This is a genomic window from Sphingopyxis indica, from assembly GCF_900188185.1.
Classification (GTDB): domain Bacteria; phylum Pseudomonadota; class Alphaproteobacteria; order Sphingomonadales; family Sphingomonadaceae; genus Sphingopyxis; species Sphingopyxis indica.
The window spans coordinates 1-57,671 of the sequence record NZ_FZPA01000005.1; the positions used below are offsets into that span (position 1 = coordinate 1).

42 protein-coding genes (1 of these 42 running past the window's edge) are annotated in these 57,671 nt (G+C 65.2%); 17 read left to right on the forward strand and 25 right to left on the reverse strand.

What is annotated here, in order from left to right:
- Nucleotides 1–125: 125 nt before the first annotated feature.
- From CHB69_RS08365 to CHB69_RS08435, 15 genes are all read right to left on the reverse strand, one after another.
- Nucleotides 126–761, reverse strand: a complete 636-nt coding sequence (locus CHB69_RS08365) for an OmpH family outer membrane protein (RefSeq protein WP_089215562.1) — start codon at nucleotides 759–761, stop codon at nucleotides 126–128.
- Nucleotides 758–1,606, reverse strand: coding sequence for a SapC family protein (locus CHB69_RS08370; protein WP_089215563.1), 849 nt, complete (start codon nucleotides 1,604–1,606; stop codon nucleotides 758–760). The genes CHB69_RS08365 and CHB69_RS08370 overlap by 4 nt, the downstream gene beginning before the upstream one ends.
- 58 nt (nucleotides 1,607–1,664) lie before the next feature.
- Entirely contained in the window at nucleotides 1,665–14,063 is a 12,399-nt protein-coding gene (locus tag CHB69_RS08375; protein WP_089215564.1) for a filamentous hemagglutinin family protein, read from the reverse strand.
- 190 nt (nucleotides 14,064–14,253) lie between these two features.
- Complete coding sequence (locus tag CHB69_RS19675; protein WP_170935486.1) at nucleotides 14,254–14,913, reverse strand: hypothetical protein; 660 nt, start codon at nucleotides 14,911–14,913, stop codon at nucleotides 14,254–14,256.
- 311 nt (nucleotides 14,914–15,224) lie between these two features.
- Nucleotides 15,225–17,012 carry a putative porin gene (locus CHB69_RS08385; RefSeq protein WP_212541905.1) on the reverse strand — a complete coding sequence of 596 codons (1,788 nt, stop codon included), beginning with the start codon at nucleotides 17,010–17,012 and terminating at the stop codon, nucleotides 15,225–15,227.
- 82 nt (nucleotides 17,013–17,094) lie between these two features.
- Nucleotides 17,095–17,802, reverse strand: a complete 708-nt coding sequence (locus tag CHB69_RS08390) for a TonB-dependent receptor (protein ID WP_089215567.1) — start codon at nucleotides 17,800–17,802, stop codon at nucleotides 17,095–17,097.
- A gap of 334 nt (nucleotides 17,803–18,136) precedes the next feature.
- Nucleotides 18,137–18,550, reverse strand: a complete 414-nt coding sequence (locus CHB69_RS08395; protein ID WP_089215568.1) for an ExbD/TolR family protein — start codon at nucleotides 18,548–18,550, stop codon at nucleotides 18,137–18,139.
- Nucleotides 18,551–18,575: 25 nt separating this feature from the next.
- On the reverse strand, nucleotides 18,576–20,312 hold the full coding sequence (locus CHB69_RS08400) for a DUF2341 domain-containing protein (RefSeq protein WP_089215569.1): 1,737 nt from the start codon (nucleotides 20,310–20,312) through the stop codon (nucleotides 18,576–18,578).
- Nucleotides 20,313–21,920 (reverse strand): ShlB/FhaC/HecB family hemolysin secretion/activation protein, encoded by a 1,608-nt coding sequence (locus CHB69_RS08405; protein ID WP_245836636.1) that lies wholly within the window; start codon nucleotides 21,918–21,920, stop codon nucleotides 20,313–20,315. It lies immediately after the preceding gene.
- 383 nt (nucleotides 21,921–22,303) lie between these two features.
- Nucleotides 22,304–23,188, reverse strand: a complete 885-nt coding sequence (locus CHB69_RS08410) for an AraC family transcriptional regulator (protein WP_089215571.1) — start codon at nucleotides 23,186–23,188, stop codon at nucleotides 22,304–22,306.
- 76 nt (nucleotides 23,189–23,264) lie between these two features.
- Entirely contained in the window at nucleotides 23,265–24,257 is a 993-nt protein-coding gene (locus CHB69_RS08415; RefSeq protein WP_170935487.1) for a FecR family protein, read from the reverse strand.
- A gap of 49 nt (nucleotides 24,258–24,306) precedes the next feature.
- Nucleotides 24,307–24,852, reverse strand: coding sequence for an RNA polymerase sigma factor (locus CHB69_RS08420; RefSeq protein WP_170935488.1), 546 nt, complete (start codon nucleotides 24,850–24,852; stop codon nucleotides 24,307–24,309).
- Nucleotides 24,853–24,865: 13 nt separating this feature from the next.
- A complete protein-coding gene (locus CHB69_RS08425; RefSeq protein WP_089215574.1) occupies nucleotides 24,866–25,501 on the reverse strand; it encodes an energy transducer TonB family protein in 636 nt (211 codons plus the stop codon).
- A gap of 107 nt (nucleotides 25,502–25,608) precedes the next feature.
- The gene (locus tag CHB69_RS08430; protein ID WP_141133942.1) at nucleotides 25,609–26,277 is read right to left on the reverse strand and encodes a secretin and TonB N-terminal domain-containing protein; all 669 of its coding nucleotides are present in this window, start codon (nucleotides 26,275–26,277) and stop codon (nucleotides 25,609–25,611) included.
- Between the two features lie 20 nt (nucleotides 26,278–26,297).
- Nucleotides 26,298–26,708: a type II toxin-antitoxin system VapC family toxin gene (locus CHB69_RS08435; protein WP_089215576.1), complete on the reverse strand. Its 411-nt coding sequence runs from the start codon at nucleotides 26,706–26,708 to the stop codon at nucleotides 26,298–26,300.
- Between the two features lie 481 nt (nucleotides 26,709–27,189).
- Here CHB69_RS08435 and CHB69_RS08445 point away from each other — a divergent pair, with 481 nt between their 5' ends.
- From CHB69_RS08445 to CHB69_RS08460, 4 genes are read left to right on the forward strand one after another with little or no spacing between them, the layout of a single operon-like run.
- Entirely contained in the window at nucleotides 27,190–28,851 is a 1,662-nt protein-coding gene (locus CHB69_RS08445) for a hypothetical protein (RefSeq protein WP_089215578.1), read from the forward strand.
- 9 nt (nucleotides 28,852–28,860) lie between these two features.
- Complete coding sequence (locus tag CHB69_RS08450; RefSeq protein ID WP_089215579.1) at nucleotides 28,861–29,727, forward strand: DUF5677 domain-containing protein; 867 nt, start codon at nucleotides 28,861–28,863, stop codon at nucleotides 29,725–29,727.
- Between the two features lie 6 nt (nucleotides 29,728–29,733).
- Nucleotides 29,734–30,321, forward strand: coding sequence for a hypothetical protein (locus CHB69_RS08455; protein ID WP_141133943.1), 588 nt, complete (start codon nucleotides 29,734–29,736; stop codon nucleotides 30,319–30,321).
- Nucleotides 30,322–30,366: 45 nt separating this feature from the next.
- A complete protein-coding gene (locus CHB69_RS08460; RefSeq protein ID WP_089215581.1) occupies nucleotides 30,367–31,275 on the forward strand; it encodes a hypothetical protein in 909 nt (302 codons plus the stop codon).
- A gap of 28 nt (nucleotides 31,276–31,303) precedes the next feature.
- Here the strand turns inward: CHB69_RS08460 and mauJ are convergent, their stop codons facing one another.
- The 4 genes from mauJ to CHB69_RS08475 all read right to left on the reverse strand — a co-directional run bounded on the left by mauJ (nucleotide 31,304) and on the right by CHB69_RS08475 (nucleotide 34,400).
- Nucleotides 31,304–32,644, reverse strand: coding sequence for a methylamine utilization protein MauJ (gene mauJ / locus CHB69_RS08465; protein ID WP_141133944.1), 1,341 nt, complete (start codon nucleotides 32,642–32,644; stop codon nucleotides 31,304–31,306).
- A gap of 157 nt (nucleotides 32,645–32,801) precedes the next feature.
- Nucleotides 32,802–33,152 (reverse strand): type IV toxin-antitoxin system AbiEi family antitoxin domain-containing protein, encoded by a 351-nt coding sequence (locus CHB69_RS20765; protein ID WP_141133945.1) that lies wholly within the window; start codon nucleotides 33,150–33,152, stop codon nucleotides 32,802–32,804.
- 37 nt (nucleotides 33,153–33,189) lie between these two features.
- Nucleotides 33,190–33,534 (reverse strand): hypothetical protein, encoded by a 345-nt coding sequence (locus CHB69_RS19685; protein WP_141133946.1) that lies wholly within the window; start codon nucleotides 33,532–33,534, stop codon nucleotides 33,190–33,192.
- Nucleotides 33,535–33,563: 29 nt separating this feature from the next.
- Nucleotides 33,564–34,400 (reverse strand): alpha/beta fold hydrolase, encoded by an 837-nt coding sequence (locus tag CHB69_RS08475; protein ID WP_089215731.1) that lies wholly within the window; start codon nucleotides 34,398–34,400, stop codon nucleotides 33,564–33,566.
- A gap of 354 nt (nucleotides 34,401–34,754) precedes the next feature.
- Here CHB69_RS08475 and CHB69_RS08480 point away from each other — a divergent pair, with 354 nt between their 5' ends.
- From CHB69_RS08480 to CHB69_RS08490, 3 genes are read left to right on the forward strand one after another with little or no spacing between them, the layout of a single operon-like run.
- Nucleotides 34,755–35,441: a hypothetical protein gene (locus CHB69_RS08480; RefSeq protein ID WP_089215732.1), complete on the forward strand. Its 687-nt coding sequence runs from the start codon at nucleotides 34,755–34,757 to the stop codon at nucleotides 35,439–35,441.
- Complete coding sequence (locus tag CHB69_RS08485) at nucleotides 35,438–35,911, forward strand: GtrA family protein (protein ID WP_089215584.1); 474 nt, start codon at nucleotides 35,438–35,440, stop codon at nucleotides 35,909–35,911. Before CHB69_RS08480 ends, CHB69_RS08485 begins: the two co-directional genes overlap by 4 nt.
- A 1-nt stretch (nucleotide 35,912) precedes the next feature.
- Nucleotides 35,913–37,028 (forward strand): glycosyltransferase family 4 protein, encoded by a 1,116-nt coding sequence (locus CHB69_RS08490; protein ID WP_245836638.1) that lies wholly within the window; start codon nucleotides 35,913–35,915, stop codon nucleotides 37,026–37,028.
- 77 nt (nucleotides 37,029–37,105) lie between these two features.
- Here CHB69_RS08490 and CHB69_RS08495 read toward each other — a convergent pair whose 3' ends face one another.
- The 3 genes from CHB69_RS08495 to CHB69_RS08505 form a co-directional block, all read right to left on the reverse strand.
- Nucleotides 37,106–37,480 (reverse strand): glycine zipper 2TM domain-containing protein, encoded by a 375-nt coding sequence (locus CHB69_RS08495; RefSeq protein WP_089215585.1) that lies wholly within the window; start codon nucleotides 37,478–37,480, stop codon nucleotides 37,106–37,108.
- A gap of 108 nt (nucleotides 37,481–37,588) precedes the next feature.
- Nucleotides 37,589–38,311: a histidine utilization transcriptional repressor HutC gene (gene hutC, locus CHB69_RS08500; RefSeq protein WP_089215586.1), complete on the reverse strand. Its 723-nt coding sequence runs from the start codon at nucleotides 38,309–38,311 to the stop codon at nucleotides 37,589–37,591.
- A complete protein-coding gene (locus CHB69_RS08505) occupies nucleotides 38,308–39,684 on the reverse strand; it encodes a formimidoylglutamate deiminase (protein ID WP_089215587.1) in 1,377 nt (458 codons plus the stop codon). The genes hutC and CHB69_RS08505 overlap by 4 nt, the downstream gene beginning before the upstream one ends.
- Before the next feature lie 85 nt (nucleotides 39,685–39,769).
- On the opposite strand from CHB69_RS08505, the gene hutI reads away from it, so the two are divergent.
- From hutI to CHB69_RS08530, 5 genes are all read left to right on the forward strand, one after another.
- Nucleotides 39,770–40,969, forward strand: a complete 1,200-nt coding sequence (gene hutI / locus CHB69_RS08510) for an imidazolonepropionase (RefSeq protein ID WP_089215734.1) — start codon at nucleotides 39,770–39,772, stop codon at nucleotides 40,967–40,969.
- Nucleotides 40,966–42,495 (forward strand): histidine ammonia-lyase, encoded by a 1,530-nt coding sequence (gene hutH / locus CHB69_RS08515; RefSeq protein WP_089215588.1) that lies wholly within the window; start codon nucleotides 40,966–40,968, stop codon nucleotides 42,493–42,495. The genes hutI and hutH overlap by 4 nt, the downstream gene beginning before the upstream one ends.
- Nucleotides 42,495–43,298 (forward strand): N-formylglutamate deformylase, encoded by an 804-nt coding sequence (hutG, locus tag CHB69_RS08520; RefSeq protein WP_089215589.1) that lies wholly within the window; start codon nucleotides 42,495–42,497, stop codon nucleotides 43,296–43,298. Before hutH ends, hutG begins: the two co-directional genes overlap by 1 nt.
- Nucleotides 43,295–44,962, forward strand: coding sequence for a urocanate hydratase (gene hutU / locus CHB69_RS08525; RefSeq protein WP_089215590.1), 1,668 nt, complete (start codon nucleotides 43,295–43,297; stop codon nucleotides 44,960–44,962). Before hutG ends, hutU begins: the two co-directional genes overlap by 4 nt.
- Nucleotides 44,963–45,211: 249 nt before the next feature.
- Nucleotides 45,212–45,895 (forward strand): helix-turn-helix domain-containing protein, encoded by a 684-nt coding sequence (locus CHB69_RS08530; protein ID WP_170935489.1) that lies wholly within the window; start codon nucleotides 45,212–45,214, stop codon nucleotides 45,893–45,895.
- A 4-nt stretch (nucleotides 45,896–45,899) separates the two neighbouring features.
- Here CHB69_RS08530 and CHB69_RS08535 read toward each other — a convergent pair whose 3' ends face one another.
- Nucleotides 45,900–46,637: a helix-turn-helix domain-containing protein gene (locus CHB69_RS08535; RefSeq protein WP_089215592.1), complete on the reverse strand. Its 738-nt coding sequence runs from the start codon at nucleotides 46,635–46,637 to the stop codon at nucleotides 45,900–45,902.
- Nucleotides 46,638–46,740: 103 nt separating this feature from the next.
- On the opposite strand from CHB69_RS08535, the gene CHB69_RS08540 reads away from it, so the two are divergent.
- From CHB69_RS08540 to CHB69_RS08560, 5 genes are all read left to right on the forward strand, one after another.
- Nucleotides 46,741–47,658, forward strand: coding sequence for an SDR family NAD(P)-dependent oxidoreductase (locus tag CHB69_RS08540; protein WP_089215593.1), 918 nt, complete (start codon nucleotides 46,741–46,743; stop codon nucleotides 47,656–47,658).
- Between the two features lie 10 nt (nucleotides 47,659–47,668).
- Entirely contained in the window at nucleotides 47,669–48,838 is a 1,170-nt protein-coding gene (locus CHB69_RS08545) for an acyl-CoA dehydrogenase family protein (RefSeq protein WP_089215594.1), read from the forward strand.
- A 149-nt stretch (nucleotides 48,839–48,987) separates the two neighbouring features.
- Nucleotides 48,988–50,184, forward strand: coding sequence for a CoA transferase (locus CHB69_RS08550; RefSeq protein ID WP_089215595.1), 1,197 nt, complete (start codon nucleotides 48,988–48,990; stop codon nucleotides 50,182–50,184).
- Nucleotides 50,185–50,346: 162 nt separating this feature from the next.
- Nucleotides 50,347–51,561: an acetyl-CoA C-acetyltransferase gene (locus CHB69_RS08555; RefSeq protein ID WP_089215596.1), complete on the forward strand. Its 1,215-nt coding sequence runs from the start codon at nucleotides 50,347–50,349 to the stop codon at nucleotides 51,559–51,561.
- A 152-nt stretch (nucleotides 51,562–51,713) separates the two neighbouring features.
- On the forward strand, nucleotides 51,714–53,309 hold the full coding sequence (locus CHB69_RS08560) for an acyl-CoA dehydrogenase family protein (protein WP_089215597.1): 1,596 nt from the start codon (nucleotides 51,714–51,716) through the stop codon (nucleotides 53,307–53,309).
- Nucleotides 53,310–53,529: 220 nt separating this feature from the next.
- On the opposite strand, the gene CHB69_RS08565 is transcribed toward CHB69_RS08560, so the two are convergent.
- Both CHB69_RS08565 and CHB69_RS08570 read right to left on the reverse strand, forming a co-directional pair.
- Nucleotides 53,530–55,275, reverse strand: coding sequence for a ShlB/FhaC/HecB family hemolysin secretion/activation protein (locus CHB69_RS08565; protein ID WP_089215598.1), 1,746 nt, complete (start codon nucleotides 55,273–55,275; stop codon nucleotides 53,530–53,532).
- Nucleotides 55,272–57,671, reverse strand: partial view of a YDG domain-containing protein gene (locus CHB69_RS08570; RefSeq protein ID WP_089215599.1) — the 3' end only. 10,086 nt of this gene lie beyond the right edge of the window; the window shows 2,400 of its 12,486 coding nt (coding positions 10,087–12,486); its start codon lies off the right edge, out of view; the stop codon is at nucleotides 55,272–55,274. The genes CHB69_RS08565 and CHB69_RS08570 overlap by 4 nt, the downstream gene beginning before the upstream one ends.

The window sequence follows — 57,671 nt, forward strand, 5'->3', positions numbered from 1 at the left end:
CGAGCCACTTCCCGGTGCAGCAGCCCGTAGAAATAGACGGCGACCAACGCCGTCAGCACCACGCCCAGGCCAAAGCCTGCCGCGATAAGGCCGATTGATCCAAGCATGGCGCATCACTCCCGTCGTTATTGCCCATCGCTTGCTGGAGATGTCGCCGGCTGTTGCTGCGGAAGACGTTCACGCTCGAAGGTGATGGTCTGGATACGCGCATCGAGCAGCCGGACCACCTCGGCGGTGAGATCGTTCGCGAAATTTCCGCCAAGCGCCGAGTTGCGGTCGAACAGCAGGCCGCAGTTCCTCGCGCTATAGGCTTCGGCGATCACCGGCTGCGCCTCGTTGGCGATGCGCTCAAGCGCCTTGGCGCGGGTCGCTTCGATCTCGCGGCTGTTGTGGGCGGCTTGTTGCTGAAGCGCCTGCCACCGCAGTGCGAGTTGCTGGCGGCGCTGCTGGTTCTCGGCATTATCGGGCTGCCCTTCGAGCGCGCGCGCTTCCGCCTCAAGCGGCGTGCGCTGGGCGTCGATCTCGGCCTGCGCCGCTTGGGTCAGTTCTTGAAGCCGGGCGCTGGCGGCGCGGCCGACGGCCGCATTGGCAAAGATCGCCTCGCGCGAGAGCAGGCAGACGCCGGGCACGACCGGACCGCCGAGCGACTGGGCTTGCGGCTGCGGTTGCTGGGCGGGCTGTGCATTACCGCCGATGGTCTGCGCATGGGCGGCGCCGGCGCTTAACAGGAGGGCAGCGGAGAGGACGATACGGACAGTCATGCGGAGACCTTCTTCTTCGATTTGGAGGTTGCCGGGGCATCAGGCTCCGGCACGGAAGCCTCGTTGGCGACCGGATCGGTCGCAGCAGCGGGTGCGGACCTCCTCGCCTGACGATTCAACAGGCCCTGGAAGCGCTCCAGCGAAGCCAGGTGGAAATGTACCAGCGCCAGCCACCCGTTTCCGTGCCAGTCGGCAATCGTGCCGGCATCCAGCTTTGCGAACTTCTCTGCATCGACGACCTGGAAACCTTCCAGCCCGAGCTTACGCCCGTCCGGCAGGGTGGCGTCGGCGCGCCGATCGATCAGCAATCCTTGCGCCTTGAGCGCGTCTGCGAAGGCGCGCGTTGCGTTCGCGTCAGCCCGGAAAGCGTCGCAGAACGCGAGCACCTGTTTGGTCAGCTCCGCCGGTTCGCCGTTCTCAAACAGCCGTATCCCTTCATCCCCCTCCTTCACGACGCGATCGGAAGCCGCGTCGATGGCCAGAGCGAAGCCATCCGGATTGGTCGTGGCGATGAAGCCGAAGGGATAACGCCGCACATAGGCAGGGACATAGCTGTCGAGCGCCCAGCAGCCGTCCTCGACAAACAGATTGCGACGTTCTAGACCGAGTACCGCGATCGGCTGCGCATCGCCGGCAGCGAAGACGACCGGGTAGCAGCGCGCCGCCGCCGCCAGCTCGCCGACGACGATGGGAACATAGGGCGCCTCAGCGGCGAAGCCCGCGTCGCCGTCTTTCAGGCGCCAGTCGGCGTGAACTTTCGAGGAGAGCGGTTGGGGATCGCGGTAGAAGAGCGGCAAGCGCGAGGATGCCGCTTGGGGCGCCTCGGGCGTAGTTTGAGAAGCCATTCAATACTCCGTGGGGATAGGATGCGAGGGGTGGCCGGGATGCCTCCCCTCGCGTGTGTTATTCACCAAAGCCGAGGAAGCGGCTCGTGATGATCGACGGAATGTCGCGCATCGGCTGCGGCCGCGAGCGTTCTGCAAGATCGGCCGCCTGGGCCGCCACTGCGCTGGATGCCGACGAGGCGGCCGTGAGCGCGCCGGTGTTGACCGCCGCGACCACCGGAATGCCGGTCGCCTCGCCTTCCACCTGGATATTGGCGGCGTTGAGCACCTGGAGCGCGGCGAGGTTGATGTCGCCCGAGACGCGGATGCCCGCTTCGCCGGCGTCGATCACACCCAGCGGCGCGATGAGGTCGACATCGCCCGACGGGATTTCCGGAAGCGGCGCCAGCGTCGCGATACCGGCGCCGGTGCTGGGGACCTGCGGCGAGAGCGCCACATTGCCGATGTCGTCATAGACACGCCGTGGCGGCGTATAGAGCACGGTCGTATTGGCGCCGCGGCCGGCGTTGATGTCCCCGGCCGCAGACCAGCCGAAGATATCGCCGCCGAAGGTGGTGAAGATGCGAGACAGGCCGAGCGCGATATCGCCCTGGCTGTAGATCTGCACATTGCCGGTGCCCTGGGTCAGAATGCCGTTATCGCCATTTTCCGGGCGGATCGCATCAAGACCCAGCGTGACCCCGCCGCCCGGCGCGAGCATCTGGATGTCGCCGCCGAACTCGGTGCGGATCATGCCGGCGGTGCGGCCGGTTGAGAACTGCACGAATTCGCCTTCATAGGGCGAGGTGCCTTCCTCGCTGTCGATGCCGGGAAACAGGGTTTCGACCATCTGCCGGCCGCGCAGGTACGAGCCGCGCCGGCCACTCTCGATCTTGCCGCTATATTCGCGACCGCCGATGCGCAGCTCTTCGTAGTAGATGTCGCGCAGGAAGATGCGCTGGTGCTCGGGCGCGAGGGCGTCGAAATAGGCCAGCGCCTCCTCGTCGCTGCCGAACTGCTCGGCATCGGCGGGATAGCGGCCTTCCAGCCACTCGACCAGTTCCTCGGTATAGACCTTGGCGACCATGCCGTCCTGATCGGCCAGCGGCCGTTCGGGATCGGCGAGATTGGCCGGATCGAGATAGGCATCGCGCACGGCGGCGAAGTTCGGTCCTTCAACGCCAGCGCCAACAGTGACGGCAATGTCCGCGCCGCCCGTCGGCGCGCTGCTGGCATCGGAACCGATCCGGCCCAGCGAGCGCAGCACACCCTTGTCGTCCTGGTAGAAGCTGCGGCCCGCATTCAGTTCAATCGTGCCCGGTCCCGCGACCATAGCGTTGATCCAGATCAGATCACGGCCGGCATCAATGATCGAGATGTCGTCGGCGAAGCTATGCAGGAACAGAGAACCGGAGCCGCTGAAACTAGGCGTTCCCGAGCCGAGGCCGACAATATCGCGCCCAGCCCGGATATAGGCCGGATAACCGGAGAAATAAGACAGTTCCTGCGTGGTCCGGTCAGTCAGAAGCGTACCGAAATTGGCGTTGATGATATCGCCATCCCGCGCATAGATCAGCACCGGATCGACCTTCTGGGTACGGGCAACGGCCGTATCGGCGCCATGCGCAAAGAGATCGCCGTATGTGTAGTTCCCCGACACATTGGTGAGGATCGGATCGCCCATCTGATTTTCGGGCAGCACGCCCCAGGCCGGATTTCGCGGCGTCGCCAGTGCGGACTGAGGCGCGCCCGAGGTGCGAACCCAGAGGTAGTAGATGGTGTCGGAGGCAAGGAATTCGGATGTGCCGTCGTCGGACGGCATGAGATCGATGCTGTCGCCGCCAGCCACGCGCCCCACGCCATAGAGGCTGCCGCCCGCGGCAATGGCACTCAAATGAGCCGGCCCCTGATAGCCGCCGAAATTCTCCGCACCGACCACCAGATCACCACCAGCCGAGAACATGTTCACGCGCGTCGAATTGGTGAACTGGGTGAACCAGCTCTGCGTTGCACCAATCTGGCCGTCGACTTCCGCACCCACCAATGCAGGCGTAGTCTGCAAACCGGGATCGAAAACCGTGGCCACCATGTCGCCTCGGCTGTTCAATGTGGCTACACCGTCCCCCGGGAAAATTGTGAGCGCTCCGTAGCCGTCCGTGTCATTGAACTGCGAATAGCTGTCAGGACGGGGGTCCCGGTCGCTCTCCATGTTGTTGACTTCGAATGTCTTCCAGACCTGCCCGATGGACCCTGCGGTGACGTCGATATCGCCGCGCAGATTGGTCAGCGTTCCCGGAAGGTAGGAATCAATGGCCCCGTTGCTGGCCTGCACCGGATTGATCTGGCGACCCACATTCAGCGACAGATCACCGCCGCCCGTCCGATGAATTGTGCCATCGGCGTCGACCCAACCGGATGATCCGACCGCCAGAGCGAGCGCGCCGCGATAGGCGGTATTAGTCACATATTCATAGGCACCGAAATCGCGGCCAGCGGAAACGGTCAGATTGCCGCCACCCAGCGTGCCGATTCCGTCGAAGGTTGGCAGGTAGCGCGCTCCCGGACGTCCTGCACGGTCGTCCATCTGGCGCGCATAAGTACCGAAATTGATCCACCAGGCTGTCTGCTGGCCGAGTTCAGGCGCCCCCTGATGCCACAGCCAATCGCCAACTGCGTGGTTGGAACGGTTTTGTGTGCCAAGCTGCTGTCCCGACATGTGGCCGAACATATCGCGCCCAACATCGACCGAGACATGGCCGCCGCCGGTCGTGAACCAGGGCTGATACCCAGCGACCGCCTCCTCATATTCGGCGAAGTCGCTGCCGAGCACCGACCCATCGGCGAAAGTGGCGCGCGGTTGATTAAGCGCGCCGCCCGGACGCGTGGCTTCAGTGTCGATCCAGGTGCCAGCGGTGTAGATGCCGAAGCGCGAGTCCTGACGATAATCGCGCGCCGCGATCAGGTCGAGGTCGCCTGTGCCGGTACGAATGACGCTGACACCCTCATACTGCTGATCGGGATCATAGGCAGTTATTACCGAGAAGGGATTGTCGAGGATCATATCCCCAACGCCATCCTGCCGCACGGCGCGATAATCAGCGGACGTCAGATTGGCGCCCGCCACCATGCGCATATTCCAGCTCTCGGAGCCGGAGGCGAGCATGGGCGCGGTCGTCCATATGGTCTGCTGAAGAGTTTCTCCGCCGAACCCGGCAGTCTGCAAATATTGCGGCAGTATAGTCCCCGCTGGCAGAGTGATGGCCGTATCGGCTTCTGCCACACCTCCCGCAAAGATGCCCGTCAAGTCGGTGCCTGCCGGGATGGTGAGATTCTCGATATAGATCGTGGCCGGCACATAGCTGCCAGCTTTCATTACCGTGCCGACTGGCACGGACATCTGCCCAATCGTCGTTCCGGCGGGAACGGTGCCGGAATACATGATGCCCGTTGCCGTATCCTCCACCGGATAGGGCAGGATCATATCCGCTGTGAGTTCGACGTTTCGGAAAATCGGATCGCGCAGGGTAATCGTCACATCCAACACGACGGTGGAACCGGAGTTTACACGAGTATTCCCTGTTGTCGTGATATCGAAAGGCAGTTCGCCGCCATATCGGTAAATATTGCCTAGCGACCAGCCGGGGCGCAGTTGGAGTTCTTCCGGGAGAACGAAGTCTTGGAGAAGCTGTCCACGGCTGTCGACAATGCCTGAACCCGGATCATAGTCGACCTGGACTTCATCATCCGGCGTCACCAGTGGTAGGCCGAAGCCATCGTTGATATTGCCATTAACGATCAGATCGCCGCCCGCGCGCAGCGAGACGACACCGGCAAAGCCGCTGCCCCTCACCGCCGGATCGACATCCGGGCCGTAGCGATAACCGGAAAAGTCGAGATCGTCGGCCACGCGCAGATTACCGTCTTCGCTCGCGCTGACGATTTCGATGCCGGGGCGGACCTGGAGCGCACCACCCGTCGCCTGCCGCAGCCCGGCGAGCCGCGACTGGAGCGCACCATTAGCGAGCGCGCCGTCGACGAAGGCCGTGCTGTCGCCGTGCAGGCGGTCGAGATAGGCCTGGTCGATCACCTGCCCCTCGGCATCCTCCGGATCCGCCGGTGCATCGTCATAGCGCCAGAAGCCGTTGACCGCGACGCGCTTGGCGCCGTCCACCGTCAGGCCGCTGCCGGTATCGACCGCGACGTCATTGCCGCGCGCGCCGCCCAGACGGCGAGCGTTGAGATCGATGGTGCCGAGCGCCTCTCCGCCTGCGCCAACGTCCATGGCAACGCCGTCGCCCAGGACGAGGCGGCCCTCGCTGGAGGTCAGATCGATGAGCGCGCGGTTCGCGCCCTCGATAGCGCCACCGTCGCTGTCGAGCCGCAGTTCCTCTCCGCTGGCGTCGAGCACCGCGCCATCGGAAACGATCAGGTCGTCGCGGGCGCTGAGGCGGATGCTGCCGGCATATCGGTCGCCGCCGCGCAACGTGCCGTTGACCGTCAGATCGCCGCCATTGGCCGTCACCGAAATATGCTGCGCCTGCACCTCGCTGCCGATGGTGAGATCGCCTGCGCCGGTCTCGAACCGGCGCAAATAATCGAAGCCGCTTGCATTGAGCCGCTGGTTGAGCCCGACGAAATCGACAATCTCGCCTGCGCGCACGTCGACCGAGCCGCCGCGATAATCGGCGCTGTCTTCATCGCCTTCGGCCGGTGTGTGGCCGGCAATCAGCGTGCCCGCCAGATCGACGCGGCCTTCATTGGCAATGGCGGTGATCGAGCCGCTGTCGCTGTAATCGGCGGATACGTCGATCGTGCTGTCCGCCGACTGGAGGATCGAACCGCCGAGGCTCGTCAGCACCAGATCGCCACCGAAGCCGTGGCGGACTTCCTCGAAGAACTCGACCGGCCGGCCCGAAAGGTCGATCACCGCGCCATCGGCCAACGTCAGGTCGCCTTGGGAGCGCACTTCCAGCAGGCCGCTGGGCGCGGCAATGGTGCCGGCAATGTCCACCGTTCCACCGGACAGGCGAATTTGCGCGCCGAAGTCCTGGTCTGTCAGGTCGACATCGCCCGCATTATCGGGCCGGTGGACCAGAAGGTCGCCGCCGGCATTATAGGCCATGTTCGACCCGGCCTCGCCGGTGAGCAAGGCAGTGGTCAGCGTCAGATTGCCGCCAGAGAACGCATCCTCGCCGATCTGTTCGCGATAGACGCTGAGCGAGCCGGTGTAGTTCGATGTGATCCGTTCCGACGCGGCGAATTCCACATCCTCAAAGCCGAGCATCAATTGCGGCCGTTCGAGATTGGTCGCGGGGTTCAGAAATGCACCTTCGCCATCACCGAACAGCACCTCGCGCGCATCGACACGGAAGGCGCCCGCGCCGGTACCTGCGCCTTCGGGGATGACCGGGCCGGGCTCGGCCACGAACCAGTTGGTGACCGAGGTGTTGACATATTCACCGTAGATCAGCCCTGCCAGCGTGAGACGGTCGGTGCGAATGGTCGCCGTGTCGCCCTCGTCACCCAGACCGTAAATGGCGGGGCTGATTAGGCTCATCGACGCGGAGGATTCGCCCGTCGCCGGATCGAAGGTGTCGAGCGTGACATCGCCGATGAAGTTGATCGAGTTCGACGCCTGAAGGCGCAGATTGCCAAAGCCTTCACCTTCGGATGGACGCAGCAGCCCATCAAGAATGGTCTGGCTGAGCTGCCATCCGGGCGACAGAACGCCAGCAGCAGCCGCGTCGGCAAGCGCCGTCTCCTCGCCGATATTGATGTCTTCCACCACCAGCAGCAGATCGCCGGCGGTCAGGCGGATATCGCCCAGTTCCACGCCGCCGGGGCCGACCAGTACGACCGAGCCGTCCGACTGGAGCGAGGCCCCATCGGCGATGGAGATACTGCCGTCCCCCAGCGCCTGGCCGAACGACAGCGTATCATTGCTGACCGCGACGAGACTGTTGCCGGACCCGCGAAAGCCAAGCTGGAAGCCGTTCTCCAGCGTCCAGCCCGCTTCGCCGAGCCCGCGTGTGTCGATGCTCGCATCGTCCTCGATGACAACCTGGTTGGCGCCGGACGTGCCGCCGAGCAGAACCGTACCCGCTTTCAGCTCGGAGCCGGAGCGAAGGACGATATTGCCGCTAACGCCCAAGCCAAGGTCGCTTACGCCGTTAATGGCAAGGCCCATCACATCTGCGCCGAGCGCGTTCAGATCGCTGTCGCGTAAGGTGACGTGCTCGCTGGACGCTTCCCCCTCAGCGCCCAGCACTTCGATCGGCGCGCCATAGAAGTTGACCATTCCGCCTCGGCCGCCTTCGCCCGCATCGTTGAGCAGGGTGCCGTCAAAGCTGAAGCTGGCGTTCTCCACATCCGTGTTCGTGATAGAGAAGCCATAGTCAAAGCCAATCGGCCGGACATCGGCGGGCAGAAAAGCGTTGAGAATGCGCGGATTGCCGTAGCGGGCCATCTCGGCCTCCGCCCATTCCGTCATGGTGGTCATGTTGTAATCGGAATGCTCGCGCAGCGTCTCGCCGGACATCACCATGACGTCGCGGGGTAGCGCGTCGTAAACGTCGCTGTTCGCCGTCCCCATCCGCGCCGTGGTGCGGATGATGCCCGCCGTGGTGGAGGCGCGGCCAGCATCGAACGGTACTTCCGCGCCCAGTTCGACGCGGAAAGCGCCCGGCATCAGCGCATATTCGGCCGGCAGCAACGTATAGGTGCCCGCGGGCAGGCCGGGCACATCGTCGCCGATGGTGATCTGGCGGCCCAGCGGCACATCGCCGAAGGTCGGGTCCACCGGCGCATAGCCGCTCTCATAGCCGGGCAGGATCGCATAGACCTCGCGGCCTTCGGCGCTGCCGTAATAGGGGTTGCTGTTGCCGAGCGGCGTATAACGCAGATCGACCGATCCGCCCCGGCCAGACCGGAATCCCGCCCCTTGCAGGGTGCCGCCGCCCGTCACATCGATCACCGCGCCTTCTTCCGCGATGAAGTCGCTGACGCCGAAGATCAGCCCGCCATCGGTCCGATCCTGCTGTTCCGTCCGTTGGGCGCCGATGTAGTCGAATTCGACCTCATCGCCGTTATATCGATACTGGATGCCATCGACCGTGCCGCCATATGGCAGGACGAGGCCTTCGGCCGAAAGCGACGTGAGGCTACCCGACAGTAGCGTCACTTCGGACACCGGATAGCGGAACAGATAGGAGGGGAAGTTGCTCCCCATCCGGCTGTTGCCCAGCACACCGAACGATATCTGGCCAAGCGGCGCGAACAGCGCGCCGCCTTGCTCGATCTTCGGCGCGAGAATGAACAGCTTGCCAAACGCCGAATGCGGCGTCGCCAGCTCTCCCGATCCGTAGCGGCGGAAGCGGACCACCGCATCTTCCTCCGCCTCGCCGCGTCTGCCTTCCGGCCCAACACCGACCTGAATGCGGCCAGCGGCATGGGTCGTCGGATAGAGCCGCTCGGCCGTCAGGGTCAGCTCACGCTGGGCCACGAGGCCGCCATCGGTGAAGCGCATGTCCCCGCTGCTGATAAGATCGACCGAGGCAAAGCCCGGCAATTCCACGTCCGTGGAGCCGCTGATGCCGGTGCTCCGTGTGGACTTGCCGCCGAAGATCGTTGCCCCATCCACGATATCGATCAGGTCCGCTTCGGCCACGAAGCGGCTGTTCGGGTCGAGCAGCGCCGAACCAACGTGGTTGGTATCGTTCAGGCCGGGGAAGTAGCCCGAATTGCTACCGCTGTCGCTGCCAGGCGGCACAGGCAGCGGACCGCGCCCGCCGAAGCGGATATAGGGCGCGGCAATATTCACGCTCGCATCGAGCGTATCCTGCGACAGCGAGAAAATGCCGTGCGAAAGATTGATCGACCGGCCCAGCGCCAAGTCGACATCGCCTTCAAAGCGGATTTCATCGCGCGACCAGATCGACAGGCTGTCATATCCTCCGGCCTCGATCTGATCGACGCCCAGCACCATGCGGCCATGCCCGCTCGCATCCTCGGCAGTGGAACGCTGAGCGCCGATCGTCACCGTGCGCAGCGGATGGGCGTCCGTCTCGCCGCTGGCGAAGGTGCCTTCCAGCATAATGTCCAGCGTGCCGCCAAAGGCGTTCTGTCCACCCGCGCGGGCATCCACTATGCCATCGAGGACGATCTGGTTGTTGCTGCTGATCGCCAGCGTGCCGCCATCGCCGGCAACCGCCACGCCCGACTTGCCCGGATAGATGTCGAGCAGCGTCTCCTCGCCGCCCGAAAGGTCGAGATAGGCCCCTTCCTCAATATTGATGGCGAGAGCACTGACTTCGTAGAGATGGGTGCTCGGATGACGATAGCGCTCATCGGACCCCAGATTGATCCTACCGCCATCGCGCACCAGGCCGAAGCGGCGCCCTTGCACGTCGGTGGTGACGAAGCTGTCCCCCGAAACATCGAGCACGGCATTTTCGCCGACACGCAGCATCACCGCATTGCTGGCGCCGACCGAGGTGCTGGCATCGTTGACGAGATTGATCGTCCCGCCCGGCGCAATCAGGCGGCCGTCGATATCCATCGATCTGAGGCCGTTGCGAACATCGATGGTCTGGCCCGGATCGACACGGATTTCCGCATCGCGTTCAATGGCGATAGGGCCGGAGAAGCCATCCGTATCAGGATGAAGCGCGCGCAGCGACAGGCTCGCGCCGCCGCGCTGCGTGAGCGTGCCGGTCTCGACATCGGCCATGTAAAGCGGCGGGGTCCACAGTTCGAGCGCTGCCATCGGATCGCTGCCGGTGGGCAGGTCGATCATCCCGTCCGCGGCGCGCCACACGGGCCGCTCGACCGCGATCTGCGTGCCTTCGGTCACGACCAGCCCCTGCTGGCCGTTGATCTCATATTGGGCGAACCCGTTGTCGAACAGGTCAGTCGAGATCTGGCGCGTTTCCTTGACCGCGACATCGCGCCCGAAGGTCTGGCCGGGGCTGAGGAAAGTGCCCTCAGAAATGGTCAAATCGTCAGGCAACGTCTCGCCAGCACTGTAGCTGACCGTGACAGGGTTGAACCTCGGCACACCGGACGTGAAGGCATCTGTCGGAAGCGTGTAATCCGTCAGCGCATTGAGGGGCACGACCATTTGCGAAATGCGCGACCCAGCAGGAATGGTCGGCGGATTGGCCTCACCAGCGAATACTTGCGCAACCTGTGTTGCACCGCTCGGATCGCTATAAACAACCCGGATATAGCTGGATGCTGGGCTGGGCAGCTCCCAGTCAGCAGCGACGGGGATGAAATCATCTTCAACGCCGCGGGCGTTAAAGTTTACAAATGCGTCACCGAACGTCTCGCCCGGCTGAACATGCGAGCGCACGAAGCTGTAATCGAAGAGAATGGTGTCGCCGGCGGCGAAATTCACATCTTCGGCCAGCGTCAGCATGACTGGCGCCGTCTCGCCCGCACCAAGCGTGCCGTTATTCTCCAGCAGTTCGCCGCCGATGGAGACGGCGCCGCCGGAATCGATCGTCAGCGTGCCGGCGCCCGCCGCGCCATAGCCGAGAATGTCGCCATCGAGCGTGATATTGGCGTCACCATGCTCGTTCGTCGCGCCCACCCGCATATTGGTCCGCAGCGTCACATCGCCGCCTGTGCCGCCCGCAAAGCTGCGGTCGGCCAGCAGCGCCGCGCCGGATGATACGTCGACCAGCGCGCCTTCGCCGACCGAGACCAGATGGGTGGATTCCAGCGTGACCGAGCCGCCGTCGATATGGGCGAGCAGGCCGGCGTCGCTGCCATCCTCCAGCGCATTGACCCACAGGCCGCGCATATCGAGCGTGACTCCTTCGCCAACCGCGATTTGAGAGCTGCCGTCGATCAGCGCCGCGCGCGGCGTGGTTTCGACATAGCGCGCCAGTTGCACGGCATTGGTGGCCAGCACGCTGCCCGAACGGGCCGTGACATCGGCATTGATGCCGATATCGGCGCCGCGCAGCACTAGCTCGCCGCCATCCGCAAGCGTGAGCGCGCTGTCGATGCCGATCATGGTGTTGGTGTTGAGTTCCAGCCCGCCCAGCGCGAGATCGTTCAGATAGCCGGCGTCGAGCCAGACCGTGCCGGTGCGATCCTCGCTCACCAGCCCGCCTTCGCCAAGGGCGCCGCCGAGATCGGCAAAATCACCGACCTGAATATCGCTGTCATAGGTATAGCCAAGAGAACCCAGCGCCGCATTGCCGCCGACGATCAGCGATCCGGCTTTGGCGACCGTATGCGCGCCGACATCGTAGCCATCGGTGATGCCGTCGGCCCGCGCCTTGGTCTGCCACTCGCCGTTGACGACCTCGGCGACCACTTCGCCTTCCATCAGCACGGTCGGCGCGGAAAGGATCAGCCGGCCGGCATCGCGCCCGACCGAATAGCCGTCCTCCCAGCGCGCATAGCTGCGGCTCGAGAAAAGCGGATGCGAATAGACCTCGGTATAGGCGGCTCCCCAACGTTCATGCTCGCGGGTGAAGGCATTGCCATAGCCGACGACTTCGACCCCGGCCGGAAGCTGGCCGATATCGTAGAGCTTGCCGTCCGAACCGAGCACGCGCGAGGAGCGGACCCAACCGGCCTGATAATCGAGACTGCCGCCCGAAACATCGAACACCGCGCCTTCCTGCGCGACGACTTCTCTTGCCGCGAATGCGATGGTCCCGCCGACGGCGGTCCATTCGCCGATGCCGTGCTCCATATTTCCGACATGGCCGCCGACTTCGAGGAAGCCGCCGCCCGTGTACCAGCGATCGCCTTCATAGCCGCCGGTGCCGTCGGGCAGCAGCACGAGATCGCGCACATCGATCCAGACATCCTGGCTGCGCAGCTCGTCATTTTCCCGGTTGGCCGGGCTGTCGCGCATTTCGTTGCCCTGGATGTTCACCAGGATGGAGTTCGATTCCATATCGAGCGCGACGCCCTGGACGCCCGAGACGTCGACCAGCGCGCCATCTTCCACGGTGATGCGGCCGTTGACCGCGCCTTCCGCCGGGCTGTCGACACCGACGGCCTGCACCGCGATCTGTCCGCCTTGCGCGCGCGTCTGCGAACCGCCTTCGAACAGGACATTGCCGCCGGTGACGATTTCGATACGCGAGAGATCGAGGCGGTCGTCGAGCAGGGAAAGATTGTCGAACCCGCCGGTGACGGAATCCAGATGGCGGCGCGCATTGGCGTCGTCCGATTGCTCGATCAGCGCATCGCGCCGGCTGTTGAGCGCGGTGTCCTCGCTTTCCAGCTCGGGCATGACCGTCGTGAGGCTGTCCGCACCCAGCGTCACCGAACCTTGCTCATCCGATGCGGAATTGAGCAGGTGGATCGTGCCGCGCTGATTGACGCTGGTGGTGGCCAGCGCGACGCCATCCTGGCGGATGGTGCGGCCCGTCAGGGTAATATCGCCCTGCTGCGCTTCGATCAGACCGGCGTTGACGACCGTGCCGCTTGTCGATTCTTCGTCGATGAATCCGCGCACCTCATTGCCGCGTGTGGTCGAGGAAGAGTTGCTCTCGGTGCCATAGCCCTGGCGGACGATAAAATCGTCGCCCGCGGCGAGCAGGGTCTGCCCCATGGGCGTGGTGATCGTGCCCTCATTGGTCACCTCGGTGCCCATGAGCAGCACATAGCCGCCGCCGGCGGTCACCGATTCCGGCGCATTGGTGCTGATCTGCGCACCGGCCTCGACCGACACCGCGCCGCCCGCGTCGGTGAAGGAGGGCACATAGTTCTGCCCGGCGAGGTTCGAATAGATCCCGCTTTCGAGGAAAGCGTCATTCGTGATGTCCGCCGTCGTGGCGACAAGGTTGCGGACATTCACCTGGCTGGCGCCGCCAAAAATGATGCCGTTCTGATTGAGGATGAGGACCGTGCCCTCGGCCTTGATCGAACCGAGGATCTGCGATGGATCGGCGCTTGCGCCGGTGACGCGGTTCAGCGCCACCCAATCCGCGCCGCCCTGGTTGAAGGCAAGATCGGTTTCGCGGCCGACATTGAAGCTGTCCCAGGTGAGGATGGCCTTCTGCTCAGTCTGGTCGATCGAGACATTGGTACGGCCGTCCTCGCCCTGGCTCTGAACCGGGCCTTCGGCGCCGATCCACAGGCTGGGGTCCAGCTCGACGCCGTTCGCCACCTGCAATCCGCCTTCACCGAGGCCGTTGGGCACGTTGCTCTGCGCAGCCTGGGCGGCGGCGCGGGCGGCAGCCTGCGCGTCAAACATCTGCTGGCGCGTCTCGGCCGCGCGGCGGAACGCCTCGATCGCGCGGCGGCTCGCGCTGTTGGTTTCCGCCGCGCGCGCGGCCTGCTGCTGCGCGGCGCGGGCGGCGGCCGCAGCAGGGTCGACCCCGCCGCGCCCGTTCGCGATCCGCCCGCCCGAGCGGTCCTGGGCCGCGGCCACACCAGAAAGCAGGAGAGAACCGATCGACGCCCCGATCAGAAGTTTGGTGCGGAGCGAAGGGGCCTTGGCGGTCATGAATGATACTCCATCATCTTCGGGGCCGCGAGAGGTGCGGCCGCATTCTGTTCAAACGGGGTGACGGCGACCGGAATCGCGGCGTCGGGAAAGGGACAAGCGAAGCGGCCGAGCCGCGGCGGCGCCGTCGAGCGCGCGCGGCATTCGGTTTGCTCGCGAAGGAATTCGGAGAGAGGGCTCCGCCTGGATTTCATGGCCGGAACCCTCCGCGCGGCATCGGCGCCGGACGGTTCGGCCGCTGCGGATGAACCGAGTTGCCGAGCGCATTGCCCATACGCAGCCGGGTCGCGGTCTGGTTGGCGACGCCGGTCTGCACATCGGGCGAGGTCGCATCGATGACGGGCGTCTCGATCGCCGAGCGCGCTTGCGCCTGCGCGATGCGTGCCGCCGCCTCGAGCCGCTGGCTCGCGCAGTCGAGATGGCCGGCACGATAGCCGCCGACATCCACTTGGACACAAGGTTGCGGCGTCGTGTCGCCCCCAATCCGCACCGGGTCTTGGATCTCTGCCGTGGCGGCATCGGAAGTCTCGTCAGGCGCGGACCGTTCGGACGGGGTTTCCTGCGCCCAGGCGCCGCTGCCGCCCAGGGACAGCGTTACCAGTGCTAGCAGGCCGGAGCGGGCAGCTTGCGGGAGTTTTACAAGCCCCGCACCGGCCTGCCGCTTTGCCGCCTGGCAAAGCGTGACGAACATCTGTCCGATAGAAACTGACTCGTTCAGCCAAGCCAAAAGGTCGCGGGTGCGTGCAAAGGGGAAGCGCGCACCCGCGCAGGCCAGTGGAGGCTTGGCGGCAGAACCGCATGCATCGGCGGCATGCCGGTGCTCCTCTGCTCGCGGCAAGGAGCCTTGCATCGTCGCGGCGGGCCGCACGGTCTGGCGGCCGGGCAGGCCGGCTCGGGCGCGAGGGTCGCGTTCCGCGCACGAACCGGCCTGCCATGCGGTCCGTCCGGGAAGGGCATCACGGAGCGGACCGGTTCCGGTTCGGCCAGGCCGGAACCGAAGGCTAGAGATATTCTGCAAATATTGCGACGCCCACGCTCCCATGGCGACCCGGCTCCGCCCAATGAGGGGGACGGACGGAGCCGGGCCACGACGCCTGTCCGCGCGGGCATGTCCGCGCAGACGGGCCGAGAGGATAAGGAGCGTCGCGGTCGACATCGGCCTCAGAACCGCGTCAGCAGATCGACGAAGCCGCGATCGACCGAGAACGGCGCATCGGCGATTTCCTCGGCCGACATCCAGCGTGCGCCGAACAGGAGATTGGGCGCGATCGCGTAATTGCCGCCGATCTGCCAGCCCTTGGCGTTAGTCCCGCCGATGTGGAAATCGCTGTCCGCAAAGGCGTCGAGCACCGCATCGGATTCCAGATGGCGGTAGCTCAGCCAGGCGTTCCAATCGCCCGCGCGTGCCCCGGTGACATTGCCCTGGCCGGCATCGAGCGCCGACCCGATCGCAAGCCGGACGTGCCAGCCGGTATCGCCGCCCGCATAGGGGCCGTCCACCGTGATGGTGCCATTGGCGTTGTCGGGATCGGGGATGGTGATCTGCGGACCGAGATTGTTGACCGCGCGCGCCGTCAGCACGTCGCGGTCCCAGCCCAGATTCTTGACGAAGTCGCCTTCGAGCCGGACGCCGAAGCGGTCCGACGGCCGATATTCGAGCGCGCCGTGGATGTTGAGGATCTCGAACTTCGACGCCAGCCCGAAATACTGGTTCTCGGGCAGCAGTGTGGGATCGGGCGCGCCCTCATAGATAACATCGCGGATCGGGAACATGGTGTTGCCGAACTGCTGGAAGGCCGGGCGCGAGGCGTCGGTCGAGCAGGTCAGCTCATACCAGTAGCAGGGGTTCGAGACCTGTCCCTCGACATTGTCGAAGTGGAAATAGCCGCCCGCAAGGCGAAGATTGATCTCGTTGGTGGGGCGGAATTCGAAGCCGGCCTGGGCCGCGAACAGATATTTGTCCTGGCTTTCATAAGGGCCGCCCGTCCCTTCGGGCGCATTGCGCGAGCCGAAGTTGAGATCGGTGTTGAACACCGGGAAAGCGCCCGCCGTGCCGAACAGCGCGAAGCTGTCGCCGACATTGCCGCGTCCCGACACGGCGATGCCGTCGAAGTTCATGTCTTGGTCGAACAATAGCTCGGAGGTCCAGAAGGGATTGCTGAACCGGCCGATGTCGATCGCCGTGCTTTCGGTCGGGGTCAGTTGGATCGATGCGCGGTCGAGCCAGATTTCATAACCGCCGCCGCCGAAGGTTCCCATCGTCTGATTGGTCGAGACGGGTGAGCGCTCATTGCCGGTCGCGATACGCACATCGGCCGAGACCCAATCGGCGATCTGCGCCTTGAGGCCGAGCCGCGCGCGGAGCTGGAAGCGATTGCGATCCTCAAGCGTGTTGAGGAAGGGCGGCGGGATGTATGCGGGATCGGAATCGTTGATGTTCTGCGGATCGCCGCGATTGATCGCACCGAAATCCTCGAAGATGTCGGCATTGCCGTCATCCATGAAAATGCCCTCGTAGCGGGCGCGAACATCACCATAGAGCGAGATGCGCCGGGTCCATTCCGGCGTCTCGCCGGGGCGCGACCAGCCTTCGGCCTGGGCCTGTTGTCCCAGTTCCTCGCGCAGCTCTTCCTTGATCTGATCGCGCACCACTTGCGGCACATAAGGAATGGTCTGGGTGCCATCGGCCGCGACGCCGCCGGGCGGGACCGGCGGCTGCGACGGAGCCTGCGCCTGTTGCGGCGCCGGCTCGACCACTTCGGCCTGGCTGATGATCGTATCGGCGTCATCCTGACTGATCACGCCGCGCGCGACGAGCAGTTCGAGGATCTTCTCGCCGTCGACACGGCGTTCCTGTGCCGCCGCGGGCGAAGCGATCAGCACGGCGCCGGACGCGCAGGCCATCAGCATGGCCTTGAGCCGACTGGACGATTTGGAAAGGCGGTTCATGATTATCCCCTTCGAGAGTGTGGTCGCTGGGTGCTGAGCGGACATGCATCAGGCTCCCGGCGTTGTTTGTGGGTCGCGTCGCTCATGCTCCGCTCCGGGCGTTGAGTTCGATCCGCATCACCGGCAGGCCGGCGGGCGGACGCTGAGAGAGTTGCAGGCCGGTCAGCACTTCGCGCAGCCGCCGGTTGCGGCGGTCATCGCCGCCGCCGATGACGCGGACATTGGTGATGCGCCCATCAGGACCGACAGTGACCGCGAGCTGGACGCTATAGCGGCCGCGTGACAGATCGCGGTCGGACTGGGCCGCCTGGCGAATGCCGTTGAGCGCCACAGTAGCGTAGGCTGCGAAGGCATCGCCGCCGCCGCCGGGCCGTCCACCGATCCGCGTGCCGCCACCATCGCCTGCCGCAAGGCCGTAGTTCGACGGACCGGCACCCTCGCGTGCTGTCAGCGCATTGTCGCCCGGCGTCGGATCGCTGCTCGCCTCGGGCGGCGGCGTATCCATCGGCTGCTCGATCGGCGGGGCCACGGTCGGTTCGGGTGGCTGCTCGACCTGCTGCGGCTCGGGCGGCGGTGGAGGGGGCGGCGGAGGCGGCAGAACCACCGTCGTCGTCTTCCTCTCATTGGGCCGCTCGGTGATCGTCTCGCTCGGCCAGAAGCTCCAGACCAGAACCAGGACGAGGCCGACCCCTACTACGACCAGAATACGGCCGAAGGTGAGCGGAGACTGCCTGCGGCCCCGATCAGGCCCATTGGGTCCGCCGGGAGCAATCAGCGCGCTAGTGGCCATGATCGCCTCCCTTGCCGAGAGTTCGAGGCCCGGTGCTCGGCATCGCCATCCAGGAGATTGCGAGCCGCACCGGCAGCGCCTCCACTTCGGGGGCTGGTTGAGCTGATCTCGCCGAGTTCTCGGTTATCCGCCCGGACGGCGTTTCCCGCGACGATTGCCACCACGCCAGCAGCACGGCGATCAGGAGAACGCATAGCGCGAGGAGCAGCATTAACCGCCAGGGGCTGCGCCGCCTGTGATAGCTGGAGCGCGTAATGCGCACTACCGGCCGCCTGTCTCTTGCTCGGTCGAGAAGGCGCAAGATGCGAAGTCGCATGGATCATCACCTCTCCCCTCAGGCTCCGCCCGGCGGGCGCGTGGAGGCCATGCCGAGGCTGGGCACCCCGACCTTCGAGCAGATGTCGAGCACCTGCATGATGCGATCGTATTGCACCGCACGGTCGCCGCGCAGGATCACCGCGAGGTCAGGCGTGGTGGCAATGCTGCGCCGCAGTTCACTCTCCAGTTCGGAGAGCGAGACCGGAATGGCGTCGATCGACACCGTCCCGTCATTGCTGACCGCGATCACCCGCGACTTCTGCGCTTCGAGCACCTGGGCCGAGGAGGCGGTGGGAAGATCGACCCTGATCCCCTGAACCGCCGCCGTGGTCATCAGGATGAAGATGATGAGAAGCACCAGCACCACGTCCACGAACGGGGTGATGTTGATCTCGTTGTAGGGCTTCTTGCCCCCGACCTGCATAGCCATGGCTCAGCCTCCTATTCTTGAAGGCTCAAGCGGCCTGCGCGGCGGGAACGTCCTGCCACGTCTCGGCGATGCGCTTCTCCAACTCGTCCACGAAAATCTCATGGTCGGCCGTGATCTCTTCGATGCGGGAGAGCAGGTAGTTGTAGCCGAACAGCGCTGGGATCGCGACCGCAAGGCCCGCAACCGTCGCCAGCAGCGCCGCCGCCATGCCCGGTGCAATCGCGCTGATGTTGACCTCGCCTGCCATCGCCACCGAGGCGAAGGTGATCATCACGCCCATTACCGTGCCCAGAAGGCCGATGAACGGACCGCCGGAGATGGCGATGGTCAGCAGCACCAGGCGGGCATGGAGCTTCTGCCCCTCGCGCACCCGGCCGGCATCAAGCGCCGAGCGGATCGCCGCGACCGAGTTGGCGCGCAGGGCAAAGCGCGATTGCGACGCGCGCCCTTCCTGCAAGCGCTCGGTCAGCTCGCGATTACCGATCCGGTAGAGGCGCGCCAGCGTCGAACCCTGCGCCTTGGGACCGGCATCGAAAGCCGGCAACCCGTTATGATCGCCCGCGCGGCGCGATATCTGCCCATAAGCATCGAGGAACGCCTCGTTCGCCTGGCGCACCCGGCTGATCAGCAGGCCCTTGCTGATCATGATCGCAATGGCGATAACCAGCATGAACGCGCAGATGATGATGACCACCCAGGCGTCGAACATCAGCGAGGAGAACAAGAGGCCCCAATAGCCATGGCCGCCGCCGGTCGAGACCTGCTCGGCGGTATCCGCCATCAGCAGGCGCGCGCCCTGGCCTTCGGAGGCCGCGGCAAGCTGGAACGCCGCCACCGGCAGCGCGGCGCCCGCGACCCGTAGCTCGTCGATCTCGCCGGCAAAGCCGAGGCCGAGCTGGGCCGGCCCGCTCGGAGCACCGAGCGCGCCGGGAACTTCGCCGGCGGGCTGCCCGCCGATGAACAGCCGCGTCGCCTGGCCGTCGTTGACCAGCGCGACATGGGCATAACTTCCCGTCTCCAGCGGAGAACCGGGCGAGCGCTCGCCGTCCTGCTCGATGAACAGCTGGCCGCCTTCGAGGATCAGGCTCGCCGCACCCGGTAGCGCAAAGAGCGTCCCGTCGCTCTCAGGCTTGACCCAGAAGCTGACCGACAGCGGACCGCTGCCAAAGGCGGACGCAGGCAGCGTGACCGGCGCCGTGCCGTCCAGCAGCAGGCTGTTGCCGATCAGCCCGCCCGCATTCCGCGCCTCACCGCCACTGGCGTTGTTGCCGCCCGCGGTCGCATCCCGAGGGGCTCCCTCGTTGTCGAAGTGATAGACCGCGCGGTAATCGGGACCGAAGGTGCCGGCCACGTCCTGCGCCGCCTGGGCTTCCTCGTTACCGTAATAGGCATAGATCGCCGCTGCCTGGCCGGGCTGGATGTTCTGCACATCGACCCAGACCAGCGCCTGTTCTTCGGCCGGACTCCACTTCTCGATGTGGAAGGTGAGCGGCGTGCGATCGTCGCCCGCGACGAAACGCAGGTCCGAGGCGTCCGCCTTCACATCGGCGAAGTTGAAATTGCCGGTATGCAGCCGCACCAGCACCGGCGCGCGCATGACCTCGCCGGTGACCCCCGCGGCTTGCGTGTCGATATTGATGCGCGTGCGATAGGCGAACTCGCTGTCCCACCAGGCCATGGCCGGCGAAGCGAACCCGACCGTCGCCGCAAGCGCCATCGCGCCCCCGACCACGGTCCTTTTGAGACGTGTGAAGAGTGACATTTAGAATTCCCCCCAGATGCGGAAGCGGGTGAAGATTTCGCCGGACTCGCTCTCGGAGCCGGACACGAGCGGGACGCCGACATCGACGGCGCCGTTGAAGTAGCGGAAGAGCTTGATGCGCCCGCCGAGGCCGACGCTGGACAGGCCGAAGTCATCGTCCTGGCCGCTCAGCGGATCGTGAATTCCGCCAAGCCCGGAATCCCAGAAAGCGTGCAGGCGCAGCTCATCGATTGGCCCGCCAAGGCTCGGCCCGAAATCCGGCGAGCGCAGTTCCGTCTGGATGGCGAAGCCATAGTCGGCGATGTGCTCGGTCTCGTAATAGCCGCGCACGCTCGACATCCCGCCGAGCGAGAAGCCTTCGTTCGAGATCAACGGATCGGGCGACCACTGGCCGGTGACATTGGAATGGAACTGCAAGCCCGCCATCACATCTTCAGTGTGGCTCGCATCGAGCTTAACGGTGAAGAAGCTCGCCCGCGCATTGTAACGCTTGTCGTCGAAACGCCGCCAGCCATCGCCAAGTCCGCGGATGCCGAAGACGGTCGAAAGCGTGATATCGCTGCGCGTGCGGTCCGTGTTCCAGTCGCCGCGCCAGCTCGCCGTGATCGGAAAATATTCGATCGGCGCCGAGGCCCGGTCTGAGCCGAGGAGCACATCCTCCTCGAAATCCTTCCAGTCCATGCCGAGCGTCAGCGAATGATAGAAGCCGTCGCTCGATCCCAGCGAACGGATCAGGCGCACACCGGCCATATTGCCGCGGCCGATGACATTGGTGCCGCCGACAACCGCGATATCGCTGTCCGAATGCACGCCATAGAGCAGGAGCTGCGTGCCCGTGCCGAGGCGCATGAGATAATTGCCCGAGATCACCGTGCCGTCATCGGTACGTTCGGGCGCGGTCTGCGCTGAGATCGACAGGCTGTCGCCGCGCCCCCACATATTGTCGTAGCGCAGGGTGCCTGCGACCCGCAGGTCGGTTGTTGCCGCCGAATTGAAATTGTTGATCTCGGCCGAAGCATGGAACGGCGAGCTTTCCTCGACCGTCAGCACCACATCGAGCGTACCCGGCGCTTCGCCTGCGCGCAGTTCCGGCGTCACGCGCCGGCTCGGGTTCTGGTTGAGCGCCACCACGTCGCGCTGGAACTCGGGCAGGTTCGGCGTCGTCCCCGGCGTCAGTGACGGTGCCTCCGCGCGAACCGCGTCGGCATCGCGCGCGCCTTCCACCAGCACTTGGCCGATCGTCTGCGGCTGCACCTCCAGCTGGAGAATCCCGCCATCCACCGACTGTTCGGGAATGAATACTGAGACGGCGATATAGCCGGCATCCTCGAATGCCTGCTGCAAGGCGGCACGCGCCGCCTCGACATCGGCCTCGGTGCGGTCGGGCCCCATATGCGGATAAACCGCGCGCTCGACCACCTCGGGCGGCAACACCTCATTGCCGCGCACCTGGAAGGCGCGGATGTCGAACGTCACTGCCGGTTCGGCCGCCTCCTGGGCGAACGCCGGGAAGGCGAACAGGCCGATCAGCGCGGTCGTCGCCAGACGCGTCATACGCATCTTGCCGGACGTACCCGTGACGCCGCGCCGTTCTTTGCTTCTACTCATCAAGCCCCCGCCAAATTCACTGCATCGCCAGACCCGTCGCGTTCGCGACAGACGAAGGACGCCATCCCGCCCCGACCGGGTGAAGGATGAACGTCCTCTCTCGCCGCGCCGATTAGCGAGGCGGGAAAAGTTGGGTCAAGTTAAGGATCAGAGTTGGCAGTGCCAGTGATGCATTTTGCTCCACAGGGAACGGCAGTGTTGCAGTTGTATGAAGCTTATCGGCAATTCAATGAGCAAGGATCACGGAATCGCTGTTAATCTTGATTTCGCAGTTTGCGCGACATCAGCGAATCACATCGGAGATTTATTTATTTAGAGCGCAGGAGTATTCTCGACCCGTTCCATTTGAAGGGCCGATCGCTCAGTGAAATCTTTGCGCCGCGTTATCGGGCGCTGTGCACCGCCAGGGCACGCTCCCGCGTCGGCGTCTCTCCGAAGCGACGACCGTAAGCCCGTGCGAAGGCCGAGCCACCGACAAACCCGAAGGCGCGCGCCAGATCGTCGATCGACCGGCTCTCCGTGCCGCTCACCAGCGCGCGGCGGGCGGCCGTCAGTCGCACGTCGCGGACGAAAGCGGCCAGGGAGGTGCCAAGCACGTCCTGAGCCTGCCGCTGCAGCGTCTTGAGCGTCATGCCCGCACGATCGGCGACGGTCTCGGGTGCGCAATCGCCCTGGAATTGGTGCAGGATGTAGTCGACGGCTCGCTCAAGCGCCGGCGCCGACCGCCATATGCCGGTCTCGCCGATCCGGTCGAGCGTGGCGACAAGCGCTTCGCATGCCGCATCGCCGTCATCGGGTGCGACTAACACACCATCCTGAAGATCGCGGCCCAGTATGCAGTCGGCCGACGCCAGGACCGCGCGAACATCGTCCAGACCCGTCAAAGCGCGGGCTAGGCGGCGGGGTCTCGAATAGTGCGCGCAAAGCCATCCCTGAAACCGTGAGCGCGGCAAACGCAGCAACGCGACTTCGGCGCCATGCGGTGTGCGCAGCTCCACATTTGCCGACTGCACCACGAGGCCGCGCCCGGGCGTCACCGGCACCGACGCCTGATCGCTGCTGACCCGGATGGGGTGCCGCAGCGGCGCCACCACGATCAGCCAGTCATCTTCCGCCGGAATCGATACGACAGCAGGAGGCGTCCGGTGCAGATCAAGCCGCGCGCAAGGCGTGCCCACCGCACCGCGCACCGGCGCCGGCCAGGGGCGCGGCGCGGACGAAACCGCCTGCGGCGGTGATATCGATGGTGCGGTCGCCAAAGCGCCCATTGTCGTCTCCTCTATTCTGGAGACACACGAGCGAAGGGCCGACGCAAAAAAAGATTCAGCGTCGACGACCCGCCGCTCAGGCCAACACGACCACGTCTCCTGGAAGACGCGTCACACGCGCGCCAAGACCCGCCCGAACCTGCTCGATGACTTCATCGAGCTGGCCGAGGAAGAAGGTGCCGTTGATGCGCCGCTCGCGCAGAGCCGCACTGGCGATAACAATGCGCCCGGGACGATAGCGATTCACCTCGGCAATGACATTGCGCAGCGGTTCCTGGCGGAACACCAGCTCGCCGCGCCGCCAGGCCGTCGCCACATCCGTATCCACCCTCTCGAGCGTGTGGATGGTCGAACCCGAATAGCTCAGCCGCTGCTCGGCGCCGACCCGATGGCGCTCGGCGCCGACCTCGACCAGCACTTCGCCGGAAAGACAGGTCACCGACACATCGGCATCGTCGCAGCGCAGAACGAAGCGCGCTTGCCGGGCGATCGCACGCCCGTCCGCCGCCAAGGCCACGAGCGGCGCGGCGTCCGCCGGGAGTGCTGCAGCGAGGAGTACCTCGCCGTCCAGCAGTTCCACGCCGTTCGCTCCAACCTCGGGCCGGCGCGCCATCCGCGTCATGGTATTGAGTTCGGCCGACACCCCATCGGCCAGCGCTATCGTGCGACGCTCGCCCTTTGCCGTAGCGAAGTCCGCCGGCTCCAATCCCCAGATACTCGCCATTCGCCCTCCGGCGAACACGGCGACGCCCGCAGCCGACGCCGCAACGGCGCCGGTTAGCAGTGCGCGGCGGTCGAGGCCGGTCTGACGAGGCTTCCGATGCGCCGAGAGGGATATGACCGATGGCTCCGGCCCGGCGCGTTCCGCCGCCGCGACCGCGCGCACCGCATCACGCAGCCGCACCGCTTCCCGGAACGCCTGTTCATGGGCCGGACTGCGCCGCCGCCAGGCGCGCAGGGCGTCAGCATCGGCGTGCGTCGCCGCACCCGACGTCATCAGCAACACCCAGGCGTCACCTTCTCGGATCAACGCTTCGTCCACCATCAACTCATCGTTCCACTCGATCATCCACCCCATCGTCTCTCGCAACGCTTGCCACGCGCCCGAGTCCCCATTCCTATGACATTCGCCGGTCGCTTTCGCGCAAAGGAATTACCTTCGGCGCGGCCATTTCTTCGCGGAGCTGCTCCAGCGCGAGCCGCACCTCATGCTGCACCGTGCGCACCGAAACCCCATGACGCGTCGCCAGCTCCGCAGACGGCACTTCGTCGAGCCACATCGCCACCAACATCGTGCGTCGCCGCTCGGGCAGGCGCGCCATGGCAGCAGCGACGGCCTTGCGATTGAAATGCTGCTCGGCCGCCGCCGCCGGATCGACCGCGTCATCCGGAATGTCGAGTATCGCCTCGACCTCTTCCATGCTGAGCATCCGCGTCTCGCGCCGGCGGCGATTGGCGGCGATGTTCATCGCCATGCGCAGCACATAGGAGCTGGGCTGCTTGATCTCGACCGCAAGCTCGGCCCGGTCCAGCCTGACGAAAGCGTCATGCAGCGCCTCGTCGGCCAGGTCGCGCGATCCCAGTCGATAGCTCAGCCGCGAGACGAAATAGTCGTACCGATCGCGGATCGGATTGCGCAGGTTGCGGCGCGATGCATCGCTCACGATCTCGCGCCCCTTAGCTCTGTCCCACGCGAGCCGGCACCGTAAAGCCAATGGGAAGCATTACATCCATGACTTCGGGCAGGCTCGCCGGGATTAGGGGCAAGGGCTGCGCGCGGCGCACGGTGTCCATCGCGGCGGCATCGAGCACCGCAATGCCGGAACTGTCCTCTACCCAGATCTCGCGCACCGTGCCGTCGCGCAGCATGACGAAGCCGACATAGACGACGCCGCCCTGACGCGCCGCCCGCGCTTCGTCGGGGTAATATTGATAGGGCCGGATATGGTTGAGGACGCGATTGCGGAACGCCGAATAGTCCGCCGTCGAATGATACGCCGCCAAAACGCCCGGAGGCGAGCCGCCACCAGCCTCATGGGCGGGTTCGGTCGTGGAAGACTCTTGCGAAGGCGCCTCCGAGACCGGAGTTTGTTCCGGGCTTGACGCGGCTCGCGCAGGGGCCGGCGCATCTTCCCCAACCTTCGCCTCCCGCCGAAACGCATCACCAGATACGAGCGTAATCTGGACCGTCTGCCGCGCATCGCCGCGATTGTCAGAGGTTGGCTGCGGTGCGGACATCAAAAAAAGCGCCGCGAACAATGCGGCGTGCAAGGCGCAGGAAATGACCCCGCCGACTATCTCATTCCTCGTCATCGGATAAGCGCAAGTCCGGCAGAGTCCCGATCCCTCAGGTTCAGGACGCTAGCGCCCAATAAGGGCTGAACTGTTACGGTTAGATGACATTCATCCATCCTGTGCCATCATCGGACCTGGAACTCGATGCGCATTGGTTGGGGCAAGCCTTCGGGTGGCGGCTCGCTGATCCGCAGGCCCAGCAGGAATGCGTCGAAGGCCCGGTCCCGCGATGCGTCGCCCGACGACCGGATCAGGTTCGATCTCTCCACCCGTCCTTCGCCATCGACCCACATCCTGACACTGATCCGATAGTCGCCGCCCGAGAGGGCCGCGTCAGATTTCATCGCCGCCACGATCTCGCGTTGCACAAGGCTGACATAGGCTAGCGCCGCTGCATCAGGTTCGGATTGCCCGATCAGCGGTGTTGCACGCACCGTCAGCATGTCGAGCGTCATGTCCGGCGTGGCGGACGGCGTGATGACCACCGAACCGCCCTGAGTGAACCGCGCACGCAGCCCCGTTCCGTCCAGCATCGTCACGAGCGCTTCTTGCAGCGTATAGCGGCCGACCACGGGACGGGAGCGACGCCCCACCGCCAAACGGCTATCATAAAGCATCTGTACGCCGCTCACCGATGACAGCCGCGCCAAGGCGAGGTCCAGGCGCTGCGCAGGAATGTCGAACGTATAGACCGATGCCGACGAACGATCCGCTTGGGCGCGAGCCGACGTGGCCGGATAGCCGCACAGCAAAAACGACAGGGCCGTAAAACTGACGGCCAGCCCACGTAACAATGTCCTGGACCGCGTTCTTCCTACCAAGAGCGGCTCGCGGGGTGAATACCCACATCGGCGGAGGCGTAATCCCGCCCCGTGCAAAGCACAGGCTCGTCCCGGTCCTTCGCGGCAGCATAAACCATGAGATCGAGCAAGTTCAGCACGCCGCCGTCCTTCATTCCCTTGCCATACGCGGCATTGGCATCTCCCGCGATCTGCGCCTGGCGCTCGTCAAAGGGCAGAATCTCCAGCCCATTCCCGCAGAGTTCCTTCAGCAGATCGCGACCGATCTTGCCGAGATCAGGTGAGCGCATCTCAGCGACCCGCAGAAATTCCAACACCGCTGGCGCAGGCATAAGGGCGGGTTCGCTTACAAGCGCTGCGAGCAGATCGTCGGCGCCATCTTCTTCATAAAGGATCGCGACCAGCGCTGACGTGTCCACGATCATCGCGGCATACCGCGTTCGTCATATTCCTGCTCATCGAACTCGGCCATGCTCATACGGGGAAGGCCCCTGCCGCGGGCCGTTATCGCCCGGACACGAGCCATGATTTCCTTGGCAGACCGCGCCTGGGGCGGCAGCGGCATCCGGTCCAACGCCTCCTCGATGACCTGGGCCTGGCTACGCCCGTCCCGCGTCAGAAGGGCGAGCCGGGCAAGCGCGTGCTCGGACCGGATCGTAATAGCGCGCTGTTGGCGACGGGGCTGGTTTGGCAACGACTACCTCGCATTTCTGACGTGACTAAACGTCATACAGGGTGCGTGCTGCTACGCGCAAGCACGTTGTGAGAGGTGGTTGAGCTTGCGAGGTGGAATCATTGCGAGTGCATATATGAAGACGAGCTTCCAATTTACAGAAGAAGTCCCCGCGTCATTCTGTGTTCTTGCCTTATTTCTTCCTCTCGTCCAAAATCTCTGGGAGGGGTCTCATGAAGAAGTTCAAAAATCTCGAACGCTATCGGGTGGGTGGAACGGACTCCAACATGAGCCTCGCCATTCCACTTCCGCGCACACCCGCCGGCAGGACATATCGCTACTCGCCCAACGAGAATGCACATCCACGGCATTTTCTGATCGGCGATGTCGTTGCTGACTACGAGGTAAAAGCTGAGACACGCGCGCGCATGAAACTCGAACCGCGTTCCAGTCAGACCGTCTGTCCGTACAGCGGCGTAGTTGCTGCCGACGATGAGTTTACACATCCTGACGATCGGCAGGCCGGGATCGACACCGTGAGGCACGCGGCCGAGGAAGACATGCTCGCGCTCGTGGACGGCATGTTCAAGGATCTCGGGCGCAAATTCTCATCGAGCAAATTCGTCTCGCTCAAGCCAGGCCCGAAACGCCGTCCCAAACCGAAGCCGCATTTCGTCCGCAGCGATCTCCTGCGGGAATTGGTCTGCGATCATTGCGGACGCGACTACGGTGTTTTCGCCATCGCGCTCTTCTGCCCGGATTGTGGGGCGCCGAACGTGCGACTTCATTTCGAGCGCGAGCGAAAGCTCGTGGGGGCACAGGTCGATCTTGCCGAAGCGCAGGGGGATGGACTCGAGGAACTGGCCTATCGCTTGCTCGGCAACGCACACGAGGACGTGCTCACCGCCTTCGAGGCGACGCTCAAGACCGTGTATCTGCATGGCATGGGAAACGTACCCTCCAAACCACCGAGGAACGACTTTCAGAACATCGAGAAAGCCAAGAAGCGGTTTGCCGACCTTGGCGTCGATCCTTTTCAGCATCTCACTTCAGAGGAGCTGGCAACGCTCGAACTCAATATCCAAAAGCGCCACGTGATCGGGCACAACCTGGGTGTCATCGATCCCAAATTTGCGGACCATGCGCAGGAAGCAAAGATGGGCGAGACGGTCCATCTGGTTGCCAGTGATATTCGGGAGTTCGCCACCTTGTGCCAGAAGGTCGTTGACGATCTGGATGCCTGGCTCGCTGGTGCACCTTCACCTACGGTGGGTCAGGATTTGCCGCCGCTTCTTGCGGCATCGCCTGCGCATACCAATCCGTCAAAGGAACCTCCCACGTTGGAAAGCCTCGACGTGCGGTTGAGCGAGCTGGCCCGTCAGGTCGCTCTATGGCTCGCGAAGAAATCGACCAATGGGAATCCCCAAGATACGACGGCCGAAGGCGAAGAGATTGTTGCGACATTTCCTGATGCAACCGAGCGCGCCCTAGAAAAGGCGGTCGCGGAGTTGGAGGCGGAGGGATTCGTTACGGCATCGGGTGCAATCGGCCGCAGAATTCCGTTCGCCTTTGCGACTACCGATTTGTTTGCGACGTTCGATCCAGTCGCATGTGGCACCGACCCGTATGCGGATGCCGGCGAACTGATCGCCCTGATATTCGCCGCAGTCGAAGCGGGCGAAGAGGCGATCGATCCGGCAAAATTGCATGAGGGCCTTGGCTGGGAATTGCGGCGTTTCAACCCGGCGCTCGCAATCGTCGTCGCGCATATCGATTCCCGTCGCGTCAGCGATGAATACGGCGGCGAATATGTCGCGCGGCATTTCTTCCTTCTTCCGGAAGACGAAGTTGTCCTGGAGCGTCTTGCTGAAAGGCTCAAAGGACGAAGCCGATAGACGCGCGCAATGGAAGAGCTTCAGGCGATCACCGAAAAATACGATGCCGAGTATATCAAAAACGGCTTTAGCACCGTTGACGATCTGAATCGATTTGCGTTGACCTTTTACAAGGATGTAGCGGAAATATACGACTGCATCACTCGCATCAAAAACACGGAACGCAACCCCACCGGCTACTCGATTGACGATGCCCCGATTCTCGGCCTTCTTGTCCGCGTTTGGAAGCTCATGAAAGAAGTCATCCGGTACTATGAGGAGGACAATGCAGAGGTCATCAGCGTCCTTGAGCGTCCTCTCATCGAGGCGGCTGTCACCGCCTCGTTCCTGATGGGATCAACGCCCGACATAGTCGAAGACTATCGGAAGTGCTCGTACAAGGACAGATTGCGCCTTCTGCGGGAGATGGAGGCCGGATCGCCATTTTTCGATACGAAGGCTGGGAAACGGCTACTCCAATCGGTTCGGGAAAAGCTGGCACTTGAAGGCCTTAGGCCCGACGATTTCGATGCGCAGAAGAAGAATCGCTGGAAAATCCAGGGAAAGACGTTTCACGCCATTTTTTCAGAAGTCGAGCATGCCGACCTCTATGCCTGCACCTACGGAATGATGTCAGAATCCGTGCATGGATCCTGGAATGAATCACTGGACTGGAGCCTGACGAGAAAGGACGATGGAACCTTCGCGCCCTATCCGTTCTCTCACCCCGCCGACGTTCGATATCTGTCGCCGACCCTGCGTTTCACGAACCGTCCCTATCGCTTGTGGCTTCAGCGGATCGACGCCTACGACGAAAATCTGCAGGCGCAGCTTGATTGGGTAGATCGCGTCAACGGCGCTCTGTTCCGGAAGTTCGACACGTTATACGACGGATGAACGAGAGTGACTGGTCCGATCGGTATCCTCGCTTACGGATCCCTCCTTTCCGATCCCGGCAAGGAAATTGTGGCATGCCAGACCGGGATCGTCGAGGATGTGGAAACCCCTTTTCCGATCGAGTTTGCAAGGTCCAGCGGCAGTCGCGGCGGTGCGCCCACGTTGATCCCCGTCGAGAACGGCGGCGCGAAAGTTCGCGGACGTATTATCCTGGTCAGTGCCTCGATCGAAGGGGCGACGGACATGCTCTATCGGCGGGAAATCCATCAAGTAGGCTCCGGAAAGACCTACAAAGAACCAAAGCCTGACCAAACGGACCGAGTGCGCGTGAAGGTTCTGCCACATTTTTATGGGGCAGAAGCCATCTACACTGATCTTCGTTCGAACATCACCACGGTCACCGCTGAGGTACTTGCTCGACTGGCGATTGAAAGCGTCACGCGCGCTGAAACTGGCAAGGATGGAATAACCTATTTGATCGCCGCTAAAGCGCATGGAATTCGGACGGCGCTGTCCGATGCCTATGAGAAGGAAGTCCTGCGTATAACAGAAGCCGCATCTCTAGATGACGCGTTGCAAAGACTCCGATCGTAGTGAGCAATAAGAAGGGAATTCAGCAGCGCGCTGATAGAGGGAAGCATGACAGCAGTGGCGACAGCGACCGAACCTAATGGAGTATGCGCCTTCTGCGATACGCAAGCGCGCCTGCACGAAAGCCATGTCCTGCCGGCATTCGTCTATCGCTGGCTGCGCGGCCGCTCGGGCACAGGGCATATCCGGCAAACTGATAACCCCAACCGTCGGGTCCAGGACGGCCTGAAACTGCCTTGGCTTTGCGGGGGCTGTGAAGCGCAGTTTAGCCGCTACGAGACAGCATTCGCGACGAAGGTGTTCCATCCCTGGCAGGCGGGGACATATCGGATTCCTTACGACGGCTGGCTGCTGAAGTTCTGCGTGTCGGTGTCGTGGCGGGTGCTGCGCTTCGCGCGGGGGCGCAACAAGGATGCGAGCTATACCGATGAGCAGCAGGTGCTCATGGATCGAGCGGAGGCGCACTGGCGCGCTTTTTTGCGCGACGAGGCACCGCACCCTGGCGCGTTTGAGCAGCATCTTCTCATCTTTGACCTAATCGAGGACACAACGGTTCCTGATCTCCCGACCAACATGAATCGCTTCATGACGGGTGCTGTTACGCTTGATATCGTCGGGTCCGACCGCTCGCTTATGACGTTCGCGAAGCTCGGGCGATTCACCATCTTCGGCATCATTCAGAAAGGACCGGGGAAGTGGGAGGGTACCAAGGTCCACGTCAAGCACGGGCTACTGAAGCCGGGCAAGTTCGTGGTGCCTGCCGGACTCCTACATCTCTTTCGGGAAAAGGCTGCTCTCGCGAGCGAGGCAATGATCGCACTGTCCCCGACGCAGCGGGCAAAGGTGGACAAGCATGTCCTCGGCAATCTCGATGCGTTCGCGGCCTCCGATCAGTTCGCATCGATCGTGGCGGATGCAAGGATGTTCGGCGAAGATGCCGTGTTGTGGAAGGAATAAAGCGTAAAATATCGTTGAAGTTAATTTATTACTGGTTCTCGGCTGAGATCTCGTCCTGTTCTCGATCGGATATAAGTTTGTCCCACGCCGCTAATTCGGCGATGTGACCGTCCAAGTTTGCAATCATGTTAACCGGAATGAATGCATCCACCCGCGAGATGAGCTTGCCTGTATCGGCATCCCAGATCTGGATCTCGCCGTTGCCGAAATAATCCCAGATGAAGCGGCATCGTTCTTTGCCATTCCGGGCGGCTGCGGCGCTACCGTCATCGTATAGATTGAAGCTGCGATTCAGGTCGAATTCGAGACGCTCTTCCGTGAAGTTCAACCAGAATATCAGCTCGGCGAGGCCATCAGCGCTTCGATAAACGAGTTCGACTCGCTGGTTATTTAGCCCAAGGTGTACCGGCACCATCCTTTCAAGCAGTGGGAATGGCTCACTACGCCGGAGTCGGAAGTTGATCAGCGGCAGGTCAATGTTGGCTTGAATGTCGTCTGGCTCAGCAGCAAGACTGGCTTCGATGACAGAGGCGGGAAAAACGCCTTTCCAGCCGCGCAGCTCATATAAATGCTCCTGCCAGGCCTTATGCCTCGTCTGGATGCCAAGATGATCTTCGATCGCCAACACCGCTAGCGCCTCGATTATTGGCAGCTCTGCCTCCAGCCGTCGAGCATCGCGGGGATCGTCAGGATCGATGATCGGGTCGGCTTGGGCGTGTGCAATTGCGTGACGTCCCGACTCCCTGAGGTGCTTTCCAATGTCGCCCTCAACTGTCGCCTTCAACTTGTCGAGCGCTTCTTTGGCGCGGTGACCGTCAACCCTATCAATGTTTTCGGTTATCCAAGCACCCCGGGCTTTGCCGTCCGGGATCGCTGTTTCAAGTGCTCGAAAGAAGGACAGGAACGAGTATCCGGGGTGATTTAATCCGCGGCCTTCGCGCATGAGTGCCAACGCAAGCTTGCCAGACGCATTTCCGATCACAGGCAGATCCGACAAGTCGAAATCATCACGGATCGCGTATCCGAACGGTTGGCGCATCCCCATCATATGGGGTAGGTTGCCTCCACTCATGTGGACTACCACCGCGCCGGTATCCTGAAGCCACGCTAGGACGCTCAAAGCACGGTGGAGAAGCGCGAGACATTCATCACGATCCATATCAGGTGGCTTAATAGCCGCCAGTCCCGGATAGTTTTCCGTGGTAAGCGGCATCACCCAAATCTGATGACCTTCGAAAGTGAACGTCTGCGGCTTCGTAGGCCACGCAGTTCGGGTATCGATGTTGAGACACAGCCACTCACCAGTGACCTTCAGCTCAGGCGTCTCTGCGAGCACCTCATTGAATGGCCTAGCCTTGAGATTTGGCATTACTTCCACTTCCCATTCCGCGCCTTGTGAACAGCCCTTCGCGCACGGGCAAGCGCATAGGCTAGAATGCGAACCCATTTGATGAAGCCGGCGGGCGGTGAGCCATCACTGAAGTGGGTTTTCACTGCCACACTGATGGTCCGAAGGTCTATTGAGGTCAGGCGACATCTTTCCTAGGCAGACCATATTGGCAGGGTCCATACCGCTCCAGAAAGCCCAGCGCGCACATGCGACTTAAATAGTGCCGCGAAATGCCGATAGTTTTTAACTCGTCCGCCGTAACGATACCCTTTTGCTTGGCCAAATCGATCGCTCGGTCCTTCAACGTTGGCGGTTTCTCCTTTGACCGGCGTAGTGCCTCTGGGTGCCGCAACGAACGATCGAGCAGCTTGGCGTGCTTACGGAGACGGTAGCGTAGTGGAACCTCCAGCTCCCAGTGAGGATTCAGCTTGGCACCGGCGAGCCATTTCCTGTCTTTGCCGGTTTTGGCGCTGGACGCGCCCTCCACCAGACCGCACGCAGCATCGCGGTTTCGATGAAGGTCGTCAGTCGGGCAGCGGCAGATCGGTGTTTCCGGTGAATGCCCAAGAGCCGCAAACGGACGGTGCCTGAACGGCGAGCGGCTGCGTCAGCACCAGCGTAGCGGCTTTCTGCATTTCGGCCGTTTCGGCCAGGATGGCTTCCCGGGACATGCCGGTCTCGGCGTGCAGCAACTCGGCTGCGACATAGCCCAACTCGACGGGCATTCTCATGCAAAGCCGGATCTGGTCGCGCGACCGTCCGGGCAGGAATACCCGGGCTATCGGCCGGCCTTCTCCGCCTCGGCCTGAAAGAAACGACCGCGCGCGCCGCGAATATCCCGATTGGCCGGCCGCGGCGATCCCGATCATTCTCTTCGTCCGTTCGGCGCGCGCGGCTGCTACCCCCGGATGAACTTCAGGATATCGGCGTTGACGACGCCGGCATTGACCGTCAGCATCCCGTGCGAGAAGCCGGGATAGATGATGAGTTCGCTGTTCTGCAGCAGCTTGTCCTGCATGATCGCCGCGCATTTGTACGGCACGACCTGATCGTCGTCGCCCTGCAACACCAGCGTCGGCACGGTGATCGCCTTCAGATCTTCGGTCTGGTCGGTTTCGGAGAAGGCCTTGATGCCTTCATAGTGCGCCTTGGCACTTCCCATCATGCCCTGACGCCACCAGTTCCTGATCACGCCTTCGGAGGGCTCGGCGCCGTCGCGATTATAACCGTAAAAGGGACCGGCCGGCACATCGAGGAAGAATTGCGCACGGTTGGCGGCAAGCGCGGCACGGAAGCCATCGAACACTTCGATCGGCGTGCCGTCGGGATTGCCGGGGGTCTTGACCATCAGGGGCGGCACGGCGCTGACCAGCACCGCCTTGGCGACGCGGCCCTGCGGCTGCCCGTATCTCGCAACATAGCGCGCAACCTGCCCGCCGCCGGTCGAGTGACCGACATGAATCGCGTTCCTGAGGTCGAGATGCTCGGCGACCGCCGAGGCGTCGGCGGCATAATGGTCCATATCGTGTCCGTCGCTAACCTGGGCCGAGCGCCCATGGCCGCGGCGGTCGTGCGCAACGACGCGGAAGCCTTTGTCCAGAAAGAACAGCATCTGGTTGTCCCAGTCGTCGGAGCTGAGCGGCCAGCCGTGGTGGAAGTGGATCGGCTGCGCGTCCTTCGGCCCCCAATCCTTATAGAAGATTTCGATGCCGTCGTTCGTCGTCACATAGGGCATGGCCATTCTCCCTCGGGTTAAGCTGGCGAGAAGAATAAGCGCAGAAGCATGTCGATATTTCCAGACTTTTCGACGACGCCATGGAGAAAGCCTGTCCCCGCGAAGGCGGAGATCGGTCAAATCCCGAAGCGACGCCTCGAACCCGTTATGAAAGGATCTGGACCCTAAGCCATCAAACGGGGCGGCCGATCGCGACAATCCCCGGACAAATAGCGGGCAGGCTCATATCGAAGCGATCGTTGACGCGTCTTGACGCGCGACCCTCGGCGGCCCGTGCCATCGGGCACCTCCGCGACATGGCATTCGACGACCGCCGCCGGGAGTGATATTCTGCCCGTCGGGCGGGAGATGGATATGCTTGACTGGTTTCGCGAACGCTATCTGCTCGTTCTCGGATCGATCTACGTCTATAACGAGCATCGCGGCTATACCGCGATCGACCGGGTGATCGAGGCGGTCCGGGTGCGTTCGCCCGGCGACGGGGCATTGATCGCGGCAATCGAGGATCATCGCCGGGACGAGCGCAAACATTATATGATGTTTCGGCGCTGGTTCGAGCAAAAGGGGTGGATGCCGCTCGATGTCGATCGCACCTTCGGGCATATCGACCGCTTCGTCGAAATCATTTTTCGAACGCCGATCGACCGGCTGGATACGCAAGAGGTCATCGACCGCGACGAATTGTTCGAACGCCTTTGCCGCGTGATTGCGCTGACCGAGCGCCGCGGATTCCGTCAGGTCGAAACGCTGCTCGCCAACCGATTCGTTGGCGGCGACCCGATCCTGACCCGGATTTTCCAGATCATCCGCAAGGACGAGCCAAGCCATTGGGCGCCCTATGAAGGCTGGCTGCGCGACCATGGCAAGCGGACGCCGCGCTGGTGGGAACGCGCCATCGACGGCTTCATCCATTCCGAACTTCTGTTCATCAAGCTTCCGGCGCTGTTCCTGAACCCCTGGATCGCGCGCCGCACCGACTGGCCTGACGCGCACGAGCCGGACGGCGACAGAATGGCGCCGCGATCGCGCGCCGCCGCATGACGGGCCGTTCGGCGCACGGGGAGCCCGACTTTCCACGCCTCGCTCCGGACGCAGCCCGGCCCGGGCTCGCCGCACGGCTGCTCACCCGCCGCGTCGGACGGATGCTCGTGCGCAACAGCATCGTGAGCAGCTTCGTCTTCCTGATCGGCCTCGGCCTGCTCTGGGTGCTCGTCCAACATTTCGGCATGAAGGCCGTCCCCGCCGCCGCGATCGGATTTCTGGTTTCGAACAGCCTGCACTACGCGCTCGGGCGGAGCTGGATCTTTCGCGGGACCGATCGCAAGATCCACACCGGCTATCTGATCTTCCTCATCAACGCCGGCCTTGGGCTGGCGATTACCGTCATCCTTTTCGCCGCGCTGCTGCAGTGGACCCCGATCCACTATCTCGTCGCCCGGGTGATCGTATCCCTGTTCGCGGGCCTCGCGATGTTCGTGCTGAACGCCGTCGTCAATTTCCGGCAGGTCTGACATGCGGATCGCCTTGTTTTCGGGAAATTACAACTATTTGCGCGAAGGCGCGAACCAGGCGCTGAACGCGCTCGTCGCCTATCTCGAGCGAAACGCGGGCTGCGAGGTCCGCATCTATTCCCCGGTGACCGACACCCCGGCATTCGAGCCGGCCGGGACGCTGATCGCGGTGCCGTCGATCGCCTTGCCGCTGCGCAGCGAATTTCAGCTCGCGCTTGGCCTGCCGGCGTCGATCCGCCGCGACCTTTTGCGCTTCGCCCCCGACATAATCCACGTCGCGACTCCCGACATCCTCGGGACGCGCGCGCAGACCTTCGCTCTGCGGCGCGGCATTCCGACGGTCGCCAGCCTGCACACCCGCTTCGAATCCTATCTCGACTATTACGGACTGGGGTGGGGGCGCCCGCTGGTCGAGGCGCATATCCGGCGCTTCTATCGCCGCAGCGACCATGTTCTTGCCCCGACGCCGGGCCTTGCCCGCGACATGAAAGCGCTGCGCGGCGACGACAAGGCCAGCGTGTGGAGCCGCGGGGTCGATCGCGACCGGTTCGCGCCGACCCGCCGCGATCTCGACTGGCGCCGCGCGCGCGGGATCGGCGACGACCGGATCGCGATCCTCTTCTTCGGCCGGCTGGTGCTCGAAAAAGGCGTGAAAACCTTCATTTCGGTTCTGCGCGAGCTGCAGTGCCGCGTGCCCGTCACGCCGCTCATCGTCGGCGCCGGACCGGCGGCCGGCGCCTTCGCCGCGCTTCCCGGGGCGGTGATGACCGGGCATCTCGACGGACCCGACCTCGCGCGCGCGGTCGCGAGCGCGGACATCATGCTCACGCCCAGCACGACCGAGACGTTCGGCAATGTCGTGCTCGAAGCGATGGCGTCGGGCCTTCCGGTGGTCAGTGCCGACGCGCCGAGCGCCCGCGCGCTGCTCGTCGACGGCGAGACCGGACTCTTGTGCCTGCCCGGCGCTGTGCCCGCCTACGTCGATGCGATCACCCGACTGCTCGACGCCGGCCTCCGCCGGGCGATGGGGCTAAGAGCGCACGCCGCCAGCGCCGCTTATTCTTGGGATGCGGCGTCGGAAAGCGTCGCGGACGTCTATCGCTCGATCGTCCTTTAGACCCGCAATCTTCGGCATTCCTTCAGAATCCGAAGGATCGTCGCCTTTTGAAAGGGTCGGACAATCGGGTCGCTACCCTAGCGGCATTGCAGATCGCCGCGATCAATCGCCTGCCCCAGCAAGCCACCACCCACTGCGCCGAGGATAGTGCCGAGCGTGCGATCGCGACCGCCATCGAGTTCGCGCCCCGCGAGCGCGCCGACCGCCGCGCCGACGATCAACCCGGTGGTGCCATTGTCGCGCCGGCAATAATATTGGCCGTCGCGACCGCGCCACACATAGTCGTCATAACCGATCCGGCGCGGCTCATAATAGCGACCGTAGCTGTCATATATGGCGCGGTCTTTCGCACGCTTGCCATGCGCGGGCGCCCACGGCGGCGGGTCGGCCTGCGCCGAGGAAAGCGGGACCACAAGGGCAGCCATCAGCGCCGCCCCAAGAAGATATTTCATCGCGAAACTCCATTTCGTCGCTTGTTCGATGACCGAAACGCGGTCCCGCTATCATGGTTCCGGTCGGCTGCACCGCCGATGAACGTCGAACGGGCCGCGCCGCGCCGTTCACACGCCGCCCATGCTCCGCGCCGATCCGAAGCGGGCGATCAGGTCATAGGCGGAGCCTACGAAATGCTGTCGCACCAGCGTGATCCCCTCGTCGCCGCGCCACGTCCGCCGCTCGATGAACAGGCAGGCGTTTCCGGTTTCGATTTCCAGCCGCGCGGCGACGGTCCGGTCGGCAGCGACCGCGGCGATGCGCGTCTCGGCCTCGGTCCAGGGCACATGGCCGAGCAGCCACGCGCCGGGCGATATTTCGGCGAAATCCTCGAGCGCGATTTCGGGCACCGACCACAGGCTGACAAGGCGCCGTTCGCTGGCAAGCGGCATGTCGTCGGCGAAATGGACGCCGTCGATGACCAGCAATTCGCCGCGTCCCGCAAGCTGGACCTCCTCGGCATCGGCCGGATCGGGCGGCGCCGTCCTGCGGCCGAGGAGTTCGAAACGATAGCGCTGGCCGCGCTCCGTCACTTCCTGTTCGAGGTCGGGGATGTCGAGCATCATCGAATGGACGCGCGGGCGCGCGACGAACGACCCCGCACGCTTGCGCCGCTCGATCAGCCCTGCCGAGGCGAGTGCCGACAACGCCTTGCTGACCGTCATTCGCGCGCAGCCATAGTCGCGCATCAGTTCCTGCTCGGTCGGCAGGCGCGCGCCGGGGCGCAGTGCGCCCGACAGGATCGCCGCCTCCATCTCGCTGCGGATGCGCTCGTGCAGCGGCAGGCTCATGCAAAGAGCCTTGCGAGTGCGCGGCGATAATCGGCCTCAATCGCCTCGCGCGCGACATGGCGGCCGCCGCGCACCACTTCGGCGCCGCGCCGCCAGACGCGGTCGATCGCCCCCCGCCCCGCCGCGAAGAGGAAGGAATCGGTGAGCCACGGTCCCGAGCGGCCGAAGAGCGAGACATGATTTTCGTCGAGGCTGACGATATCGGCGGAATGCCCGACCGCGAGCCCCCCTTCGACCCCGAGCGCCTGCGCGCCGCCCGCAAGCGCGGCGTCGAACAGATCCTGCCCGGTCGAGCGGTCGGGCGCCGCGGCGAGCCTGTTGCGCGCGCGGCCCGCGAGCCGCTGGCCATATTCGAGCCAGCGCAGTTCCTCGGTCATGTCGATGAGCACGTTCGAATCGGAGCCGACGCCAAAGCGCCCACCCGCCTCGCGCCAGGCCGGCATGGGAAATATCCCGTCGCCGAGATTGGCTTCGGTGATCGGGCACAGTCCCGCAACCGCCCCCGTCGCCGCGAGCGCCATGCTTTCCTCCGCGGTCATGTGCGTCGCGTGAACGAGGCACCAGCGCGCATCGACCTCGGCATGGGCGAGCAGCCATTCGACCGGCCGCCGGCCGCTCCATGCGAGGCAGTCGTCGACCTCCTTCACCTGTTCGGCGATATGGATATGCACCGGCGCCGCGCCGCCAAGGTCGAGCAGCGCGGCAAGTTCGGCGCCGGTCACCGCGCGCAGGCTGTGCGGCGCGACGCCGACCACCGCGTCGGGCAGCTCCGCCGCCGCCGCTCGTGCGGCTTCGAGCAGGCGCGCGAAGCCGTCGACATCGTGCAGGAAGCGCCGCTGTGCATCGCTCGCCGGGGCGCCGCCGAAGCCGCCATGCGCATAAAAAACCGGCAAATGCGTCAGCGCGATTCCGGTCCCGGCAGCCGCGGCGACGATCGCGCGGCTCATCTCGGCCGGATCGGCATAGGGGGCGCCCGCCGGATCGTGGTGCAGATAATGGAACTCGCCGACGCGGGTGAAGCCGCTTTCGAGCATTTCGGCGTAGGCGAGCGCCGCGATCGCGCGCAACCCCTCGGGATCGACGCAATCGACGAAGCGGTACATCAGCTCGCGCCACGTCCAGAAGCTGTCGTCGCCCGGCCCGCGCACCTCGGCAAGTCCCGCCATGCCGCGCTGAAAGGCATGGCAGTGCAGGTTCGGCATCCCGGGCAGAGCGAGCGCGTGGCGTTCGTCGCCCGGTTGCGCCTCGGCACCCTGCACGATCGTCGTCACCAGCCCGTCGGCGATCCCGATGCGGACATTCTCCTCCCACCCGCCGGGCAGCAGCGCGCGGCGGAAATGCAGGCTGTGGGCGGCGGGAGCGCGATCGGTCATCGGCGGCCTTTCGTGAAGCGGTAATTATGTCTATACATTATTGGCGAAGGATGCAATGATTCCGGCGAAGGGAGATTCGCGCGTGATGCGGTGCGACACATTATGGCGCAAGGCGCGGCTCGCGACGATGGCCGGCGACGGTCCGGGGATCGTCGAGGCGGGGCTGATCGCCGCGAAGGACGGCCGCATCGTCTATGCCGGCCCCGAAGCCGGCGCCCCCGCGCTCGACGCCGCCGAGATCGTCGACTGCGACGGCCGCTGGATCACCCCCGGCCTGATCGACTGCCACACGCATCTGATCCACGCAGGCAATCGCGCGCGCGAATTCGAGCTGCGGCTCGAGGGCGCCTCCTATGAGGATATCGCCCGCGCCGGCGGCGGTATCCTCTCCACGATGAAGGCGACGCGCGCGGCGAGCGAGGACGAGCTGGTCGCCTCCGCCCTCCCCCGCCTCGACGCGCTGATCGCCGAGGGCGTCACCACGGTCGAGATCAAGTCGGGCTATGGCCTCGATACGCCCAGCGAAATCCGGATGCTGCGCGCCGCGCGGCGGCTGGGCGAGGCGCGCGACGTGCGCATCGCCGCGACCTTCCTCGGCGCCCACGCGCTGCCGCCCGAATATGCGGGCGACGCCGACGCCTATGTCGCGCATGTCGCGGACGCGATGCTGCCCGAGGTTGCCCGGCTCGGCCTCGCCGACGCGGTCGATGCCTTTTGCGAGAGCATCGGCTTCAGCGCCGCACAGACCGAACATGTCTTTGAGGCCGCAAAGCGCGCCGGCCTGCCGGTCAAGCTCCATGCCGAGCAATTGTCGAACCAGCATGGCGCGGCGCTCGCGGCGCGCTACGGCGCGCTGTCGGCCGACCATCTCGAATGTCTCGACACCGAGGGGATCGCCGCGATGGCGAGGGCGGGGACGGTCGCGACGCTGCTCCCCGGCGCCTATTATTTCACCCGCGAAACGCAGCTGCCGCCGATCGCGGCGCTCCGTGCGGCGCGCGTCCCGATCGCGCTCGCCACCGACTGCAATCCCGGCACTTCGCCGCTGACTTCGATCCTGCTGGCGATGAACATGGGCGCGACCTTGTTCCGGCTGACCGTCGCCGAATGCCTGATCGGCGTGACGCGAAACGCCGCCGCCGCCCTGGGGCTGGGGAGCAATATCGGCACGCTCGAACCCGGCAAGGCGTGCGACCTTGCGATCTGGGACATCGAGCAGCCCGCAGATCTCGTCTATCGCATGGGGCTGAACCCGCTCCATGCCCGCATCCGGAGTGGTCGATGACCGACATGATCCTGAACCCCGGCGCCGTTTCGCTCGGCCATTGGCGCGCCATCTATCGCGGCGCCGCGCCGCGGCTCGACCCCGCCTGCGCGCCGCGTATCGCCGAAAGTGCCGAGGCCGTGCAGCGCATCCTCGCGCATGGCGCCCCCGTCTATGGCATCAACACCGGCTTCGGGAAGCTCGCGAGCGTGCGGATCGGCGACGCCGACCTCGCGACGCTCCAGCGCAACATCGTGCTCAGCCACGCCGCGGGCACCGGTGAGCCGTCGCCCGTTCCCGTCGTCCGGCTGATGATGGCATTGAAGCTCGCAAGCCTCGCGCAAGGCGCCTCGGGCGTCCGCCCCGAAACCGTCGCGCTGCTCGAAGCGATGCTGGCGAAGGGGCTGACCCCCGTGGTGCCGTCGCAGGGCTCGGTCGGCGCGAGCGGCGACCTCGCGCCGCTGTCGCACATGGCGGCGGCGATGATCGGGGTCGGCGAAATCGAGGTCGCGGGCGAGCGCCTGCCCGCCGCCGACGCGCTGGCGCGCGCCGGGCTCGCCCCGCTCGAACTCGCGGCGAAGGAAGGGCTCGCGCTCCTCAACGGCACGCAATTTTCGGCCGCCAATGCGCTCGCGGCGCTGTTCGAGACCGAAAGCATCTTCCAGGCCGCGCTCGTCACCGGCGCACTCTCGACCGAAGCGGCCAAGGGCTCCGACACGCCCTTCGACGCGCGCATCCACGAATTGCGCCGCCACCGCGGCCAGATCGAGGTCGCGGCGGCGCTGCGCGGCCTGATGGCGGGCTCGGCGATCCGCGCCTCGCACCGCGACGACGACCCGCGCGTGCAGGACCCTTATTGCCTACGCTGTCAGCCGCAGGTGATGGGCGCCGCGCTCGACCTGCTGCGCCAGGCGGCGGCGACGCTCGAAATCGAGGCGAACGGCGTTTCGGACAACCCGCTCATCTTCGCCGAAAGCGACGAAGCGCTGTCGGGCGGCAATTTCCACGCCGAGCCGGTCGCCTTCGCCGCCGACATGATCGCGCTCGCGATCTGCGAAATCGGCTCGATCGCCGAGCGCCGGATCGCGATGCTCGTCGACCCGGCCTTGTCGGGCCTCCCCGCCTTCCTGACCCCGCAGCCGGGGCTCAATTCGGGCTTCATGATCCCGCAGGTCACCGCCGCGGCGCTGGTCAGCGAGAACAAGCAGCGCGCCTATCCGGCCAGCGTCGATTCGATCCCGACCTCGGCCAACCAGGAGGATCATGTGTCGATGGCGGCGCACGGCGCGCGGCGCCTGCTCGCAATGGCCGAAAATGCGAGCGCGGTGATCGGCATCGAGCTGCTCGCCGCGGCGCAGGGCTGCGACTTCCACGCGGGATTGAGCTCCTCGGCGGCGCTCGAAGCGGTGCGCGCCCTGCTGCGTGCCGAGGTGCCGATGCTCGACCACGACCGCCATTTCCACCCCGACATGGAGGCGGCGAACGCGCTCGTCCGGCGCGGCGCGGTGGCGGAGGCGGCGGGGCTGGCGCTGCCGGGAATCGCCTGATGGACTGGCTGCGCATCCATCGCGACGACGCGCCGCTGATCGTCGCCTTCCCGCACGGCGGCACCGGGCTCGCCGGCCGCGAGGACGCCTTTGTCTCGCCATGGCGCGCGCGGCTCGACACCGACTGGTGGATCGAGCCGCTCTATGCTTTCGTCCGCGACCTCGGCGCGACGACGATCGCGACCGACATTTCGCGCAGCGTCATCGACATGAACCGCGACCCGTCGGGCGCCTCGCTCTATCCCGGACAAGCCACGACCGAGCTGTGCCCGACGACGACCTTCGACGGCGACCCGCTCTATGTCGAAGGCACACCGAGCGAAGGCGAGATCGAACAGCGTCGCCGCGCCTTTCACACCCCCTATCACGCCGCGCTCGCCGCCGAGATCGCGCGGTTGAGGGCGCAGCATGGCCGCGTCGTCCTCTACGACGCCCATTCGATCCGCAGCCGCGTGCCGCGCCTGTTCGACGGCGAATTGCCGCAGTTCAATATCGGCACCGATGGCGGCGCGACCTGCGCGCCCGAGCTTGAAGCCGCGGTCGCCGCGATCTGCGCCGCAAGCGGACACAGCCATGTCGTCAACGGCCGCTTCCGCGGCGGCTGGACGACGCGCCACTACGGCCGCCCCGAAACCGGCGTCCACGCGATCCAGATGGAACTCGCGATGCGCGGCTATATGGCCGAGCCCGCGGCCCTCGACGAACATCATTGGCCGAGCCCCCTCGACCCCACCCCCGCGATCGCCCCCGTGCTGCACCAGGTGATCGCCGCCGCGCTCGACTTTGCGAAAGGACACCCATGACCCGTCTCGACAACAGCCGCGTCGTCAAGGCGCCGACCGGCCACCAGCTCAACGCGAAAAGCTGGCTCACCGAAGCGCCGCTCAGGATGCTGATGAACAATCTTCATCCCGACGTCGCCGAGCGGCCCGAGGAACTGGTCGTCTATGGCGGCATCGGCCGCGCCGCGCGCGACTGGGAAAGCTATGACAAGATCGTCGAGACGCTGAAGCGGCTCGAGGGCGACGAAACGCTGCTCGTCCAGTCGGGCAAGCCCGTGGGTGTCTTCCGCACCCACGCCGACGCGCCGCGCGTGCTCATCGCGAACAGCAATCTCGTGCCCAATTGGGCGAATTGGGAACATTTCGGCGAGCTCGATAAGCGCGGGCTCGCGATGTACGGTCAGATGACTGCGGGCTCGTGGATCTACATCGGCACGCAGGGCATCGTGCAGGGCACCTACGAAACCTTCGTCGAGATGGGGCGCCAGCATTATGGCGGCGACCTTTCGGGCAAATGGCTGCTCACCGCCGGATTGGGCGGCATGGGCGGCGCACAGCCGCTCGCGGCGGTGATGGCGGGCGCATCGTGCCTCGCGATCGAATGCCAGCCGAGCCGCATCGAAATGCGCCTGCGCACCGGCTATCTCGACAAGGCCGCGCAGTCGATCGACGAGGCGCTGGCGATCATCGAGCAAAGCTGCGCCGACAGCACGCCGGTGTCGGTCGGCCTGCTCGGCAACGCCGCGGAAATACTGCCCGAACTCTACGCGCGCGGCATTCGCCCCGACCTCCTCACCGACCAGACGAGCGCGCACGATCCGGTGAACGGCTATCTGCCGGTCGGCTGGAGCGTCGCCGAATGGGTCGAAAAGCGCGAAAGCGATCCCGCGGCGGTGGCGAAGGCGGCCAAGGCCTCGATGGCGGTGCATGTTCGCGCGATGCTCGACTTCCAGGCCGCGGGCGTGCCGACCACCGACTATGGCAACAACATCCGCCAGGTCGCGAAGGACGAGGGCGTCGACAATGCGTTCGATTTTCCGGGCTTCGTTCCCGCCTATATCCGCCCGCTCTTCTGCCGCGGCATCGGTCCCTTCCGCTGGGCGGCGCTGTCGGGCGACCCCGAGGACGTCTATCGCACCGACGCCAAGGTGAAGGAGCTGCTGCCCGACAATGCGCATCTCCACCGCTGGCTCGACATGGCGCGCGAGAAGATCAAGTTCCAGGGGCTGCCCGCGCGCATCTGCTGGGTCGGGCTCGGCGACCGCCACCGGCTCGGCCTCGCCTTCAACGAAATGGTGGCGAAAGGCGAACTCAAGGCGCCGGTCGTGATCGGCCGCGACCATCTCGATTCGGGATCGGTCGCCAGCCCCAACCGCGAGACCGAGGCGATGCGCGACGGCAGCGACGCGGTGTCCGACTGGCCGCTGCTCAACGCGCTCCTCAACACCGCGAGCGGCGCGACCTGGGTGTCGCTGCACCACGGCGGCGGGGTCGGCATGGGCTATTCGCAGCACGCCGGCATGGTGATCGTCGCCGACGGCACCGGCGAGGCGGCGAAGCGGCTCGAGCGCGTGCTGTGGAACGACCCCGCGTCGGGGGTGATGCGCCACGCCGACGCCGGCTATGAGATCGCACTCGACTGCGCGCGCGAAAAGGGCCTCGACCTCCCCGCCATCCTCGGCTGAGATCAGGCATCGAGCGGTAAATCCCCACCGCCTCCCCGAGCGAAGACGAGGGGCGACGTGCTCCCCGCAGGCGGGCAGACGACCCCGATGACCTATGAAGCGAACGGCAAGCAATATGTGGTTGTCTATGCCGGGGCCGTCTTTTCATGGAAACGCCCGGCCGGAAATGAGGCCGCCCGCCCGGCGGGCGTTAACCGGTCGGAAACGGGTTGCACCGATGATGGTCCGGCCATGGTTATGCGCGGAACAATGCAGGAAACAGCCGACGGGCAAGCACGCCGGTCGTCGGAACGCTTCACCCTCAACCTTGTCGCCGAGGGCGGCGACGAAAGCGGGGCGGGCTATTCGGTCCTCGTCCACAACCTCTCCGCTTCGGGCATGTTGATCGAAACCGACGCTGCGCTGGCCGTCGGCCGCCGGTTCAGGATCGCGCTTCCCGAAGCCGAACAGGTGGTCGCGACGGTGGTGTGGAACAGCGAGCGGTTGTTCGGCTGCCGCTTCGACGCGCCGCTCGGCCAGTCGGCGTTGAGCGCCACGCGCCTGCGCAATCCGCTGCCGTCCGAATTCGATCCCTCGCGCCTCGCGCTGCGGTCGGGCATCGCTCTGGGCCTGCGGATCAGGGGGCTGCGCGAGGCGCAGGGACTCAGCCTGTCGGCGCTCGCGCGCAAGGCCGGGCTCAGCAAGCCGAGCATCTGGGCGTGGGAAGCCGGGAAATCGGTGCCGCGTCGCAAGAATCTCGACGCGCTCGCCGCGGCGCTCGACGTGCCCGCCGACGACATCACGAACGGCGATGCCGCCGTGCCGCCAACGCCGGGAAGCGCCGACGCCGGCGACCTCGGCAGCCTGCGCGAAGAGATCGACGCGTCGAAGCGGCGCATCGCCCAGGCGGCGGGCGTCCCGCTCGCCAGCGTCAAGATCGCCATCGAACTCTGACGCGCTAGCGGTCGGCGACGAGCGCGGCGCGAAGCTCGACGAGGCCCGCGCCGAGCGTTTCGACCTCCGCCGCGCTCCGCGACCCCGCGACGATCGAGGCCGAAAGGCAAAAGCCCGGCGCGCGCTCGGCGATCCCCGTCGCCGCGGTAACGACGCCGCGATGCGCAAAGCCGTCGTCGATCGCAAAACCGCGCGCGCGCGCGTCGCGTACCTGGCTTTCATATGTTTCGAACGGCAATTCGGCCTGCCAGCGCACGGGTGCGAAGCGGCGGCGTAGCTCGCTCGCATCGACGCCCTGCACCGCCGCCAGAGCGCGCCCCGCAGCGCCGCCGCCGAGCGGCTGGCGCTGATCGTCGGCAAGGCTGAGCCGCATCCCGGCATCGCTTTCGGCGTGCGCCACGAGTTGCATCCGTTCGCGCGACACGACCCGCCACAGCCCGACCGCCGCCTCATTATCCTGTGCAAAGCGCGCCATCAGCGGCTGCGCGCGCTCGGCCAGCCGGGCGGCGGCGTCTTCGCGAAGGAATGTGGCCGCCTGCCACCCTGTCGCGAGCCGGTATTTCCTGGATACAGGATCACGCTCAATCGCGCCTTCGTTCACCAAGGTCTTGAGAAGATTGAGGCAGCTCGACGGGCTGAGGCCGACGATACGGCCGATTTCGGACAGCGACAGCACGCCCGAAACGCCGAGCAGGCGGAGGATCGCGAACGCCTGGGACACGGAGCGGACGGGGCCAGTCATTCATCTCCTCTATTTTCATATATATGAATAATCAATTCTGAATGTTGAAATGATGCGGCAGCCGCCCTATCGCGCTATCGGTTGATTCGACGGGAGAGTGCCCATGGGCAAATGTCTGGACGGCAAGGTCGTTGCGATCACCGGCGCGGGGCGCGGGATCGGGCGCGAGCTGGCGCTGCATTGCGCGGCGCAAGGCGCAGCGGTCGTTGTCAACGACCCCGGCGTCGCGCAAGCGGGCGACGGCGGCGATGCGGCGCCGGCGCAGACGACCGCCGATGAGATTGTCGCGGCGGGCGGCCGGGCGGCCGCCAATTTCGGCAATGTCGCCGATCCGAAGGAAGCGACCTCGATCGTCGAGGATGCGGTCGCGAAATTCGGCCGCATCGACGCAGTGGTCAACAACGCCGGCATCCTGCGCGACACCATCTGGCACAAGATGAGCTATGAGGACTGGAAGAGCGTCATCGAGGTCAACCTCACCGGCGTCTTCAACGTCTCGAAGGCTGCAACGCCCTATTTTCGAGAGCAGCAGTCTGGGAGCTTCATCCACTTCACCTCGACGAGCGGCCTGATCGGCAACGTCGGTCAGGCCAATTATTCGGCCGCAAAGCTCGGCGTCGTCGCGCTGTCGCAGTCGATCGCGCTCGATATGGCGCGCGTCGGGGTGCGCTCGAACTGCATCGCGCCCTTCGCATGGAGCCGCATGACCAGCTCGATCCCGGCGACGACCCCTGCCGAGCAAGAGCGCGTCAAGCGGCTCCAGCAGATGTCGGCTGACAAGATCGCGCCACTCGTCGCCTATCTCGCCTCCGACCTGTCCAAGGACGTGACGAACCAGATCTTCAGCGTGCGCAAGAACGAAATCCTGCTCTTTTCCAAGCCGCGCCCGATCCGCTCGATGACGAAACTCGAAGGCTGGAGCGCCGAGGCGATCGCCGACGAGCTGATCCCCGCCTTCCGCCCCAGCTTCGCACGCGCCGACGAGGTGTCGGCGCACGTCTTCCCCTACGACCCCATCTGAGGAACAGGCCATGAGCAACCCCGGCATGGACGCCGACGTTTTCGACCAGTTCATCGAGCAGCTCGAACGCTATGTGCGCGAACGGCTGCTTCCGGCCGAAAAGGGCATCATCGAAAGCGACGAAATCCCGGCTGACATATTGGCCGAAATGCGCGACATGGGCCTGTTCGGGCTGACGATCCCCGAGGAATATGGCGGCGCCGGGATGAACGTCAGCCAATATATCAAAACAATCCATAGGCTCAGCTATGCGATGCCGGCCTTCCGCTCGATCATCTCGATCAACATCGGCATGTTCACCTCGGCGCTCAAAAATGGCGGCACAGAAGCACAGAAGGCTGAGTGGCTGCCGCGTGTCGCCGCGGGCGAGATCGCCTGCTTCGGGCTGACCGAACCCGGGTCGGGATCGGATTCGGCCGGGCTCCAGACCACCGCGACGCAGACCGACAACGGCTGGGTGCTCAACGGCACCAAGCGCTATATCACCAATTCGCCGTTCGCGAAGGTCGGGCTGATCATGGCGCGGACGAGCAAGGAAAATCTGCCGAAAAACGCGCATGTCTCGGCCTTCGTCGTGCCGATGGACGCCCCCGGCGTCTCGGTCGGCAAGCCGGACAAGAAGATGGGCCAGGCGGGGAGCCACATCGCCGACATCGTGATGGACGACGTCCGCGTCGGCGGCGAGGCGCTGCTCGGCGGCGAGCTCGGCAAGGGCTTTGCCTATGCGATGATGAGCCTCGACAATGGCCGCATGTCGGTCGGCGCCGCCGCGACCGCCTATGCGCGCCGGGCGCTCGACAGCGCCGTGCGCTACGCGACCGAACGCAAGGCGTTCGGCGAGCCCATCGCCAATTTTCAGTTGATCCAGCAGATGCTCGCGCAGAGCGAGATCGACATCTATGCTGCCGAATGCATGATGGCCGACGTCACGCGCCGCGCCGACGCGGGCGAGAATGTCCTGCGCAAAGCCGCGGCGTTCAAGGTATTTGCCAGCGAAATGTGTGGCCGCGTCGTCGACGCCTGCGTTCAGGTCTATGGCGGCGCGGGCTATCTTGCCGAATATGACGCCGAGCGTTTCTTCCGCGACGCGCGCATCTATCGCATCTACGAAGGCACGACGCAGATCCTGCAACTCCAGATCGCGAAGCATATGCTGCGCGAGTTTCATGCAGGTGTCTAAGGGCAACAGTTTCAAAGCCCCTCCCCTTCAGGGGAGGGGTTGGGGTGGGGCCTCGAAGCGTTGCGCAAGGCCGATAAGCCCCACCCCCAACCCCTCCCCTGAAGGGGAGGGGCTTGATCTCATCCTCCTCGTTCGGCGAGGCGGCGCCCATGTATAAGCTCCTCTCCGGCCTCTCCGTCATCGAAGCGTCGTCCTTCGTCGCCTCGCCCACCGCCGGCCTCTATCTCGCACAATTCGGCGCCGAGGTGATCCGCGTCGACCAGATCGGCGGCGGCCCCGATTTCCGGCGCTGGCCGGTGACGGCGGAGAATGACTCGCTCTATTGGGAAAATCTCAACCGCGCGAAAAAGTCGGTCGCGCTCGACCTTGGCCGGCCCGAGGGGCGCGAGCTGTTGCAGGCGCTCGTGCGCGCGACGGGGCAGTTCGTGACCAATTTCCCGGTCGATGGCTTCCTGTCGCACGAGACATTGGCAAAGGAATGCCCCGACCTCGTCACCGTGCGCGTGATGGGCTGGCCCGACGGATCGCCCGCGCTCGACTATACGGTGAACAATGCGGTCGGCTATCCGATGCTCACCGGACCCGGCCCCGAGCCGGTCAACCATGTCCTCCCCGCGTGGGATCTGCTCACGGGTGCCTATGCCGCCTTTGCGCTGCTCGCCGCGATCCAGCGCCGCACCGCGACCGGCGAAGGCGGCGAGGTGCGCCTGCCGCTTTCGGACGTCGCGATCGGCACCGTCGCCAATATGGGCGGCATCGCCGAAATGCTCTATTCGGGTGAAAACCGGCCGCGCCTCGGCAATGCGGTCTATGGGCTGTTCGGGCGCGATTTCACGACGCGCGACGGGGTGCGCACGATGATCGTCGTCGTGACCCCGCGCCAGTGGACCAACCTGATCGCGGCGCTGAAGCTCGGCGACGCGGTCGCGGCGGTCGAGGCGACACGCGGCGTCAGCTTCGCCAAGGACGACGGGTTGCGCTTTCAGCACCGCGACGCGCTCTATCCGCTGTTCGAGCGCGCGATTGCGGCGCGCGACCACGCCGATCTCGCCGCCGCCTTCGACGCGGGCGGGATCGTCCATTCGCCCTATCGCACGATGCTCGACGCCGCGAACGACCCCGCGCTCGTCGCGAACAATCCGATCTTCGGCGCCGCCGATAATCCGAGCGGCTTTGCCTATCCCGCCGCGGGCGCCTTTGCGACGGTGCCGCAGATGGAGCGCCAGCCCCCCCGCCCAGCCCCGCGAAATGGCCAGCACAGCGAGGAGGTACTGGCGGAGCGGCTCGGGCTTGGCTCGGGCGAAATCGCCCGCCTGATCGACGACGGAGTGGTCGGTGCCGGATAAATTGCCCTTTTTCTCTCCGTGTGCCCCCGCGAAGGCGGGGGTCCATCACCGGCGCTCTCGCCGCTCCCTAGCCGTTGGTATGGAACACGAGGGTTGGATGATGGGCCCCCGCCTTCGCGGGGGCACACAAGCTTATGACCTGACAAATGTTGGAGACCCGATATGACCCTGCGCCGCGCCGCCATCGTCGCCCCGATCCGCACCGCCGTCGGCAAGTTCGGCGGCACCCTGTCGCCGCTCACCGCGGGTGAGCTGGGCGCGGTGATCCTGAAAGCCTTGGTCGAGCGCACGAAAATCGACCCGGCGCGCGTCGACGACGTCGTCTTCTCGCAAGGTTACGGCAATGGCGAGGCGCCCGCGATTGGCCACTGGTCGTGGCTCGCCGCCGGCCTGCCGCTCGAGGTCCCCGGATACCAGCTCGACCGCCGCTGCGGGTCGGGGCTGCAGGCGGTCGTCAACGCCGCGATGATGGTGCAGACGGGCATGTCCGATGTCGTCGTCGCGGGCGGTGTCGAATCCATGTCGAATGTCGAGCATTATTCGACCGACATTCGCAAGGGCGTGCGTGCGGGCAATCTGACGCTGCACGACCGGCTGACGCGCGGGCGGCTGATGTCGCAGCCGATCGAACGCTTCGGCGTCATTTCGGGGATGATCGAGACCGCCGAAAATCTCGCGAAGGATTATGGCATCACCCGCGAGGCCGCCGACGCCTATGCGGTGCGCAGCCACCAGCGCGCCGCCGCCGCATGGGACAAGGGATTGTTCAACGACGAACTCGTCCCGGTCAGTGTGCCGCAGCGCAAGGGCGACCCGATCGTCTTCGACCATGACGAGGGCTATCGCGCCGACGCGACGATGGAATCGCTCGGCAAGCTGCGCGCGCTCGAGGGCGGCGTGGTCACTGCGGGCAATGCGAGCCAGCAGAATGACGCCGCCGCGGCGTGCCTCGTCGTCGCCGAGGACAAGCTCGAAGAACTCGGGCTCGAGCCGATCGCCTGGTATCATAGCTCGGCCGCCGCGGGCTGCGACCCGAGCCGGATGGGAATCGGGCCGGTGCCCGCCGTCGAACGGCTGTTCGCACGCAATGGCCTCGGCTGGGGCGACATCGACCTTGTCGAGCTCAACGAGGCTTTCGCGCCGCAGGTGCTCGCGGTGCTCAAGGGGTGGGGCTGGTCCGACGACGACAGCCGGGGCGACATCCTCAACGTCAACGGCTCGGGCATCTCGCTCGGCCATCCGATCGGCGCGACCGGCGGGCGCATCCTTGCCAATCTGACCCGCGAGCTGGTGCGCAGGGACGGTCGCTATGGCCTTGAAACCATGTGCATCGGCGGCGGTCAGGGCATCGCCGCGATCTTCGAGCGCGCGGTTTGAGCAGGTGCGACCGGGCAGCAATAGGCGATCCAATTGAAACGAGCCTCTCCTACTCGTCACCCCGGACTTGATCCGGGGTCCATTCCGGCGCCGATGTCATGGACCCCGGATCAAGTCCGGGGTGACGAAGGAAGAGAGGACAAGCTCCGAAGATGCGTACCGATTTGAAAAGCGCGCTCGCAGCCGCGCAGACCTATCGCGGCGCAGCGCAAGCCGCGCTTGCCGAACGGCTTGCAGCGCGGCCGATCGACCGCGAGCAGCGCGCGGCGCACGGCTTTGCGTGGGTCGCGACGATGGTCGCGGCGCTCGAGGCGGTGCTCGACTGGCTCGACGCCGGGCAAGGCGCCAATCCGCTCGACGCGAAGATCGCGACGCTTGCCTTTGCCGAAGGTATCGGCCAGCTCGTCGGCGGCCTGCCGATGGGGCAGAATGAGATTTTCCGCCCCGCCGACCTCGGGATCAGTGGCGCCGCGCGCACGCTGGCTGATACCTGCGCCGACCTTCTCGACGCCGATCATGCAGAGACTCGCGCCGGGGTCGCCGCCGCGCTCGCCGATGGCCAGTGGCCGAGCGAGACGCTGTATGACGCCGATCTCGACGCGATCCGCGCGCAATATCGCCGCTTCACCGACGCCGCGATCCTCCCGCACGCGCACGGTTGGCACCTCGCCAACGCGCTGATCCCCGACGCGACGGTGGCGGCGATGGCTGAGCTGGGGACTTTCGGCGTGTGCATCCCGGAGGAATATGGCGGCCTCGGCCTCGGCAAGCTGGTGATGTGCATCGTCACCGAAGAACTGTCGCGCGGCTGGATCGGCGCGGGGTCGCTCGGCACGCGGTCGGAGATCGCAGGCGAGCTGATCGCGATGGGCGGCACCGACGCGCAGAAGGCCGAATGGCTGCCGAAGATCGCGAACGGTGAGGTTCTGCCGACCGCAGTGTTCACCGAACCCGACGTCGGCTCCGACCTTGGCTCGCTCCAGACGCGCGCTCGTCGCAACGGCGACCATTGGGAGATCGACGGCGCGAAGACGTGGATCACCCATGCGAGCCGGTCGGACCTGATGACCCTCCTTGCGCGCACCCTGCCCGATGCCAAAGGCTATGCCGGCCTTTCGATGCTGCTGGTGCCGAAGCCGCGCGGGACCGACGCCACTCCCTTCCCCGCCGCCGGTATGAGCGGCAGCGAGATTGCGGTGCTCGGCTATCGCGGGATGCGCGAATATGCGTTGCAGTTCGACGCGATGACGGTGCCCGCCGACGCGCTGCTCGGCGGCGAGGAAGGGCAGGGTTTCAAGCAGCTGATGCGCACCTTCGAGGGCGCGCGCATCCAGACCGCCGCGCGCGCGGTCGGGGTCGCGCGCCGCGCGCTCGAACTGGGGCTCGATTACGCCCTGAACCGCAGGCAGTTCGGGCGGGCGATCGTCCGCTTCCCGCGCGTCGCCGACAAACTCTCGATGAGCCTCGTCGATTTCGTCACCGCGCGCGAGCTCTCCTACGCCGCCGCGCGCGCCAAGGACGGGGGCAAGCGCTGCGACATCGAGGCGGGGATGGCCAAGCTGCTCGGCGCCCGCGCCGCCTGGTCGAACGCCGACGCGGCGCTGCAAATCCACGGCGGCAACGGCTATGCGCTCGAATATGAGATCAGCCGCATCCTGTGCGATGCGCGCATCCTCAATATCTTCGAGGGCGCGGCCGAGATTCAGGCACAGGTGATCGCGCGCGGGATGGTCGCCGGGCGCAACTGACGCCGCGGCGCGTTAGAGCATCGTGCCGGAAATCTGCACCGTTTCCCCGAGCGAAGACGAGGGGCATTGCCGAGCGAAGTCGAGGCGGCGACGCTGCGGTTCTCGCTCCGCTCGAACGAGCCCCTCGTCTTCGGCCAAAGGCCGAAGTTCATCCTGAGCGCCCGCCAGGGCAGTCGAAGGGCTCGGGGATGCGGATGATTCAGATTTCGCGCAATTTGCTCTAATAGCTGATCGTCGCGACGATCGCGCCGCGCGTGTCACCGTGCCGCTCGCCCGGAAGCGCAAACAATTGCTGCCCGACGTTGAGCTGGACGCTGGCGTGGCGACCGATCTGATAGTTGAGCGCGACGCCGACGCTGGCCAGGTCGGTCGCACCGGGAATGTCGGGGAAATCCTTGACCTGCCACAGCCGCGCATATTCGAGGAACAGGCCGATCTGCATATAATCCTCGAACTCACCCTTCAGTCCGAGCAGACTGAACGGCGCCGAGCGGACTTCCGACGACAGGAGCAGACCGTTGCTGCCGAGCGCCGCATTGGGTTCATAGCCGCGCACCGCGCCAAAGCCGCCGCCGGCGAGCTGTTCGCTGAACGGCAGGTTCGCCGAGGCCATCTGGAACAATCCGCGGACGATCAGGCTGTTCTCGCCTTCGAAGAAATTGGTCCGCGTCGCCGATGCGCGGACATACATATAGGTTGCGTCGGCATAGGGGACGAGCATCTGCAGCGACGCATCGTCGTTATGCGCCGTGATATTGCCCGGCGAGAAGGTCAGCGACGCCTCGACCGCGGTCTCGCCATGCTCGTCGGGGAAGCTGCCCGAATAGATGAAGGGGAACTGGACGACATCGACCGAGGAATCGAGGATGCGGATGCCCAGAAAATCGAGATTATTATCGGTGCGGATGAAGTCGGCCCCCATGCGCAGCGTCTGCCGCCCGCCGGCCCGATCGTTGAGGTCGTGCGCCCAGCGCGCGCTGACCAACCCCGAATGGCCCTTGCTGGTGAAGATGTTGCCAAGGTCGGGCTTCTGGATCGCATAGGCGCCATAAATGAGCAGGCTGTCGGTCGGGTTGAGCGGGATCACGTCGCTCGCCGAATGCGAGGTATAGCCGCCGGTGAAGCTGCGGGTGAACTGATAGGAAAAGGTCTGCCCCGATCCGAAGACATTGCCCCAGTTGAAGCCGACGAACCATTCGTTGCGCCCCAGCGTGCGCGCGCCCTGATTGTCGTAGCCGCCATAGACGCGCAGCGGCAGCCGGTCCTGCGCCTCGAGCCGCACATCGGTCAGCCCCGTCTCCGACCCCGGGCTGGTCACCGCATTGACCGTCAGGAACGGGTTCTGGTTATAGTCGTGGAGCGCCTCGCGCACCGTCGGCAGGGTCAGCGTATCGCCGGGTTCGAGGTCGGCCATGCCGCGGATCAGCTCGGTCGAGAAATGGCGGTTGCCGGTGACGCTGATGTCGCCGACACGATACTCGGTGACGAGCAGGCGCACCACGCCCGAGGCGATATTCTGCTGCGGCACCGAGACTTCGACGAAGGGACGGTCGGCATCGCGATAGGCGTCGCGCGCGAGCTGGGCGATGGCCTCCAGCCCCGCGCGGGTCAGCGGCTTGCCGACATAGGGCTGGACCTGCGCTGCGAATTCGGGGGTTTCGAGCGGCGGCAGGCCCCGGGCGGAGACGGCGCCGGTGCCCGCCGGCGCAGCGCCTGCGGCTGCGTCGGTCAGGCCGCTGCCGGGTTCGAACACAACCCCTTGCAGGTTCGGCACGAGCACCGTCTGGTCGTCGCTGACGTCCGGCGGCGTCGCGGGTTCCACGGCATCCTCGACGGGCTGCGGCGGCGGCGCTTTGGGCAGGACGCGCTCGAAATCCTGCGCCGATGCAGCGGTCGGACAGGCGAGGCCGGCGAATAGCGCAAGCGCCAGGACGCCGGATGACGAAAGGGCGATGCAGCGGATCATGGACGAGCCGGCGCCTGCTGCGACGCGGCGGGCACCGGAAAGGCGAATCGCAGGCGCTTGGTGCGATAGCCCTGTTGCAGCACGCCCTCGATCGAATTGATCACCGGCTGACCCGTGCGGAGCCAATATCCGTCGGCATCCAGCCCCTCGCCGCCGAGGGCGATGATCGTCGGCAGCCCCGCGAGCGTGTTGGTGTAGCCCTGATTGAGCCCGTTGAGCGACGGATAGGGAATGTAGAAATGCGGCTTGCCCATAATATATCCAAGATCCCTGGGGGTGGTGTTCGGCAGGATTGCGCCGGGCCCGACCGCAAGGGTCGGAAGAATATAGTTGGAAAGGTCGGTGCCGCTGCCCGGCCGATATTGCGACGCGTCGATCGTCGCCTGCACCTGCCAGATGCCCGCATCCGAATTGGCGTAGTTGCCCTGCGCCTGGGTGATCGTCGCCCCTTCGCCCGGCGCGAAGCCCGTGATCGTGTAGTCGGGCGGCGTCAGGAACGCCAAATCATTGCCGTCATAGGGCTTGGTCGGGAAGCCGGTGATGCTCACGGCCAACTGGGCTGGGTCGATCGTGCCCAGCCCCGCGGCCTCGGTCGGCAGGACATAGTTCGAAAGCAGCGTGCCGCTGTCCGCCGCGAAGTCGCCCGCCGAAAGGCTGGCGGTCACGGTCCGGTCCCCGGCATGGGCCGAATCATAGGCGCCCACCGTCTGCGTGACGCTGGCGCCTTCCCCTGCGATGAAACCGGTAAGGCTGTAGTTGGCGCTGGTGAGCGTCGCGACGGCGTTGCCGTCATAGATTTTCGTCGGATCGCCGATGATCGCGGCCGTCAGCAACGCAGGGTCGATCGTCCCCATCCCCGACGCGCTGGTCGGCAGGATATAGTTGGAAAACAGCGTGCCGCTGTCGGCGGCGAAATCGCCGGCGTCGAGCGTCGCGGTCACCGTGCGGCTGCCCGCGTTGGCGCTGTCGTAGAGGCCCGCGGTTTCGGTGACGGTCGCACCTTCGCCCGCGGCGAAGCCGGCGAGTTGATAATTGGCGCTCGTCAGCGAGGCACCGGCGGTCGCGTCATAGGTCTTCGTCGGATTGCCGATGATCGCCGCGATGAGCAGCGCGCGTTCGATCGTCCCCGTGCCGCTGGCGCTCGTCGGCAGCACATAATTGCTGAGCAAGGTGCCGCTGCCCGCCGCGAAGTCGTCCGCGCCGAGCGCAGCGCTGACCATGCGGCTTCCCGCATTGGGATCGTCATAGAGACCCGCGGTTTCGGTGACAGTCGCGCTCTCTCCGGCAACGAAGCCCGATAGCTGATAATTGGCCGAGGTCAGGATTGCGGCGGTTGTGCCGTCATAGGCCTTGGTCGGATTGCCGACGATGCTCGCGGTAAGCAGCGCCTGGTCGATCGTCCCCGCACCGCTGGCGGTCGCCGGCAGGATATAGTTGGCGAGCAGCGTTCCGCTGTCGGCCGTGAAGTCGCCCGTGTCGAGGGCCGCCGTCACCGTGCGGCCGCCAGCGTTCGCGCTGTCATAAAGGCCCATGGTCTCGGTCACCGTCGCGCCCTCGCCCGCGACGAAGCCCGACAGGCTGTAGTTGGCGCTGGTCAGCGTAGCAGCGGTGTTGCCGTCATAGGTCTTGGTCGGGTTGCCGATGATTGCCGCGGTAAGCGGCGCGCGGTCGATCGTGCCGAGCCCGCTCGCGCTCGTCGGCAGGATATAGTTCGCCAGCAAGGTCCCGCTGTCCGCCGCGAAGTCCCCGGCCGCCAGCGAGGCGGTCACCAGGCGCGGCCCGGCGTTGGCGGAGGCATAGGTGCCCGCCGTCCGGGTGACGGTCGCGCCCTCGCCCGCGACGAAACCCGTCAGGCCGAAATTGGCGCTGGTCAGCGTCGCGGCGGTCGTGCCGTCATAAGCCCTGGTGGGGTTGCCGATGATCGCCACGGTGAGCAGCGCCTGGTCGATCGTCCCCGCCCCGCTCGCGCTCGTCGGCAGCGCATAGTTCGACAGCAAGGTGCCGCTGTCGGCGGCGAAATCGCCTGAGCCGAGCACGGCGGTGACGGTGCGCGCACCGGCGTTGGCGCTGTCATAGGTTCCGGCGGTCTGCGTGACGCTCGCGCCCTCGCCGGCGATGAAGCCGGAAAGCTGATAATTGCCGCTGGTGAGCGTCGCCGCCGTCGTTCCGTCATAGGTCTTGGTCGGATCGCCGATGATCGAAGCGATGAGCAGCGCCTGCGCGATCGTGCCGAGTCCGCTCGCGCTCGTCGGCAGGACATAGTTTGAAAGCAGCGTCCCGCTGTCGGCGGTGAAATCGCCCGAACCGAGAGCCGCGGTCACGGTGCGGGTGCCCGCATTGGCGCTGCCGTATAGCCCCATCGTCTCGGTCACCGTCGCGCCCTCGCCCGCGGCGAA

Excerpts from the sequence above, each read along its gene's own strand:
- CHB69_RS08365 (WP_089215562.1), bottom strand. The coding sequence starts at position 761 with ATGACTGTCCGTATCGTCCTCTCCGCTGCCCTCCTGTTAAGCGCCGGC.
- CHB69_RS08370 (WP_089215563.1), bottom strand. The coding sequence starts at position 1,606 with ATGGCTTCTCAAACTACGCCCGAGGCGCCCCAAGCGGCATCCTCGCGC.
- CHB69_RS08375 (WP_089215564.1), bottom strand. The coding sequence starts at position 14,063 with ATGACCGCCAAGGCCCCTTCGCTCCGCACCAAACTTCTGATCGGGGCG.
- CHB69_RS19675 (WP_170935486.1), bottom strand. The coding sequence starts at position 14,913 with ATGCAAGGCTCCTTGCCGCGAGCAGAGGAGCACCGGCATGCCGCCGAT.
- CHB69_RS08385 (WP_212541905.1), bottom strand. The coding sequence starts at position 17,012 with ATGAACCGCCTTTCCAAATCGTCCAGTCGGCTCAAGGCCATGCTGATG.
- CHB69_RS08390 (WP_089215567.1), bottom strand. The coding sequence starts at position 17,802 with ATGGCCACTAGCGCGCTGATTGCTCCCGGCGGACCCAATGGGCCTGAT.
- CHB69_RS08395 (WP_089215568.1), bottom strand. The coding sequence starts at position 18,550 with ATGGCTATGCAGGTCGGGGGCAAGAAGCCCTACAACGAGATCAACATC.
- CHB69_RS08400 (WP_089215569.1), bottom strand. The coding sequence starts at position 20,312 with ATGTCACTCTTCACACGTCTCAAAAGGACCGTGGTCGGGGGCGCGATG.
- CHB69_RS08405 (WP_245836636.1), bottom strand. The coding sequence starts at position 21,920 with ATGAGTAGAAGCAAAGAACGGCGCGGCGTCACGGGTACGTCCGGCAAG.
- CHB69_RS08410 (WP_089215571.1), bottom strand. The coding sequence starts at position 23,188 with ATGGGCGCTTTGGCGACCGCACCATCGATATCACCGCCGCAGGCGGTT.
- CHB69_RS08415 (WP_170935487.1), bottom strand. The coding sequence starts at position 24,257 with ATGATCGAGTGGAACGATGAGTTGATGGTGGACGAAGCGTTGATCCGA.
- CHB69_RS08425 (WP_089215574.1), bottom strand. The coding sequence starts at position 25,501 with ATGACGAGGAATGAGATAGTCGGCGGGGTCATTTCCTGCGCCTTGCAC.
- CHB69_RS08435 (WP_089215576.1), bottom strand. The coding sequence starts at position 26,708 with ATGATCGTGGACACGTCAGCGCTGGTCGCGATCCTTTATGAAGAAGAT.
- CHB69_RS08445 (WP_089215578.1), top strand. The coding sequence starts at position 27,190 with ATGAAGAAGTTCAAAAATCTCGAACGCTATCGGGTGGGTGGAACGGAC.
- CHB69_RS08450 (WP_089215579.1), top strand. The coding sequence starts at position 28,861 with ATGGAAGAGCTTCAGGCGATCACCGAAAAATACGATGCCGAGTATATC.
- CHB69_RS08460 (WP_089215581.1), top strand. The coding sequence starts at position 30,367 with ATGACAGCAGTGGCGACAGCGACCGAACCTAATGGAGTATGCGCCTTC.
- mauJ (WP_141133944.1), bottom strand. The coding sequence starts at position 32,644 with ATGCCAAATCTCAAGGCTAGGCCATTCAATGAGGTGCTCGCAGAGACG.
- CHB69_RS19685 (WP_141133946.1), bottom strand. The coding sequence starts at position 33,534 with ATGATCGGGATCGCCGCGGCCGGCCAATCGGGATATTCGCGGCGCGCG.
- CHB69_RS08475 (WP_089215731.1), bottom strand. The coding sequence starts at position 34,400 with ATGCCCTATGTGACGACGAACGACGGCATCGAAATCTTCTATAAGGAT.
- CHB69_RS08480 (WP_089215732.1), top strand. The coding sequence starts at position 34,755 with ATGCTTGACTGGTTTCGCGAACGCTATCTGCTCGTTCTCGGATCGATC.
- CHB69_RS08485 (WP_089215584.1), top strand. The coding sequence starts at position 35,438 with ATGACGGGCCGTTCGGCGCACGGGGAGCCCGACTTTCCACGCCTCGCT.
- CHB69_RS08490 (WP_245836638.1), top strand. The coding sequence starts at position 35,913 with ATGCGGATCGCCTTGTTTTCGGGAAATTACAACTATTTGCGCGAAGGC.
- CHB69_RS08495 (WP_089215585.1), bottom strand. The coding sequence starts at position 37,480 with ATGAAATATCTTCTTGGGGCGGCGCTGATGGCTGCCCTTGTGGTCCCG.
- hutC (WP_089215586.1), bottom strand. The coding sequence starts at position 38,311 with ATGAGCCTGCCGCTGCACGAGCGCATCCGCAGCGAGATGGAGGCGGCG.
- CHB69_RS08505 (WP_089215587.1), bottom strand. The coding sequence starts at position 39,684 with ATGACCGATCGCGCTCCCGCCGCCCACAGCCTGCATTTCCGCCGCGCG.
- hutI (WP_089215734.1), top strand. The coding sequence starts at position 39,770 with ATGCGGTGCGACACATTATGGCGCAAGGCGCGGCTCGCGACGATGGCC.
- hutH (WP_089215588.1), top strand. The coding sequence starts at position 40,966 with ATGACCGACATGATCCTGAACCCCGGCGCCGTTTCGCTCGGCCATTGG.
- hutG (WP_089215589.1), top strand. The coding sequence starts at position 42,495 with ATGGACTGGCTGCGCATCCATCGCGACGACGCGCCGCTGATCGTCGCC.
- hutU (WP_089215590.1), top strand. The coding sequence starts at position 43,295 with ATGACCCGTCTCGACAACAGCCGCGTCGTCAAGGCGCCGACCGGCCAC.
- CHB69_RS08530 (WP_170935489.1), top strand. The coding sequence starts at position 45,212 with ATGCAGGAAACAGCCGACGGGCAAGCACGCCGGTCGTCGGAACGCTTC.
- CHB69_RS08535 (WP_089215592.1), bottom strand. The coding sequence starts at position 46,637 with ATGACTGGCCCCGTCCGCTCCGTGTCCCAGGCGTTCGCGATCCTCCGC.
- CHB69_RS08540 (WP_089215593.1), top strand. The coding sequence starts at position 46,741 with ATGGGCAAATGTCTGGACGGCAAGGTCGTTGCGATCACCGGCGCGGGG.
- CHB69_RS08545 (WP_089215594.1), top strand. The coding sequence starts at position 47,669 with ATGAGCAACCCCGGCATGGACGCCGACGTTTTCGACCAGTTCATCGAG.
- CHB69_RS08550 (WP_089215595.1), top strand. The coding sequence starts at position 48,988 with ATGTATAAGCTCCTCTCCGGCCTCTCCGTCATCGAAGCGTCGTCCTTC.
- CHB69_RS08555 (WP_089215596.1), top strand. The coding sequence starts at position 50,347 with ATGACCCTGCGCCGCGCCGCCATCGTCGCCCCGATCCGCACCGCCGTC.
- CHB69_RS08560 (WP_089215597.1), top strand. The coding sequence starts at position 51,714 with ATGCGTACCGATTTGAAAAGCGCGCTCGCAGCCGCGCAGACCTATCGC.
- CHB69_RS08565 (WP_089215598.1), bottom strand. The coding sequence starts at position 55,275 with ATGATCCGCTGCATCGCCCTTTCGTCATCCGGCGTCCTGGCGCTTGCG.